The sequence below is a fragment of the Deltaproteobacteria bacterium genome, from assembly GCA_016874775.1.
Lineage (GTDB): Bacteria > Desulfobacterota > Binatia > Bin18 > Bin18 > VGTJ01.
On record VGTJ01000020.1, the window covers coordinates 1 to 44,916 of the forward strand.

Below are 44,916 nucleotides of genomic sequence, written 5' to 3' on the forward strand. Positions count from 1 at the left end.
GGGCGGCGCGGGCACAGCGCAATCACTTAGCATGTTGTTATCATGCGTGGGTATCCTTGAAAGTGAAAGCTCAAGAACTGGGCCAGACCCTGTATGCCGTGCGGGAGAGTTTGTTTAGTCATTACCTCCGCGCTGAACTACAAAACCCTCATGTCACGGCTTGTTAAGGTCCAAAGCGTAAGTCCTGGTATAGCTATAGCAAGAAATGAACCGCTCAAGCCAAAAAATCGGTAGCCAGTAGTCAGCATTCAGTAGAGCAAGGCGACCGACGTGCTTTCCTTCCTTCTTTCTCCCTAAAGCCTAAAGCCTGAGGCCTATAGCCTTCTTCTCCTTAGTTTTCTGTGTTTCTGTTTCGTGACACCCAGTGATTTGACGTATGGTACATATTCCTCTAATTAGCGCGGAATGCGGCCCCGCTCGGACATGAATCTTGCCAAAGCATCTTTACAGGGAGTGTCCCTGTGGATTGCCTGGCTCGTCTTTTTTGCGCTGGTCGTGCTTAGTGCTCTGAACGCATGGGCGGACCCTGCGAAACAGTCCTCTCCTGCCACTCCCCCAACAGAGCTGGACACCTTTGGCACAAACACTCCACTTGGACGTTTCTCATACCATGCTGGTCGTGGTCTACGGCTCGGAAAGACAGGGCTCACCATTGGTGGGTTTGCCATTGCAGAAATGGAACGCTTGGAGGATGGCGAACGGCGTGGGTCTCTAGAAGAGTTCAATTTTCTCATCTCCTACGATCCAGTCCCGTTCGCCCATCTCTTTACCGAACTTGGTATTGGATCACTGGCAGAGATCGAACGTGGCCGGAGAGGCGTACACTCGAATCCCGGTCTGGAAGTTGAACGCCTCTTTCTCGACCTGGGCAATCGCGATGCACTGAAGCTGCGGTTTGGCAAATACCGAACGCCGATCGGGCGCTGGAACCTGGTTCCGCGTGATCCGCTGCTGTGGACCACCTCTGAACCGGTGATCGTCGAGGAGGTGTTCGATGAGACTTCTACAGGCGCAATGCTGCACGGGTCAGTGTTTCCTCAAGATGGGGCACTCTCGTACTCGTTGTATGGAACGTTTCTGCCTCCTCTTGATAGAGAGAGTGACGAACATCCTGTGAGGCGGAGTGCTGGTGCTCACATTGAATGGGCCAGCCTCAAGGGATGGACACTGGGGGCATCCTACTTCGCTTCCCAACGACGCAATCATAGATGGAATCATCTCGGCGGCGCTGACTTTTTATGGCAGCCTCATGCGCGCGTAGAGCTGAGTAGCGAAATCGTCTTCGGCGAAGGCAGTATCAACAATGGCACGATGTGGGGACTCTATGCCCAAGGGGTAGTGGAGACATTGCCGACGCTGTACCTCGTCGGGCGCTACGAGCGGGTGCACCCCCCTGGCGGTGGACGAGATCTCAATCTGTTCGATCTTGGCTTTGCCTGGGTGCCGCTCCCATATCTCCGCTTCAAGGCTGACTATCTCATCGCTGATCATCGCAACGAGTTCGCTTCTCCCGGGTTGCGCATGTCGCTGTCGCTTCTCTTTTGAGTTGTTATGAGCACGCGTATTCTCAGCCTCGCTCTTGCGCTGTTAGTCCTGGCACCAGTGCGCCTTGCTGGGCAAGAAGGGCGCATGGCTGTGATTGTGCATCCTCAGCGTAATGGTGAACTCTCGTCTAACGACATTGCTCAGATCTATCTTCGTCGCAAACGCTTCTGGGACGACGGTACGCCGATCGTGCCGTTGAACCTCCCATCGCAAACGCCCTTGCGTACACGCTTCTCACGAACTGTGCTGAATCAGACTGACGCTCGTCTGGCGGATTATTGGAACCGGCTCTACTACGACGGCATCTTGCCACCAGCAACCCTCGCTTCGACCGAAGCTGTTCGTCGGTATGTGGCTTCTGACATGAATGCGATTGGCTATGTACCAGAGGGAGAAGTTGATGGCTCGGTGCGAGTGATTTTGTCGTTGGAGTGAAGCCCAGCGCGAGCACTATATTTTAGAGAACCCACGAAATTGGCTGGATGGGATCAGGAGTGTACGAGCAGTATGTCCCGGTCTTAATCGTGGCCGTGAGATGGTAACCTAAGGCGGGATGATTATCGCTGACCTTTTTGACGGCTGCCTTGATGGCTTTAGTGACGTTGAGGCGCACGCGCTCAAGGGGAAACTCTGAGTTCCGATCACAACTAGTACGTTTAGCCGCAGTATCCGATCCACCAACAGACTCCATCACTTCAGTGACGAGGCATTCCTGCCCTGGGTGGTCCAAGAGGAAAGCGATGTATCGTAGTCCTTTGGTGTCTTTGAGCCGACACGTGGTTCCTTGATACCTCAGCGTCCAATACTCGGCATCATAGTGGAAGAGGTTAGCTGCTGGGAGTTCAGCGGTCGCTGTTGGGTGTTCGGAGTCTACCCGATAAGGAACATCTCCCGTGTTCTGCTTTGCTTTGTCTGAGACTTCTCGGAGACTCGCGGCAATCTTTTTTTCTAGACCTTTCATGCCCAACTCTTGGGCAGTCACCAGGGCCGGAGCGAGAAGTGCCCGTGCCTGCGCATCGTCTCCCGGCTGATGGCGAGCAAGAAGTGTGGCTGCGTATTCATATTGGGTACGAGTCACAAAAGGTTTGGCTCCCATCCGCGTGTTCATGCGGAGCGCACTTTCAAAATGGGCTACTGCCTCCTGCCACCGGTGCAGGGTGGCAGCAAGAAGTCCCAAGGGACGAGAGACCGAGCCGTTGCAAGCGGCACCATCCCCGACGACGACATTGTGTTCTGCATACGGGAGTAGCCGTTCATATAAGAGTACAGCGTGATGCGAGTCAGCGAGAAAAGCACACGTCTCAGCCAGCAACGTAGCTCCAACCAACCAGGTACTGTCTCGTGGAAGATTGACGAAATCGTTCACCGCCAACCGAGTAAATTCGGTGCGTGCCTCTGTTTCTCGACCGAGTTCACTATAGAGACTCGCCAAAGCCGCTCGCCATGCCGGTACTGTCGGGTATTGCGCGACGAAATTCTGGACTGCGGACTCTAATTCCTGAAGGCGTCCTTGCTCTCGGCTTAACGAGAACATCTGCACGCCAAAGAAATTGATTGCTGTTGGGCTTTCGATCTTCCGCCCGAGCGTTAACGTTTGCATCGCCAATTGCTCTGCCCCGGCAAACCGTCCTTCCATCAACGCCCGCATCGTCTGCAAGACGGTCCAGTTCCAGCGATACCGCGGCTGTCGGAGTTCTTCTGCTCGCCGAGCATAGGCCGCAATTCCTTCATCGACCGCGAGCATATCTCCAAGTTCCAACAGGTCGACAATACGATCGAACTGCCCCTGTATGCTTCTCTCGCCATCGCCTGTTTCTTCGGCGAGGCGGAGGATTTCGTTCATGGCTGCGAGTCGCTCATGAATGTCCCCTGGTCCCCAAAGCGAACGACGCCGACTATCGAGTGCAGCAGCTAAGGCCCCTTTGTCGCCTACCCGTCGAGCCATTGCCGTTGCCAACTGGCTGAGCTGCGCTCGTCGCTCTCCATCAGAAGCTGAGAAGTGCAATTCCCAGGCGAGGCGAGCCAACATCCGCGCGCGCAACGCACTGTCTTCGGTCCCAAACACACCGAGGACTTCCTCCAATAAGTGGACAACGTCGTGATCGACCACGCCGATGGGAACACCAAATTTCTCAAACCCCAGTGCTGCGTGAGCGAGTAACTCTGAGTTCTGTAGCTTCCGTGCCTCTTCAGCCGCCTGCTTGCATGCCTCACGAGCCTGAGGGATATCCCCTGTCTTGGTCCGGGCGGTCCCGAGCGCCAGGAGTAGCTCGTAACGCTGCCTCCCTTCTAGCGGCTGCTTGTATTCCAACGCCTGGAGCGCTCGCTCGTAGTGAGTGACTGCATCCTCGTAGGCCAATACCGCTAGTGCTTGTTCAGCCGCCTGCACCGCATACGCGATTGCCTTATCCGCATCACTTTCCCCGCGCAGAGCCTCAAAAAAATGATACGCTAACTCTGCCAGCCCTTGTCCTGCACTGCTTATCGACAGGACGGGACTGACGTTTGTAGCGGGAGCTGACTGTCGATTGTGTCCGTAGATCGTCTCCAACGCTTCAGCGATATGGCGGTGCAGTTGGACGCGTCGAGCGGTCGGCAGTTCCGTATACAATGCCTCACGAATGAGCGCGTGTGCAAAACTATAACTACCGACCACGTGTGGGACTGCAGTGACGAGGCGCGCGGTGAGTGCCTCGTCGAGCACCTCAAGAAGCTGATCACAGTTTGTGTTTTTCATCTGGGCTAACGTTGGCATACTGAACTCGCGCCCGATCACTGAGGCGAGGGAAAGCATCCGCTTACATTCGGCAGAGAGTCGCTCCAAGCGGCGATTGATCACCTCACGCACGCTTTGGGGCAAAGGAATAGTGAGTGCGACACGTGGAGTATACAGTGCTGCGTGACCCCCTTCGGCTACGAGCAGCCGGACGATTTCGCTAATGAAGAATGGGTTTCCACCGGCTTCTTTGGCCAGGGTCGTACTCAGGGGTTCTGATGGCGTAGTGCCAGTAGCGAGTTCAATGAAACGCGTGACCTCCTCAGCCGTAAGCCCACGCAACACGAGACGTTGGCTGTGTGGCTCGCGAACTATCTCCTCAAGAAGCTGCGCGAGTGGGTGTTGGCTCTCCAATGCGACATCTCGATAGGTCCCAATGATTAAGAGGTGCGCATCTGCAAGTTCTCGCACGAGGAACCGCAAGAGGAGTAACGAGGGTTTGTCGGCCCATTGTACGTCGTCCAGAATGAGCACCAGGGGCTGCACCTGTCCGATATTCTTGAGAAAGGTGGTCAAGCTGTCGAAAAAGCGAAATCGCGCCGGCTCTGGCTCCAATGCAGCTGGGAGTGAGAGACCTGGCAAGCGCTCTCGTACTTCTGCGATCACGGCGGCGATATTGGCTGCACCCGTTCCCATTTCTGTTCTCAGGGCAGCTGGGTCGCGGTCGGCACTATAGGCGCGGACAATCTGCACCCACGGCCAGAACGGCGGTGCTCCGTCTCCTTCGTAACAACGGCCGGCGAGCACCAGTGCACCTTGCTGGCGAGCCTTCTCCGCAAACTCGTGCGCAGTGCGCGTCTTACCGATTCCTGGCTCGCCCGCGAGTAACACTAAGCGACCGCGGCCAGCAAACGCGTCTGCGATAGCAGCGTGTAACGCGGCCATCTCTGGTACGCGTCCGACAAAGCTCGCGCTGGTGAATTGCGTCATTACCTGCGGTTCCTCAGGTGTATTTGCCAAGGACAGCATGCGTCTGACATTAGGGAAAAACAAGCAGGTTGCAGTGGTCTCCTGGTGTCCATTTTTTGCTGCTGAGTCTTCTTCTCTTTCATTGTCCTTCTGCTTCGTCATACAGAGCTTGGTCTTGTTCATGCATGAGAGGGGCGGATTCGAGGTGGCTTAGGATTTCTCCAGCCCGCGTTTGCACCGCAGGGCTGACATCGCGTATGGCGGATTGCGCAAAGGCTACCTTGTTTTGCTCATCGATAGCCGGATGGTTCGCAATGGACTCTATGGCCATCATGCGCACCAGCTCAGATCTGTCCTGCTGAACGAGGGTAGTGAGCGTCTCGGGTGGAAGGGCAAGTCCGACCGCATGGGCCTTGAGCAAGGCCCGGTAGCGTACGTCGTCATCGTGGTCTCTCAGAGATTGCACAACGGTTTGTGCTGCGTCGGGTCCTTGAAGATCGATGAGCGCATCGAGCGCTTCGGCACGTTGACTCGCTTGTTCAGCTGTGAGTTGCTGCGCAAGTACAGATATTTCTCGTGTACAGGCGATGGTTCGTGGAGGCCACGTGCCTCCTGTGCCAGACGGTAGTACCCATACTGCTTTTAGACCAGCGTTGGCTTGAGTCTGATTCTCGAAGGCCATAAAGCTGTCTTCAAATTCGAGAATGGTCCGTAGCGCGCGATCAAGTGGGACGCGAACGAGTTGCATGCTGAGCTCTCGGTCGGCGATGAGTTGAGCGTTGATCTGGATGCCGCTCTGCTCGGCTACGGTCGCCAATACTTTTTTGAGCGACTGGTTTTCTGCGCGGAGGGTCACCTCGCCATGCCGGACGTCGACCTCCAGACTGCTCTGGGGACGTGGTGGATATGATGGTTTTTTCTCCGTGCTATCGGCGTTGGCTGGGAAGGGACTCTGCTTGATTGTCGGGATAACTTTTTGTGTACTTTCCGCTGAGCGATTGCTGCGAACTGATGCTTGGGGTTGGTTCTGAGGAGGGGCGGTGGAAGAATTTTCGTCACGCCAGAGGCTGTACAATGTAGCTCCAAGCCCTATTGAGAGACACAGTACGGTCGCGGAAATAGAGTTTTTCTTTGTCATAGCGTAGATCCGTTTACGCTACAGCGTTATTGCGAGCGAAGTCGAAGGGGCTCCTCGCAATGACACTGTAGTCGTACTTTCCAGAAATTCGTATCGGTCCTTTATGAATAATTCACTATAAGTGATCTTCACGTGTTCTCTCTCGGCGCTCTCGTCTACAAGTTCAGTCTGCCAGGAGAGCGCCGAGTTGAATAGGCTGCGTATCGCGTTACTTCTGACCTTGGAAGTGGTATTCGCCGATGACGCCAGAGCCGGAAGCAGCATCCAACGCGTGAAAAGTTCCACCCATGCGATGCGGCGCGCCAGTGATGACATCGGACACATTACCGACCCAGGTCTGAATGACTACTCCTGTGCTGTTATTGCGGGCAAACGCAAGACGACCAGTTGCTGGGCAGTAGTACCCGCGGACAGGATGACTGACTGAGGTGCCTGGATAAATAGTGCCGTTGATCGGTGCGCATGGTGTACCAATGCCTTGGCTGAGGGTTAATGAGCCGACGTGCTGGTTGCCGACGATGGTCCAGGTGCCTGAGACATTGGCGAGCGGTGCTGCGTTGGCGATGCTGCCCCATACGAGTCCCAGCGTCCCGACTGCGATTGCTACACGATTTTTTAACGTCTTACTCATAATGAGATCTCCTTGTTGTGGCTCTTCCGCGGGTGATTGGTTTGGCTGTCTCCTTGCTGTCCGTGCGAAGCGGAAGAACCCTGGAGTTATCTCTTCGTCCGAACCTCAAGTTGCCCGATGGTCGTACCGTTACATGTTGTTAGATCATTTTCTTTTTTCTCCTTGGCTTTGGTCCTCACCAGGGAAGGCGTGAAAAATGACGGCACACTGTGCAATCAGACGGCACAGCGCAGGACGACAACACTGAGCGCCGAAAACTCTCGTTCGTCCTGTTTCGCTCTAATGAAATTCGATGAGCAGAGTCGAGAATGGAATGAACGGTCGAATTACTGCCGCTACCACATAGGGGCGCGGCGAGAGACCGTTCCCCTGCCGACTCATCCGACTGATTAAAGAGTGGTGCGAGTACGGGCGAAGACGAAAGAGAGGGTTGCCCACCTTCCTGCGTTACAGAAACCAGGAGATGGACTGCGACGGATCAGGGGCGTAGGTGCAGAACGCCCCCGTTCTAATCGAGGTAGTGAGGTGATGGGCAAGGGCGCGATGGGCTTCGTCGATTTTTTTTATTGCGGCTTTGATTGCTTTGGTGACGTTGAGTCGTGCTCGTTCAGCAATGCAGGCAGCTTTGCGGTTGCGACCGTTGAGCCCGAGCGCAGTAGACAGCTCATCGGTGAGAAAGTCCATCTCCTCGCGAATTTTGGCGGCTCGGATCGGGTCATGGAAACGCTCTGCCTCTGTCAGTTCCTCTTGTAATTCCGCTAAGCGATGCTTGTACGCGGTTTTTGCCTGCTCATCTAAGACTGATCCGGCATCGCCTAATCCGGTTACGCTGAGATTGTACTCGGCTGCTTGGGTGTCACTCAGTGTATCGAAGAGAGGTAGTGGCGAGACTCTTGGTGATTTATCACCCGCGGCGATCAGGTCAGTGACATGAAATTCCTTATGCGGATGTTGTAAGAGCAGAGCGAGATAGCAGAACCCTTTCGTGTCCTTGAGTCGGCACGTCATATTCCCATATGCCAGAGTCCAATACTCCCCTTCGCGACGAAAAAGGTTAGGGCCTGGATGAGGGGAGTCCACATCTACGGTTTGGTATTGCGTATTGATTGTCTGGAGAGGATGGAAAGGCGAGCGTTGGTTTTCTGCATCTTGCCTCTGCACGTGGAACTTGAACGGTTGCTGAGTCTCCCGCTCCCTCACTGCTGGGTCTTGGCCAGTGCTTAGGACGAGAGCAAGGAGCCGAAGGGCTTTGTCATGCGTACTCAACTGTCCGTGCATGAAGAAAGAGGAGCTCGTAGTGTATGATTGGTTCATACTGCGGGAGACCACCTGACCACGATCTACACTTCAATGACATAGCAAAATGGATGCCACTTTCCTTGCATTGCTCGAACATTTTGCTCTTCCTTAGAGTCATCAGAGTCAGCTACGGCGGAACAATAAAGCTGGATGGTTGCAGCTGCTCGTTTTCTTTGCAATCTCAGCGGTTACGCGAGAAGAAGAGCGACAAAGGCGTCATAATACGTACCTGTCAACTAAAGTTGACAAAGAGAGTAAAATCGATGCTGGCCTGCATCCTGTCACGAGCACGCAGAGCAACAGTTATCATAAAGATACACACGCTGTGAAAGATCGTCCCTTCCTTCGTTTGTTCCATAGCGTCGTTGCTGTGATGCTCCAGTCCCTGTCTTTTCCTGTTGATTTCCTCCCGTTACATTGTTTTTTCGTACCAGCATTATGATTTTACCTCAGCTTGTCATCATTACCGGCCCGACCGCGACCGGCAAGACTGCACTCGCAATTGAACTGGCGAGACAATACAACGCAGAGATTGTCAGTGCTGATTCACGACAAGCCTATCGCTATCTCGATATCGGAACGGCGAAACCGACACCGGCACAACAGGAAGCTGTCCCTCATCACCTCATTGATGTTGTAAATCCTGACGAACAGTTCGACGGTGCGCGATTTCGTGCGCTTGCGCTAGCCGCGATTGCGGATATTCACCAGCGTGGGAAACGCGTTCTTGTCGTCGGCGGCACTGGCTTGTATTTACGGGCGCTGACGCGCGGCCTCTTTGCTGGCCCTGCGGCAGATCTAGCGTTGCGCACGCAACTGCAAGAGCAAGAACAGCGCGAAGGCAAAGGGTTCTTGCATCGACGGTTGCGCGAGGTCGATCCTGAGGCAGCGAGTCGTCTGCATCCGAATGATACCGTTCGTCTGATTCGTGCATTGGAGGTATTTCTCACGACTGGAAAACCGATGAGTCAGTGGCAACGCGAGCATGGTTTTCGTGATCGCCCGTTTCAAACGTTAATGATCGGTTTAGTGTGTGAGCGCGAGACCCTGCATCGACGCATTGCTGAACGCTGTCAGCAAATGCTGAAAGATGGCTTAGTTGATGAAGTCCAGCGGGTGTGGGCGATGGGGTATGGGTCAGAACTACCAGTGATGCAAACTATCGGCTATGCCCAAGTCAAAGCACTGTTGCAAGGGCAATGCAGTGAAGAAGAAGCCCTGGCGCAGATGACAACTGAGACCAAGAAACTCGCAAAACGTCAATTGACGTGGTTCCGTGCAGAGCCTGACTTGCAATGGTTTGCCCCCTCCCAGGGACGGGAGATTGTGGATGTGATAGGGAGATTTTGGCTTCAATAGGCTTTAGGCTATAGGCTTCAGGCTGTAGGGTCTAAAACCTATGAGGAGATATTGCGGAATGTGGAGAGCCCATGCCGACGTCATATTTAGATTTTGAACAACCATTAGCGGATGTGGATAAACGCCTCGACGAATTACGCCGATTGTCTGCACGGTCAGACGATGAACAAGAGGAACTGACGCGCTTGGCTGGACAGAGCCAACAATTAGAGCAGGAGATTTACGGATCGCTGTTGCCCTGGCAGCGGGTGCAATTATCGCGTCACATCGATCGTCCCTACACACTCGATTACATCGAGCGGCTGTGTTCGGAATTTGTTGAACTGCATGGCGATCGTAACTTTTCCGATGATGCCGCCATTGTTGGTGGACTGGCGCGGTTTCGCGGGCAACCAGTCGTCGTCGTTGGGCACCAGCGAGGGAAAACCACTGCTGAAAAAGTGAAACGCAACTTTGGCATGCCGCGTCCTGAGGGATACCGCAAAGCGTTGCGGCTCTTTCAACTTGCCGAACGCTTTCATCGCCCGATCTTCGCATTTATCGATACGCAGGGTGCCTATCCTGGCGTTGATGCCGAAGAACGCGGTCAGGCAGAAGCGATTGCCCGTAATATTCGTGAAATGGCGGGGCTACGGACACCAATCGTTGTCACCGTCATTGGCGAAGGTGGCAGCGGCGGAGCCTTAGCATTAGGTGTTGGTGATCGCGTGCTGATGCAAGAAAACGCCTGCTACTCGGTGATTACGCCCGAAGGCTGCGCCGCGATTCTATACAACGAGCGCACGCCAGAGCGTATCGCTTGGGCTGCCGAATCGTTAAAAATCACTGCCGCAGATTTGCTCGAACTCGAAGTGATTGATGCGGTCATTCCCGAACCCCCTGGCGGTGCCCATCGCCACCCTGAGGCGGCAGTCGCTGCAGTTGGTGATGCATTGGAGCAGCAACTGAAAGAGCTGCTTGCCTTATCAGTTGAGCAGTTAATGGAGCAACGCTATGTTAAGTTCCGCCGGATGGGATCGGTTGCTATCGCTGACGGGGGAAACGGTCAAGGCTAAATCAAGCCACACGACATGGGTACAGTTGGGGTAGCGTGCGCTGTGCGCACGATGTCCCCACTATAGTATCGTAATGTGTTACATGCGGACTTGCGCAGTCACAACTCGTTTGTGCTCGCGCAGCATGCGCCGGGTCAGCGCTTCGATAGGAGCGTGGTCGTCAGTAAAGACTGGAGTTCCCTGTGGCGGATGAACCTCGGTCAAAGTCGAGGCTGCACGTCGGGCTAGGGTAAAAACGGAGGTCGGGACAACTCCCTCAGTGAGTTGGTGGCGAAGATTGGGCAAGGATTGCGTTTGCGCAAACGCCAGGAGCATATAATTCGCGGTCCCATGTGGAACTACCAGCACTGATGGGAACACCTGTTTCACGGTGGCACTTATCGCTGACAGTAATTCGCGCTCAGGGCTCATGTCGAATACATTCATCATTAACAGTCCTTTGTCTGTGAGATGCGCATGCACTGAGGAGAAGAATTCGCTCGTCGCGAGATAGAACGGAATGTAAGGGCCACCTTGATAGAGGTCGACTTGCACGAGATCGTATTGCTGCTGGGTGCGCGCGAGCCACGGGCGTGCATCAGCAACATGGATATGGAGCCAGTCTGCGTCCTGCGGCAAGCCGAAAAAGCGTGTGCCCGCTTCAACGACCTGTGCGTCAATTTCTACTGCATCAATTGTGACCTCTGCTGCTACTGCACGCAGGGCGTGGATTGACCCTCCTGCTCCCATGCCAAGCACCAACGCGCGTTGCACTGGGGTAAAGACTGGTCCGAGTGCATAGAGATCGTAATAATGCCCAGTCCAAAGGGTCGTCTCGTTGCGAATGGTATGCACCCCAGTATCCTCGTTGAGGGCCAGTAGGGTCTGCTGACCAGAACGGAACACGCGCACGAGATTGTAGGCCGATTCACTGGCCCACACCGCATCTTTCGTCCAGGGAGACGCTGATGGGGTCATAAGCACAATCGCTGGCAGCGCAGCCACCCACAGCCAGCGGGCTTGCGGCACCAGCCCAAGCAAAGCGAGGCTTGCCGACACGACTGAAGCTGACCGCAAGGTGAAGTGGGTTCCGAACTGGGGAATCAATACATAGCTGGTGAGGCATGCACCGAGAATACTGCCCAGCGTGGATACGGCATAGACAGTTCCGGCCCATGCACCAACCCGCTCCGCGCGCGTGAGGAGTCGAATGACAAATGGTCCGACCGCGGCCAGCGTCAGCAAAGGCGGGGCAAACAATAGTATGGTCGCCACACTGGTGCCAACAAAGTCGCCATACGCGGTGAGGCAGCTTAACACCGGACCGGCGAAAGGAATAAGCATCAATTGATACACGGCACTGACAAGAATCAGCGTATACAATAGTCGGTCGCTCTGGCAGCGATCGGCCCAATATCCACCCACGGCATACCCCACTGCCAAGGCCAGCATCACGACGGCCAGTAAGGTGCCCCAGACATAGATCGAGAAGCCAAAATACGGGGCATAGAGACGACTCGCGGCCAGTTCCAGCGTCATAACGATGGCACCGGTCCAGAGTGGTGTGAGCATCCATAGGGTTCTGCGAGATAGTGAGGTTTCCATTGTCGGCCTCCGTATGTGGTTATCGTGTACGCTTATGCTGGCAGTGCGCAGAACGCCAATGTCGATTGCTGTTCTGCGCTTTCGTCTGCCAACCCTTTCCTCAGATACAATTCAGGACGACCTTCTCTGTTACCTGTTGTCAGCCCAGCGCTATCTGACCTTCTGTACCGCCGGGAGCAGCAGGCCAATAGGTGTTGGGTCGTTGGGGTCTTGGGAGACCAATTCGAATGATGCAACCACATCGTTGGTCGGCTCGTCAGTCTCCGTTACTGCCATCACGACAGGACGGACATGCTTGAGAGGATTTGCGGACCGAGGATCTCTGGTGAGGGGAAAGACTTCTCGCAGGCTATACCCCGCCGTAAGGTGGTAGATCTTGCTGGTTCGCGCGGACGGGGCGCCTGCGGCGTCGTATTCGTAGAATTTGATCTGTACTTTGATGGGCTCATCTCCGACGTTCGTGACATTGACCTGTGGTGTCTGTCTGTCCGGGTTGACAGAAGCGCTGGGAAAATTCAGCGCAGTGTGGTGCGCAACGAGCAGCTCAATGAGCGTGAAGGCGTTAGCGGCAGTGTTGATTCCCACGGTTCCGATTGCGAGCGCAACGGCGACGAGAGCGGCTGGTAAAAACGTAAAGCTGCGAGATTTCATGATGTTCTCCTTTTAAAAATAGGGATAATGGGGTTGTATGACGATTGCTGCAAGTGAACGGCGGAGTTCCTTCTGCTGCTGCGAGGCGGTGCTCTCTCATTGATTTGCATGGTCTTTTCTTCCTTTTCCCTTGATTGCTGATGTACCTCTGCTGCGTGACATTGGGAGGCACAATGTGACACGGAGGTGCATGAGGAATGTGACACGGAGGTGAATAAAAGTGGGCCAGAGATGGAGGGAACAGGCAAAACGTTCCTACGGTCCACGAAACCATGAATGGTAGGGCAGGCTTTGCCCACCGGAAAACGGCAGGCAAAGGTTTGCCATCTATGGGATACGCTAGTGCGTCATGCCCGCGCAGGCGGGCATCCAGGAGCTTCAACCCCGAGCTCTTGCTTACTCCTCCTGGATTCCCGCATTCGCGGGCATGACGTATCGTCTCTTCTCAGCGTGCTGTTTTCTGGGGCTGCTGTGCGCGACTTACAACTCCCACGGGCTGGAATCGAAAGGCGGAGGTGTATACGAGCAGAACAAGCCGGTTTTGATACAAGTGGTGAGGTGATGCTCCAGAGGCGGACAATATTCAGCAATCTTGGCTAACGCGATGCGGATACCTTTGTTCACATTCACACGGGCGCGCTCTGCCGCGGTTGATGTCGTGCGCGGGCGGCCTCTGAGTCCAAGCGCTCGCGCGAGTTCGGCAGAGAGAAAATCCATTTCTTCTTGGAGCTTCTCCACGCGTCCGAGGTCATTGAATGTCTGCGCTTCTTCCAATTCATCACGCAGTTCTTCGAGTCGTCGTTTGTAAGTGTCTCGCGCTTGCGTATCGAGGAGTTCTTCTCGTCCATCCAAATGCGAACTAGGCGCACTTGGATCGCCAAAGTCGGGATGTTGTTGAATCACTGACTGTGTGACCGGTTCATGAGCAGGCGTGAGTACACCTAACGCAAGGAAGTCGACATCCGGGTGACGCAGCAGGTGGGCAATATAGTCGAGCCCGCGCAGATGGCGAAGGCGGAAACTCGCGCCTTGGTACACGATGGTCCAGTAGTCGCCTTCCTTACGGAACACGTTGTGATCTGTTGATTGTACCTGAATGTGCGCAGGAACGGAGAGATCCTGGGCCGACGGTGAGACCAGTTCGTTGGTGTCCTCCAGATCTTCCTCTTGCTCACCTAGGCTCTCGCGTATGTCCGGCTCTTCATCAATATGATGTTCGAGTCGTTCAGCGAGTTTTCGATGCACATCACGTTTGGCCTGTTGCCGTTCGGCGGTACTGCCTAACGCGTGCAGCAACACTTCCGCCTCGCGCAAATCTTGTGTGTCAAAACCTTCAGTAAACCAGGTATAGATATCTTCGAGCAGTTCACGCGCCTGGTCAACTTTCTCTTGTTGCTGCCATAACCGCGCCAGACTCATAACAGCACGCAGTTCCCAGGACTTAGCATGTTGTTGGCGGGCGATGTCGATGGCTTTGCAGAAGGACCCCTCAGCCGCCTCCACAACCTCCATTGGGACTAGAGGCTGCGGACTAGGGGCTTGTGGGGAAGGGAAACTAGTCTCTAGTCCCCAGCCTCTAGCCTCTAGCGTTAGCTGCCCTTTGATTCGATACAACTCGGCTTCGTACAGTCTTGCACCAGTGGTGTTCACTTTCACCAACGCATCCTCAACCACCTGTACGCTTTTTTCGACGTGCCCCGCTTGCCGGTGGGCCTCTGCGAGCAAGACGAGAAAATAGATCAGCAGAAACTCTGCGCCCATTGCTTGCTGCGTCGCGATGCCACGTTCCATTGTCGCGATACCTTGCTCGGTCTGCCCCTCTGCGAACAGCGCCCATCCTTGCAAGACAATCCCCCAGCATTGCACAAGCGCGAATTCATGTTCGGTAGACAAGGTAATCACCGCTTCCGCAAGTTCTCGGGTGAGGCCTTCTTCACCGCGATGCTGATGGAGGAATGCGCTGTAGATAAGAGCTATGCCTCGATCGTATGGAAGCGTATCGTGTTGCGCAAAGGCCTGCGCTTCCCGTGCACGCGAGTACGCTTGATCGGGATAACCGGCACACCAGAGCGTAATCGTTGCCAATCCCCAACCAAAAATGCCAGGGTCTTGCCCATAGCGAAACGCATGCCCTCGATGCTTTTCTGGTTCATACAGCCTGATCACCTGATTAAGGTGCTGCCACGCTTCTCGCGTGTTTCCATGCGAATAGAGATGAAAGATTCCAGCCATAAGTGAGGCTTCGAGTTGCAAGTCTGGATCTTGGGCGCGCTTGGCGATAGCAAGCATCTGCTCTGAGACTTCCAGCGCTCGTTCAAACTTAGAGCGGACGACATACGACGCAGCTAAGCCCCATAACGCAGAGAAGAGCTGGGGAGTAAGCTCCAAACGTTGACCGAGTTCCCATACACGCGAGTAGGCGTGTTCGACTTCAGTGGCAGCCGGCCCCTTGGTATTAATGAACGACACTCCGAGTGAGAGGTGCAATTGCACTTCCTCCTGAATACGCTCAGAGGTCTCTGGGAGTGAGGGGATCAGCGTCAATCCCTGCGTGAGGAGGGTGATGGCTTCGCGGTGCGCGCTGCGCCGAACTGCATTTTCTCCTGCCTTGCCAAGATAGTCCACAGCCCGTGTTAGGTTCCGACCTTTCTCATAATGCACGGCCAACTCAGTAGCAATTTCGCCGGCTCGCTCTCCATACGCACGCTCCTTCGTTTCGGCGATGCGGCGATGGAGATGCACGCGTCGGGGCTCTGCCAATCGCGCGTAGAGGACTTCATTGAACAAGGCATGCAAAAAACTGTAGCGCCCACTGATGGTCCCATCTGGCCATTCCGTCAGTCCACTCGCTCGAATGCACTGCCCTTTCTTTGCGAGCTGTTCACACAGGCTCTCTGCGGCAAGCGGTTCGATTTGTAGTCCTGCTGCAACTTCCACTACTGCGAACTCTGTCCCAACCACACTAGCTGTTTCAAGCAGATGTTGTTCGGTTTCGGGTAGGCGACCGACTTGGCTTGCTATTAACTGTCGTACGCTGTCGGGAATACTGTTGCCGACCTCTGTGAGCTTGTCGGTCTGCAGTGTCCACTGTCCAGTCTCTTCAGTGATCACCTCGTATTGCACTAAGTAGTCCACCGTGTTGACGACAAATAAGGGATTCCCTCCTGTGCGACGATGCAGAAGAGTACTGAGTTCATGAAGAGGAGCGCTGTCGTTTGTTTTGAAGACAAACCGTTTGCTGAGATATTCTGTTACTCCTTCTGAGACGAGTGGCGGGAGCCGCAGCTCTTCGCATTGACTCTTGGCTTGTAACTCTTGAATCGCGCCGCTGAGTGGATGGCCGCTGACGAGGGCATCTGCCGGACGATAGGTGCCGATAATCAATAATTTGGCAGGCTCACGGCGTCGCGCCATGTAGGTAAGCCAGTCTAAGGTCGAAATATCGCTCCAGTGTAAATCTTCGAGGACAACAACGAGGCAGTCAGTCCGCGTGAGTCTCTCCGCCGACTCTGCCATCTCCCGTAACATGCGTTCTCGACTCGTCCCCTGCACCTGTTGCTGGAGGCGCTGATATTCTTGTGGCTCAAGCAACCCCGGAAGCTGCGCTAACCAACTGGGCGCATAGCGCTGCAGGGCCGTCACACGTTGTTTCCCACTCGACCCACGACACAACCGCGACGTGGCCTCCAGCAGCGGCATATATGCTTCGCCCGGTCCGTACTGCTCGACACACTGTCCCCTGGTAATTAGAATGTCGGGAGATTTACGTGCCTGCACGAGGAATGTGTCAACAAGTGATGTTTTCCCAATACCCGGCTCGCCAGCAATAAAGACAATTTGCCGTTGGCCTTGAAGGGCCGTTTTCAACCGCTCGTGCAAGAACGCGAGTTCCGTCGCACGTCCGACAAGCGGAGCAACTACGGGGATAACAGGTGAAGAGTTCTCTCGCTGAGGGAAAGGAAGAATGCGTCCATTCATCGCTCTCGCTTATTTCGCAGAGCGTAGGAGGTGTCAACAGCAGAGGGTAGTACGATTCCCAACAGGTCTTCATACCATCAAATAGATAGAGGCTCAGTGACGATCGCCCGGTCTTCGCATGACGTCGTGCCACAACAGACCGTCTCGTGCGGTAAGGTGAAGACCGGGTCTGTGACGAGCCCGGCCTCCTATGCGGTACAATCTTACCTTAGAGATCGAAAGAGATCGAAGTCCCTGACGTCGCGCGAGGCGCCGACCATTGCTTTGTTCTTCTTCAACACCTCCTCAAATCTGGTTCGCTGCTCCTCGGTCAAGACGCCGCGGATTTCATCATTCTTCGCCTGATAGATTTTCTTCAACTCGAGGCGGAGTTTCTCGGCAAGCGCTGCTTGCCGCGCGACCCCTGCACTATCGTTATCGAATTGCGCCTTGACAACGGAGATCTGACAGGGATTACCCTACCGAGTGTGATCCTTGGCTCTCGTCGCGGGAAGTCGACGTCCGTACCCGTTACCGGGGATTTGGGGGCGTGGCCAGGACTACACCAGACGGTACCCATTTCTGGGCGGACCGGAGTGGCTTACATTTGACGTGTTCTTTGAGAGGCAACGACGCAGGGTCGATGGTCTCGGTTCCAACTACTAAGGTGATATAGTCGGCGGCCTTTTCAACGACCACTTCCCCGCACCGATTCGCTGACTTATCTTGGCGCGAGCTTGACTTGTTCTGCGCAGTGAGAATTCTGATTTGATAGCGCTCCGTCGGTTGTAACCCCGTCACGACCACAGTCCCGTCGCTCGTTTTATACGCGTCGGCCGCCATAGCCGCGGACGGGAGCATTGCTAAACTGAGGGCGAGGGCGGTTTTATACAGGCGATTCACGCGTTTCATAGTGTTCTCCTTCGTATGTTTAATTATGGGGTTGAGTGTTGACCGTTCATTGTTGTGAGTTCGATATAGTGACAAGTCTTTGTTGCGTCAGGTCTTTTTTCTATGAGGCGGCCCTCGCTCGTTGAGTGTCATGATTTTTTCCTCCCTTTCCACTGCGTGCTGCTGTAACTCTGCTGCGTGACATTCGGAGGCACAATGTGACACGGAGATGAACAAAAGGAGGCAGTGAGAAGGGAAGCGGAATGAATCTGGACGCGGGAAGAGCGCGGTGAGCGTCAGCATCACGAGACTTAAAGGAATGTCCCTGCGTTTTAGGCACTGCGCACCGCGTGAGGGTTCCTTCTCCCACCGGGAGAAGGTCAGGATGAGGGGATGAAGAATTGCGGAATGGCGAATGCGAAGTGCGGATTAAGAAGGCGACGATGGCGACTGCCATTGTTCTTCCTCCGCAGTTGACAATCCACAATCGACAATTAAGGTCCCCTCACCCTAGCCCTCTCCCTGCGGGAGAGGGAATTCTGCATTTGCACCGAACTCTATTGAAGTGCTAGTTTTCGGGCCTGCAATGCGCGACTTACAACTCCCACGGGCTAGAATCAAACGGTGGGGGTGTATAAGAGCAGAACAAGCCGGTTTTGATGCAGGTGTTGAGGTGATGCTCTAAGGGCGGGCAATGTTCGGCGATCTTCGCTAACGCGATCCTGATGCCTTTGTTCACATTCACCCGTGCGCGCTCTGCCGCGGTTGATGTCGTGCGCGGGCGGCCTCTGAGCCCAAGCGCTCGCGCGAGTTCGGCAGAGAGAAAGTCCATTTCTTCTTGGAGCTTCTCCACGCGTCCGAGGTCATTGAATGTCTGCGCTTCTTCCAATTCATCGCGTAGTTCTTCCAGTCGTCGTTTGTAGGTGTCCCGCGCTTGCGTATCAAGCAGTTCTTCCCTTCCATCCAAATGCGAACTCGGTGCACTCGGTTCGTCAAAGTCGGGATGGTGTTGAGTCACTGACTGTGTGACCAGTTCATGGCTAGGTGTGAGCACGTCCAAGGCCAGGAAGTCGACATCGGGGTGACGTAAGAGATGAGCAATGTAGTCGAGCCCACGCAGATGGCGGAGGCGGAAACTCGCGCCTTGGTATGCGATAGTCCAGTAATCACCTTCTTTGCGAAACACGTTGTGATCGGCTGACTGTGCTTGAGGAGAAGAAGACTCCTGGGCCGATGGTGAGACCAGTTCGTCGGTGTCCTCCAGCTCGGCCTCCTCGTCACCTATGCTCTCGTTTATGTCCGGCTCTTCATCAAGATGCTGCTCGAGGCGTTCAGCGTGCTCTCGATGCGCATCCCGTTTGGCTTGTTGCCGTTCGGCGGTACTGCCTAATGCGTGCAGCAATGCTTCAGCGTCGCGCAAATCTTTCGTGTCAAACCCTTCGGTGAACCACGTATAGATGTCTTCGAGCAGTTCTCGGGCCTGGTCTCCTTTGTCTTGTTGCTGCCACAACCGTGCCAGACTCATGGCGGCACGCAGTTCCCAGGACTTGGCGTGTTGTCTCTGGGCGATGTCGATGGCTTTGTAGAAGTACCCCTCAGCCTCCTCCACAACCTCCATTGGGATTAGAGGCTGGGGGCTAGGGGCTTGTGGGGAGGAACTAGTCCCCAGCCCCCAGCCCCCAGCCCTTGCGAGCGTTAGTTCGCCCTTCAGCCGATACAGCTCGGCTTCGTATCGTCGCGTGCCAGTGGTGTTGACCTTCCCCAACGCCTCGTCCAGTACCCGTATGCCCGCTTCAACGTGGCCCGCTTTAAAGTGGGCTTCCGCCAAGAGCGCCAGGAAATAGACCAGCAGAATTTCTATTCCCACCGTCTGTTGCATTCCTATACTGCGTTGTATCTCTTCAATCCCCCGCTCCATCTGTCCTTCGTTAATCAGTGCCCACCCTTGTAGGGCCCTGTCTATGCTCAGCATGAATACAAACCCATACTCGGTTGCCAGCGCTACCGCCGCTTCGGCAGGTTCTCGAATCATTCCTCCGTCACGACGATGTTGGTACAGGAGTGCCGCATAGGTAAGTACTATGGTCTGGTCATAGGGCCGCGGGTCGTGCTGAGCTAGGAAGTGTGCTTCTTGGCAACGTCTGAGTGCTTGTTCGGGGTAACCTGCACACCACAAGGCGATCGCTGCTACGGAATGCCCCAGAATGCCAGGATTTTGTCCATCGCGAAACGCCTGTGCTCGGTGTCGCTTGGGCTCATACAGCTTCATGATCCGGTCGAGGTGTTGTAAAGCCACCAACGTATCGCCATGAGAATAAAGATGCAGCATTCCGGCCATAAGCGAAGCTTCGAGTTCCAGTTCCTGGTCTTGGAGGGATTCGGCGATGGCCAGCATTTGCTCTCCCAGCGCCAGGGCTCGCGCGAATGTGGAGCGCACAAAGTAAGAAGTCGCCAAGCCAAATAACGAGGAAAACAGATCGAGCTTGCGGTCAAGCTGCCGACTCAGTTCACAGGCCCGTGCGTAGGCGTGCTCGACTTCGGTGGCAGCGGGGCCTTTAGTATTCCTGAAGGACACTCCGAGGGCCAGCTGTAATTGGAGTTCCTGCCGCAGGTGTTCTGGGATTTTCGGTCGCGAGTGCAACAATGCCACACCCTGGGTCAACAGAGCAATTGCCTCACGGTGGGCACTGCGCTGCGCTGCATTCTCTCCGGCCTTACCAAGATAGTGCACCGCCCGCGTCAGGTTTCGGCCCTTCTCATAATGTACTGCCAGTTCGGTAGCAACTTCTCCGGCTCGCTCTCCATACGCGTGCTCTTTCCTCTCGGCGATACGCCGATGCATTTGCACGCGTCGGAGGTCCGCGAGTCGCGAGTAGAGCACTTCGTGATACAGCGCATGAAGAAAGCTATAGTGCCCACTGATGGTGCCATCTGGCCATTCCGCCAGTCCAGTCGGTCGGATAAACAGGCCAGTCCGAGCCAAGCGCTCGCATACACTTTCCACGCTCAGGACCTCAGCTTGCAGTCCCGCTGCCACCTCAGCGACAGCAAATTCTGTCCCGGCAACACAGGCTGCTTCGAGCACCCCTTGTTCAGTTTCAGGTAATCGCTCCACTTGTCTAGCAATCAACTGTCGGACGCTGTCGGGAATGCTGTTGCCCACGTCCACGATTTTGTCAGCATGGAGTGTCCATTGTCCGTCCTGTTCGGTGACTGCGCCATGCTGCACTAAATAGTCGACCGTATTAACGACAAACAGTGGGTTTCCACCCGTACGGTGGTGTAATAGATCGGCCAGTTCGTTGAGGGGCAGGCGGTCTCCTGCATCTACAGCAAACCGCTCCGCCAGATACGCTGAGATTCCCTCAGGAACGAGTGGTATGAGCCGCAGCTCTTCACATTGGTGCTTGCCTTGTAGCTCCTGGACCGCTCCGCTGAGTGGATGGCCGCTGGCGAGGGCATCTGTTGGACGATAGGTTCCAATAATCAATAACCTGGCAGGCTCACGGCGTCGCGCCATGTAAATGAGCCAATCTAAGGTTGAGACATCACTCCAATGTAAGTCTTCAAGGACGACAACCAGGCAGTCAGTACGCGTGAGTCTCTCCGCCGATTCCGCCATCTCCCGTCACATGCGTTCTCGACTCGTCCCCTGCACCTGTTGTTGGAGGCGTTGATATTCTTGCGGCTCAAGCAGACCAGGAAGTTGCGCTAACCAACTCGGCGCATAGCGCTGCAAGGCCGCAACCCGTTGCTTCCCGCTCGACCCACGACACAACCGCGACGTCGCCTCCAGCAGCGGCATATACGCTTCGCCTGGTCCGTACTGCTCGACACATTGTCCCCTGGTAATAAGAATGTCAGCAGATGTACGTACCTGCACAAGGAACGTATCAACAAGTGATGTTTTTCCAATGCCCGGCTCGCCAGCAATAAAGACAATTTGCCGTTGGCCTTGAAGGGCCGTTTTCAACCGCTCGTGCAAGAACGCGAGTTCCGTCGCACGCCCGACCAGCGGGGCGACTACAGCAGTGACAGGAGAAGAGATTTCTCGTTGAGGGAAAGGGAGAATCCGCCCATTCATTGCTCTCGGTTATTGCGTGTTGCGCTGGACGTTGTCAACACTACGATTGTTCGTTCTTGAACTGTTCGTCCTATGGCGTAAAACCGGCTACGTTGTGTATGTCTTTCGTCCCAACTTCAAGATGCCTCTATTATGGGCCCTCCCTACAGCCTGAAGCCTATAGCCTGTTCCTTCCCCCACTTTTTCTCTGCCGCACGAACCGCTACAACCCTAGACCTCCAAATAGAACCATAGTAAGAGACCGCCGTGTCACAGAAGCGTACCCCTACGTCAGTTCCACAATTGCGTGAGCAAATCGATCGCCTTGATACCCAAATTCTCACGCTGGTGAATCGTCGTGCGCAGTTGGCTGCGCAAATCGGTCATATTAAACGACAAGAAGGCTCTGCTGCCTATGTGCCGAGTCGCGAGCAACAAGTGTTTGCACGTCTGGCCTCGCTTAACAAAGGGCCGTTGTCGAACGAGGCTATCCAAGCGATTTATCGAGAAATCATCTCTGCTGCTCGTGCGCTCGAACAAACGCTGCGGGTCGCCTACTTCGGACCAGAGGCGACCTACACCCACATGGCGGCACGAGAACAATTCGGTTCACAAGCCGTGTTTGTGCCAGTGTCGACGATTCCACAAGTGTTTGCCGAAGTGGAACGGGGCGAGGCTGATTATGGCGTAGTGCCGATTGAGAATTCGACTGAAGGGTCTGTTTCCATCACGTTGGATACGTTTGTGGACTCGCCTCTGAAAATTATTGCTGAACGCTCACTAGAGATTCGTCATTGTTTGTTGAGTCGGGCAGCAAAGCTGAGTCAGATTAAGCGCGTGCTGGCACATCCGCAGGCATTGGCGCAATGTCGTCGCTGGTTAGCGGCAAATCTTCCCGGGGTTCCAACTGAAGAAGTGGCGAGTAATGCCCGTGCAGCAGAGTTGGCCGTAGCGACGAGTGGTGTTGCCGCCATTGCTGGACGATTGGCGGCTGAACGCTATAAACTCAAAATTGTGGCGGAAGGTATTCAGGATCAGTCGGCGAACTTTACCCGTTTTGCGATACTGAGCCGTGATGCGCAGCCGTCGCAGCCAACTGGCCATAATCGTACGTCATTGCTCTTCTCAGTGCGCGATGAAGTTGGCGTGCTCTATCGTACGCTGCAACCTTTCGCTGAGAATGGGGTGAGCATTACGCGGATTGAGTCACGCCCGCTCAAAGGGCGACCGTGGGAGTATTTGTTCTTTATTGATCTACAAGGCCATGTGAGCGATACAAAGATCGCCCAGGCTTTACGCGCGATCGAGTCGCATTGTCCGTTAGTGAAGGTGCTGGGATCGTATGCCAGTGCCAATAACATTGCTCGTTCGAGGTAAACGTTTATGGACATGAAAAAGTACGTGCCAGAATGGATCTTATCTCTGACGCCGTATCAGCCAGGCAAGCCCATCGAAGAGCTGGAACGTGAGTATGGTGTGCATGATTCGATCAAGATTGCCTCGAACGAAAACCCGCTCGGTCCCTCACCAAAGGCGGTCGCGGCGATTACTGCGGCATTGCCGGACCTCCACCGTTATCCCGACGGCGATGCGTTTTATTTGAAGCGTCGCCTGTGCGAGAAGCTGGGTATCGATCGCTCACGGCTGATTATCGGCAACGGCTCGAACGAACTGATCGAGATGATCGTGCGCACGTTCTTGCGCGTGGGCGAGTCAGTGGTCGTCGGTAAGCATGCCTTTGCCATCTATCATCTCTGTGTACAAGCGGCAGGTGGAAAAACTATTGCCGTGCCGCACAAGGGTTTCAAGTTTGATCTTGAAGCGATGGCCAAAGCGATCGAACCGAATACCCGCATCGTGTTTCTCGATAACCCCAATAATCCGACCGGCACGATCTATACGCGGAGTGAATGGGAAGCCTTCTTGCGTGCAGTGTCTCCTGATGTACTGATTGTCGTCGACGAAGCCTATTTTGAGTTTGTCGACGATCCTGAATATCCGAACTCGATGGAGTACCAGAAAGGCGATCGGTTACTGATCACCTTACGGACCTTCTCGAAGATCTGTGGCCTGGCTGGAGTACGGGTTGGCTATGGTGTCTCCTCACCAGAAGTGATCGATGCGCTCAATCGCATTCGTCAACCGTTCAATGTCAACTCACTCGGGCAGATTGGTACGCTCGCTGCGCTGGACGATGACGAGCACATCAAACGGACACAAGACAACAATCGCCAGGGAATGCTCTATCTCAAGCGAGAACTCGATCGCCTCAAATTGGAATACGCGCCAAGTTGGGGTAATTTCTTGCTGGTGAAAGTCGGCGCGGGAACGTACCAGAAGCTGCTGCCAGAAGGGGTGATTATTCGACCGATGGAAGGCTATGGGTTTCCTGGGTACGCACGGGTGAGTATTGGAACGCCAACGGAGAATCAGCGGTTTGTGGGGGCGATGGAGAAAATGTCGAAGAAGTAGTCAGCATTCAGTAGTCAGTAGAGAGGAACAATAGAACTATGAATACAGGTCCATGCTGGCTACTGGCTACTGGCTACTGACTACTTATTTTTATGCTTTTCAACCGCCTTATCATCGCCGGAGTTGGTCTCATCGGCGGCTCGCTTGGACTCGCGGCTCGCGAGCGTGGACTTGTGCGTGAAGTGGTTGGCTTCGGTCGGACTGAAGCGAATCTGAAAGTTGCTTTGGAACGTGGACTGATCAGCTCATATACCTTTGACCCAGCCGAAGCTGCGCGTGGCGCAGATATCTTTTTATTGGCAGTTCCTGTAGAGGCGACCCGGTCGACGATGGAGAAGTTTATTCCTCACCTGCCACCGGGCTGCATCATCACTGATGCTGGCAGTACCAAAGAACAAGTTGTGAAGACACTCGAAGACGTGCTGCCTGCGACCTTGCCGTGTGTTGGTGCGCATCCGATTGCGGGCACGGAACATTCCGGGGCTGCCGCAGCCTTTTCTACCCTCTTCGATAAACGCTTGTGTATTCTGACGCCAACTGCACGAACTGATCGTGCTGCTTTGGCCAAGGTTCGAGCCCTGTGGGAAGGCGTGGGCATGCGCGTCGAAGAAATGGATATGCGGGCTCATGATCAAGTCCTCGCCCGCGTGAGCCATTTGCCCCACATGATTGCGTTCAGTGTGATGAACGCTGTGCTTGATACACACGTTGCAGGAGTCGATTTGCTGCCCTACGCTGGTGGTGCGTTTTCTGACCTCACCCGTGTTGCCGCAAGTCCTGTCGAAATGTGGCGTGACATTGCGACGTCAAATCGTGAGGCGTTGCTAACTGCAATTTCCGAATTCGAGACTGCACTTGCACAGATAAAAACAGCGATCGCGAGTGGCGACAGTGAAACATTGTCGAATGCGATTGAGCGGGCGCGGGGAGAGCGGCAGAGGCTGACGAGGATACGAGAGCAGAGGGAGTCAGGAGAGGGAAAAGAAGAAGCGAAGAAGGGCTAGAAATTGTGAACTATGGGATTGCTTTCTTTTTACCAACCCCTAACCCCATAATTGGAACCTGAAACGTGACAAAGGCACAAGACACTATCCAAATCCGCCCCACATCAAACGGTGTACGTGGGACGCTCACTCTTCCTGGCGACAAGTCGATTAGTCATCGGGCGGTGATGTTTGCCTCGATCGCGCAAGGTAAGAGCCGTATCGTCAACTGTTCGGGTGGTGGCGACAACCGCAGTACGATCGCTGCGTTTCGCGCGCTTGGTGTGGAGATCGACCAAAACGGGACTGATATTCTGATCAAAGGCAAAGGCTGGCACGGACTCCATGCGGCTGCTGGGACCATCGATTGTGGCAATTCCGGGACCACGATGCGATTGCTTTCAGGATTGCTTGCTGCCCGCCCGTTTGATTCACGCCTTGATGGGGATGAATCATTACGCAGTCGTCCGATGAAACGTGTCATGGCACCGCTGACGGAAATGGGTGCGGACATTATCAGTGAAGGTGGTGAGAATCGCGCCCCTTTACGTATTCATGGCAAGCCATTACACAGCCTTGCCTACCGTAGTCCGGTTGCCAGCGCGCAAGTGAAGTCTGCGATTCTCCTCGCCGGTTTGCAGGCACAGGGGAAGACCACTGTGTGGGAGCCTGAACGGTCGCGCGATCACACTGAACGTATGTTGCCTGCGTTTGGCGTGCCGATCGACGTGAGTGGTACGGAAGTTTCTGTTGCTGGTGGACAAGAGTTACGTGCCTGTGATGTTGAGGTTCCTGGCGACTTTTCCTCAGCCGCATTTTTTCTCACCGCTGCGTCGATTGTTCCCGGCTCGGAACTCCGCGTGCGAGATGTTGGACTCAATCCGACGCGTGTTGGTGCCCTTGATGTCTTACGGATGATGGGGGCAAACATTCAGGTCGAAAATCTTCACGAAATGTGTGGTGAACCGGTCGGAGATTTGCTTGTGCGCGCTAGTTCTCTGTGTGGCATCGAGCTGAGTGGAGAATTAGTCGTTCGAGCTATAGATGAGATTCCCACACTTGCAGTTGCTGCCGTGTTTGCACAGGGGACGACAACCATCCGCGATGCCCAAGAATTGCGCGTGAAGGAAAGTGATCGACTCACAGCGCTGGCGACAACACTCAATACTTTAGGGGCAAAAGTGACCGAGCTGCCTGATGGATTATTGATTGCGGGAGGTCATGGTTTGCACGGTGGCCGCGTGAGCAGCTTTGGCGATCATCGCATTGCCATGGCCCTCACCATTGCCGGACTAGCGGGAACTGGAGCGATAGTGCTAGAAGAAGGGGCGTCGGTAGCGATCTCGTTCCCGAGTTTCTACAGTTTAGTACGAGATCTTACCGAACCAGCCACGATCCAGTTATGAAAGCAGGTCTGATTATTGCCGTTGACGGCCCCTCTGGTGCAGGAAAAAGCTCATCGAGTCGCGCTCTCGCTGAACGTTTGCAGTACCGATACATCGACACTGGTGCGTTATATCGTGTGATTGGGCTTCTAGCGTGGGAACAGCGGGTGAGTCTTGATGATAAGGCGCGCCTTGGAGCGCTCTGTCAAGATTTACCGCTACGATTTGTTCCGAGTGGAGCCAAAGTGAGTATTTTCCTTGGTGAGCGGGACATTACTGCGGCGATTCGTCAACCGGAAGTCAGTCAGATGGCCTCGAAAGTGTCGGCCCAGCCGGTGGTGCGAGAAGGTCTTTTGACGTTGCAAAGAAATATGGGCAAGGGTGGCGGGGTTGTAATGGAAGGCCGCGATATTGGTACGGTGGTCTTTCCTGACGCTGATGTGAAGTTCTTCCTTGATGCGTCAGCCGAAGAACGCGGACGGCGGCGTTATGCTGAATTACAACAACAAGGGGTGACGACGACCATCGAAACGACCGTGCGAGAAATGGCGGAACGTGATCAGCGAGACAGTAGCCGTGAACATGCACCGTTACGCTGTGCCGACGATGCGACTGCGCTTGATACGACGGGACTGTCCTTAGACGAGGTGATAGGCATCATGCTGCGGCATGTCGAGAACGCTCGCAAGTGCTGATATGGCAAGAGAAAAAACCCAACTACGCTCTTGCAACCTGGAGGGGAGGGGAGTATGGAAAGGCGAGCATCAGGGAGATTCCGAGGGGGTATACGAGTCACATGGAACATAACAAAGAAACACTCACCGAAACGAGGCCGCCCAAAGGAGGCGGCATGGGCGAAGATTTCGGGCAGATGTTCGAGGAAAGCCTGCAATCCGTAAAGCCTGGAGAAATCGTCCGCGGTCGAGTGGTCAAGATCGGACCGGAGGTTGTCACCGTCGATATTGGCTATAAGTCAGAAGGACATATTCCTGTTTCTGAGTTTCGTCTGCGCGACGGACGGATAACTGTGCAAGAAGGAGATGAGATTGAAGTCTTCTTTGATGCCGCAGATGCCGAACAGGAAGGGATCGTTCTTTCTCGCGCCAAAGCGGAGCAACATCGTATCTGGCACGATATCGAAGAGGCGTACAACACAAAAACCCCTATCGATGGAGCCATCGTTGGTAAGGTAAAAGGCGGCCTCAAAGTTGATATTGGTGTGTTAGCGTTTCTCCCTGGGTCGCATGTGGATATTCGTCCGGTTCGGGATTTGGACCGATTTGTCGGCAAAAAGGGCAAATTTGCCGTTCTGAAATTCAACCGTGCGCGTGCCAATGTCGTCGTCTCTCGCCGCGCTGTATTGGAACTTGAACGCGCGAATCTCCGCGACGAAACCTTAAAGATTCTCGAAGAAGGCGTGATTCTCGAAGGCACCGTCAAGAACATCACCGACTACGGTGCATTTGTTGATCTTGGCGGCATTGATGGCCTGTTACATGTGACCGATATGTCGTGGGGACGTATTGGCCATCCTTCGGAAGTGATCTCGGCGGGCGAAAAAATTCAGGTGGTCGTCCTGAAATATGATGCCGAGAAGCAACGCGTCTCGCTGGGCATGAAACAGCTTGTGCCAGATCCCTGGCATGCTATCACTGAACGTTATGTCGTTGGCAGCCGGATTCACGGAAAAGTGGTGAGTCTTGCGGACTACGGCGCGTTTGTCGAACTGGAGAAGGGGGTAGAAGGGTTGCTCCATGTGTCCGAATTGTCATGGACAAAACGGATTACTCATCCCTCCAAACTGCTCTCGGTGGGACAAGATGTTGAGGTGATGGTCCTAGAAGTCAGCCCTGAATATCGTCGCATCTCCCTGGGACTCAAGCAGATCACGCAGAATCCCTGGGAGTTGGTCCGCGCCAATCATCCTGTGGGGAGTCGCATTCACGGGAAGATCAAGAGTATCACCGATTTTGGTGTCTTCGTCGAAGTTGAAGACGGCATTGACGGTCTCGTGCATATCTCTGATCTCCACTGGACAAAGAAGGTCAAACACCCCTCTGAATTGTACAAAAAGGGAGACGAGGTTGATGCAGTCGTGCTGGGTGTGGATGTCGAAAATGAGCGCGTCTCACTTGGAGTGAAGCAGGTCGTTGCGGATCCGTGGTCGACCCTCACCCAACGTCATCCCGTTGGCAGTCGTATCCATGGAAAAGTCACCAGCGTGACTGATTTCGGCATCTTTGTCGAAGTGGAAGAGGGTATCGAAGGATTAGTGCACATTTCCCAACTGTCGACTGAACGGGTCGAGAAGCCTTCGTCGCTTTTCCAGGTCGGGAAAGAAGTCGAGGCCGAAGTGATTCATATTGACCCACGCGAGCATAAGATGGGGCTCAGCATCAAGGCGCTCCGCCGCAGTGAGGAACGAGCAGAGATGGAAGCGTACCTAAAACGCGAGCGTGAAGAGGCGCGTTTCTCCTTTGAAGATATTCTCCGTGAAGAACTTCGCCTTGATAGGGACGAGGGAGACGATAGGGGAGGACGACGGCGCGGATAGCAGACCTCGTCTCGCTCGGGTTGTGCAAGGCGGAAGGTGCTCGTGTGTTGCGGTCTCCCCCTTTTATTCAACACAATTCTGGCGCAGAGAGGCGGTTTCAACAGAATCCGATGGGACTGCACCCTTGAATCTTAGTCTTCGACTTTTATTGAGGAAGGAAGTGGAGTAGTGACTAAGCGGGATTTGATCGAAGAAGTTGCAGTACAGTATCCTCGCTTCTCCAGACGAGACGCCGAGGTTATGGTCAATGCGGTTTTCGACAGTATGACTGAGGCGCTAGCCAAGGGCGAACGCATTGAGATTCGCGGTTTTGGAAGCTTCATGGTGAAACAGCGTGAGGCGCGCGAAGGGCGTAATCCTCGGACTGGCGCGTTGGTGTCAGTGGCTGCCAAGAAGGTCCCTCTCTTCAAAGTGGGCAAAGAGCTACGTTTACGCGTTGATGGACAGCCGGTGACTGATGCCAATCTGGCTGGCGATGACACCCCGGACGATGACGACGATGCTGATCTTGATGACTATGACGATGTAGAGAACGACGAATGAGTGACCATGACTCCAAGTATCCAGGTAACCAAAACGAGGGCACTGCTGTTCTCTGGGCTCCCTGGCGCATGCAGTATATCGAGGAGAAAAAGTCGCAAGACTGTATTTTCTGTGGGTCATTGGCAGAAGAATCGTTAAAGGACAATCTGATCTTACGCGTGACGCCGCATGCGCGCGTGATGCTCAACAAGTATCCGTATAACAATGGGCACCTCATGGTGGCACCACACCGTCATACTGCGGATCTGGCAGTGCTTTCTGACCACGAGTTTGCTGATGTCATGCAGGAATTGCGTAACGCGATTGGCGTTCTCCAAGCTGCGTTTCAACCACAAGGAATCAACGTAGGCCTCAATCTCGGTGTGTGTGCGGGCGCTGGCATTGCCGATCATCTCCATTGGCACGCTGTGCCACGGTGGAATGGTGACACCAATTTTATGCCCGTGATTGGTACGGTTCGGGTCATGCGGCAGCATTTATTTGAGAGTTACGACCGGCTCCGTCCCTACTTTCTCTCCTCACCGTCCGCTGTCGGAAGAATTTCTAACTAAAGGTGAATCTCTCTGTGCAACGCAACATTGAAACACTCCGCCGTGAGGCGAAAACTGTTGGAGATCTCAAGAGGGCCGCGTATCGCACGCTTCCGGTCCGTGAAGAAATGCGAGCGAACTTGATTCGCCTGCTCGCGACTGGCGAACGCATTCTCCCTGGCATCGTTGGTTACGATGATACGGTTATTCCTGACATTGAGAATGCGATTCTCGCTGGTCACCATGCCGTCTTTCTAGGGGAGCGTGGACAAGCGAAGTCGCGGATTATTCGCGGGTTGGTATCGTTGCTTGATGAATACGTGCCGATTATTCGTGATGCGGAAATTCCTGAAGATCCCTTTGCACCGATTTCGCCTGTCGGGCGTCGTCTTGCAGCTGAACGGGGTGACAATCTCGAGATTCAGTGGGCGCACCGTGACGAGCGTTACGCTGAGAAACTCGCAACGCCTGATGTTGCTGTTGCCGATCTGATTGGTGAGGTTGACCCGATCAAAGTGGCGGAAGGCCGTCATCTCTCGGATGAAGAAACGATTCACTATGGGCTGATTCCACGTACCAACCGCGGTATTTTTGCCGTGAACGAACTTCCTGATCTGACAGAAAAAGTCCAGGTCGGACTCTTCAATCTGATGGAAGAGAAAGATGTCCAGATCAAAGGCTTCAAGATTCGCCTCCCGCTCGATATTGTGATTGTCGCGAGTGCAAACCCAGAAGACTACACGAGCCGTGGCCGGATCATTACACCGTTGAAAGACCGCTTCGACGTGCAAATTCGTACACATTATCCACGTTCGCTTGAGCATGAAATCTCTATCATGGAACAGGAAGCAACCGCCTTCCCGCGCGGCGATAGCATGATCCATGTTCCGCAGTTCATGAAAGAAATCATCGCCCAGGTGACGATGGAAGCACGCGCGTCAAACGAGATCAATCAGTCTTCTGGTGTGAGTGTTCGTGTGTCGATTAACAACCTTGAAAGTGTCCTCAGCAACGCTGAGAAGCGCGCCGTGCGTCTTGGTGAGAAAGAGATCGTCCCGCGCGTGAGCGATCTGCACGCGTTATTTGCTTCAACTTCAGGAAAAATCGAGCTTGAGTATTCAGGTGAAGACAAGCGAGAAGATGACTTGATCGATCGTTTGGTGAATCGCGCTGTGCTCAAGGTCTTTGATCGATATTTTCAGCTTGAGGCGCTTAAGCCGACCATCGCCTATTTTACCGAAGGTGGGGGAGTCAAAGTGTCTGACTCTATGGCTGCGACTTCCTACCTTGAAGATCAGCAAAGAATTCCTGGTCTCAAGGAAAGTGTTGCTGCCCTTGGCGTTGGCAACAAGTCGCCACAGATTGCCTCAGCCTGTGAATTTATCTTCGAAGGGCTCCACCTCCACCAGAAGCTCAATAAAGAGCGCGAAGGTGGACGGTATATGTATCGGTCGTAACAGATTGTCTACTTGACGTTCGTTACTGTGTCATGTTGAGCGTAGCGAAACATTTCTCTTCAACAATCGAGGAGAAATTCTTCGCTTTGCTCGGAATGACAATTCCGCAAAATTACAGAATGACACGCCTTTCTCCTCGACAGAAAAACGAGGAGAAAGGCGTTTTTTCTTTGCCCGTTTCTGGTAAGGTCAACCCCATGATTACCATACAGTACAGCGAGTGGGATGGAACGCAGCGTGTTCGCCTTTCGACCGATCAGCTTTTTGAAGAATTGGCCAAACATTTATCCAACACTGACGACCTCCAGCAGGCGATGGAATCGATGATGCGCCAGGGGCTAGAGGGTGAACAGGGGAAACTCAAAGGCCTTGATGACCTGGTCAAAGAGCTGCGCGAAGAAATGCGCAAACGCTATAAAGAATACAATCTGCGCTCTTCGCTGGATGAAATGCAGCAACGGTTAGAGAATATCCTCAATCAAGAGCGGCAAACCCTGCAACAGCAGAAGCCGCAAAAGCCGGAGTTAAATGAAAAAGAGAATTTCCTCAAACAACTGCCCCAACGCATGAGCGATCAGATGGAGAAGTTGGCACAGTACGAGTTTGAGGATCAAGCCGCGCAAGAAGCATTTAACGAACTCATGCAAGAGTTCAATGATATTCGTTCGGTTGAAGATTTTCAGCGTCGCTATAAAGACCTTTTCAATGGCCCGCAGTCACTCGACTTTCAACAAACGTTGCAACTCATGGAGGAAATGCAGAACCTGCAAGAGATGGAACAAAACCTCCTGGCTGGTCGCTCAGAGAAGATTGATCCCAATGATTTACAAGAATTGATGGGGCAGGGAGCGCTGCAAGACCTGCAGAATCTGCAACAAATGCAGGCGATGCTTCAAGAGGCGGGGTTCTTGGTGTACCGCGAAGGACGAATGGCGCTCTCTCCCAAAGGCGTGCGACGGATCGGACAGCTGGCGTTGCGCGATATTTATGCCAATCTGCTGCGTGACCGCACTGGCCCGCATACGACCGACCATCGTGGCGCGGCAGAAATTAAGATGGATGAGACTCGTCCGTATGCCTACGGGGACCCCATGCACTTAGATCTCGTTGGAACGATGAAGAAGGCGCTCCGACGAACAGTGAGTGTTCCGATCAAGATCTCGCCAGAAGACTTTACGATCTACGACACTGATCATACCACCACGAGTTCGACCGTGTTGCTCCTGGATATGAGTTGGTCGATGAGTTGGGAAGGGCGCTTTGCGGCCGCGAAAAAGGTGGCCCTCGCTCTCGAGAGCCTTATTCGTACGCGATACCCGCGCGATTATTTTGCCGTGGTTGGGTTTTTCACGCGTGCGGTTGAACTCAAGATTAAAGATCTGCCTGAGGCCAGTTGGAACATGGGTGATCCGTTCACCAACCTTCAAGACGGGATTCGTCTCGCTAGTGATTTGCTCCATCGTCATCCTGGGCACAATCAGAACATTATCGTGGTGACAGATGGCCAGCCGACGGCCTATTTCTCCCATGGTCGCTTGTATTGTGAGTGGCCGCTCTCGTTCGGTGGTATCAGCATGCGTGCGGCGCAGGAAACCCTGAAAGAGGTCGAACGTGCTACCCAACGCAGGATCACCATCAATACGTTCATGCTCGACGATAGTCCGAGTCTGCGCGCGTTTGTTGATAAGATGACGCAACTCAACCGTGGGCGGGCATTTTACACCCGGCCAGATCATCTCGGTGAGTATTTGCTGATTGACTACGTCTCGAAGAAGAAGAAGAAAATTTGATCTCAGGCTGTAGGTCACAGGGAGAACAATCAAGAAGGAAAAGATGCCTTTTCTCCCTAAAGCCTAAAGCCTGTAGGCCTGTCTTACTCGTCCTCCGCAATTTCGCGCAACGCCTTTTGCTCATCGGCGATCATCTCCGCAAACGCCTCAGCTTCGAGTTTGCGATAGCGCTCCAGCGACGCTGCAACCTTTTCGACACCGTGTGCACGCTCCAACTCTTTGAGCGCTTCTCCGACCCACGTCAGATGCCACTCCTCATCTTTGCGCATTTCCTGCAGCACCTTCAGTGTGTCGGCATCAACGTCTGGGCGAGAGGCATGCTCCTCATAGCGTTTGTCTGCCCGTTCTTCGACGACATAGGTCAATGCCAGCAAATCGACGAGATGGGACGGTAGGCCAGCTTTACGTCGCAAATGGCGGTGATAGCCATCCTCGATACGGATTGGTTGCCCGCCCAGGGCGCGAATCCGCTCAGTCCACTTCCAGGCATGCTCTGTTTCATCAGCTAAATGACGGGCCAGGTTCTCTTGTAGCTGGGCGCTGTCAGTATGATTAATCAGACGAAGAATGAGATCTGCGCCACGTAACTCAGCGTCGCGGTAGTAGCTAAACAACAGAATATCGTAGACCTTTTTGTTCATTTCGGTATAGGTTTCGCTAGGCTTTTTCTTTGTCTCCCCCTCTTAGCTGAAACCATAGCGGACGCAAGGGCCAAGAAGAGCGAGCCACACTCATGTATGCGGTTGACCTGATCAAACCACCGCCTATCATGCCGCTACCTGATTACTCAGAGACCAACTGCCTGGAGGTTGAATGTCAGAGATTCTGACGGCTTTGTTCCTTGGGATTCTTCAGGGGCTCACGGAGTTTTTACCGGTGAGTAGCTCTGGACATCTCGTGTTGGCTCAAGCGTTATTGCCAAATTTGTCTCAGCCTGGAGTGGTTTTCGAAGTTACGTTACATCTCGGTACCCTTGTCGCTGTTTGTTTGTATTTCCGGAAAGATCTGTGGGCGATGGCTGTATCGCTAGTTGCTCCCCAAGAAGAGAAGACCACAGAAGATCGCCGCCTCCTGTGGTTAGTGATTCTTGGTACTCTTCCGACGGTCATGATAGGATTGCTCTTCCGCAAGCAGTTTGAATCGATGTTCACCGATTTACGTGGAGCAGGGATCTGGTTTGTCATCACCGGGCTACTGCTTTTTTTGACCGACCGAGTCGCCACCAAGGGGCGACAACTCTCGGAAATGACTATCAGAGATGCATTGGTGATTGGCATTGCGCAAGGCTTGTCGATTATCCCTGCGCTGTCTCGTTCTGGGTCGACAATCGCGACAGGGATTTTGCTCGCTTTAGATCGTACCCTGTTAGTCCGGTATTCATTTCTTCTTTCAATTCCAGCAGTTCTGGGGGCATTTATTTTAGAGGTGGTAGCGCACCGCGATGAACTGTTGCAAGGATTCGATCCTCTGACGTATGGGATTGGAACGATCGCGGCTGGGATTGTGGGCTATTGGAGCATTTCTGTCTTGCTCAACATGACCCGCTCACGCCGTCTTTCGGTTTTTGCGTATTACTGCATAGTTATTGGCATAGTTGCCTTTCTGATCGCCAGTAGATAACCGATGACAGAAAAAAGGCCTGCAGGGTAAAGGAGGGGAAACCTGCAGGCCTTAGGAGCACCGCTAAATGGGGAAAATCAGCGGTGAACTTGTTGTCTTATTGATATGTAAAGTAACAAAGCGAATACGCTAAAGCAAGATAAGAGGTAATAACTTTCTTTATTTTTTCGTATTAGTAAGGCTCATCTCCGGCGCTCGACCAGTACTCCTTCCGCTAGCAAATGCTTCACCTCTTCTGGCGTGCGTTTGAGATATTGCGTGAGCACTTCGACGTTGTGCTGTCCGAGCGTGGCGGCTGCCAATGGTAGTTCTTCGGGGAATTCTGAAAATTTCAAGGGAAAGCCGGGCACGTCAATGTCACCACCGTAGGCAGAATCTTGGATCGTACGGACTGTTCCGCGCGCGCGTAAATGCGGATGGTCGAGTGTTTCAGCGACAGAGAGGACTGGTGCGACAGGCACGTCAAATTTTTCCATATGAGAGACGGCGCTGCTCACATCGGGAAATGTGTGGAGCCAATCCTCAATAATCTTCACTACGGCATCCCGTCTTTCCAGGCGAGCCAGGTCCGTGCTGTACAGTGGATCTTCGATAAGGTCTGGTCGATCCATCGCTCGACAGAGGTCTGGCCAATGATGAAAGAAGCTCATAATCACCACGTAGCCGCCAGTCGCGCGAAATACACCACCAGGGCTGAGGTAGGTCATGTGGCGACCAACTCGTGTGGGTTTCACTTTTCCACCGCTCGCTCTGACTTGATGAACGTTCACTTCATGAAAGTGGTAGTACACATCGAGGAGGGCGACATCGAGATGTTGTCCTCGCCCGGTCCGGTCACGATGCCGCAGCGCGGCTAACACAGCTAGTGCGCCATGTACACCTGTATTGACATCTCCTAATCCAACTAAAGGAATATAGGGCGCTTCATCTTCATCGCCGATCATCGACGTGACGCCTGCATATGCTTGGGCGATATAGTCATAGCCTGGCTTCTGAGCGAGAGGCCCAGTTTGTCCCATAGCGGAAATTGAACAGAGAATAATATCCGACTTGAGTTCACGGAGTCGTTCATAGCTCAAGCCCATATCTGCCATCACGCCAGGTTTGAAGTTTTCCACCACGACATCGACGTGCCGTACGAGCTCGACGACGAGTGCCATGCCACGTGGATCACGCAGATTCACGCACAAACTCTTCTTGCCGCGGTTATGCTGGACATAGAAGAGGCTGCGTTTGTTATAGACCGACGCTGCGCGACTCATGTCGCCCTTTGGGGCGGGCTCGACTTTGACCACTTCAGCACCCATCTCGGCCAACATGCGGGTGCATGTAGGGCCAGCTAAAGCACGAGTGAAATCAAGGACGCGTAAGCCTGTGAGTGCGTGATCCAAATTTTGCGACATGTTCCCTCCTTACCAGTAGTTATGGCCCGGCTGAAATGGTGCATGGGAGAAGCGGAGAAAAGGAGCAAAGAAACGACGGGATGGTCGCCGCTTCTCCCCGTCTCCGACTCTCCGATTCTCCGTTTCGTTTGCCCGATTTTCCTTGCTGCGGGCTTATATTTCCTTCTCAATCAGCACCCCAGCCTCACGTAATGTTTTCACTTCTTGTGATGACCGACCAAGGTAAGCAGTGAGCACTTCTTCATTGTGTTGACCGAGGGTAGCCGCTTCGAGTGGTAAATCTTTAGGAAAACGTGAAAACTTCAAGGGCATGCCTGGCATGTCAAAGTCGCCATGAAAACGATCATGGACCGTGCGGACGGTGCCACGGGCGCGGTGATGTGGATGTTTGGTCGTTTCAGTGACCGACAGGACTGGAGCGACTGGCACTTGGTGTTTTTCCATGTGGGCAATCGCGCTTGGCACGTCAGGAAAAGTTTGCAGCCAATCTTCAATAATTTTTACGACTTCTGGTCGCCGCTTGAGCCGTTCAATATCTGTGCTGAAGAGCGGATTGTCGGCGAGATCGGGGCGATTCATTGCCTGACAGAGATCTTTCCAGTGATGGAGAAACGACATAATCACCAGATAGCCATTGGTGCCGCGAAACACGCCACCCGGACAGGCGTACGTCATGTGCCGACCAGCGCGCGTAGCTTGTACTGCCCCCCCACTGCCGCTGTAGGCATGCACGTTTACCTCATGGTAATGGTAATACACGTCGAGCAAGGCGATATCTAAGTGCTGGCCTTCGCCAGTGCGGTCGCGGTATCGTAACGCCGAAACAATTGCCAACGCCGCATGCACGCCAGTGCTGATATCACCCATGCCGACAAGCGGAATGTACGGAGCATCGTCAGGGTCACCAATCATCGAGGTGACACCTGAATAGGCTTGTGCGATGTAATCGTAGCCTGGTTTTGTCGACAGCGGTCCGCTTTGACCGAGGGCAGAGATCGAACACAAGATGATGTCCTTCTTCATCTCACGGAGTCGGTCGTAGCCGAGCCCCATATCCGCGATCACTCCTGGTTTGAAGTTCTCCACGACGACATCGACTTTGGGTACTAGCTCTGTGACGATTGCCAGCGCACGCGGGTCACGTAAATTCAGGCACACGCTTTTCTTGCCGAGATTTTGTTGAATGTAGTAGAGGCTCCGATTATTGCGGTAATTGGAAAATCGTCGCGCCAAATCGCCATTGGGGCCGGGCTCTATTTTTATGACTTCAGCGCCCATCTCGGCCAGCATCCGTGTACAACTTGGGCCAGCGAGCGCGCGGGATAAATCGAGGACACGTAAATCACTGAGTACATGGTCCATTTTCTGGGGCATGCCGTGCTCCTTGTATGAGAAGTCAGAGATCAATCAGCGATCTTGGAACATGAACAACCAGAACCGGCGAATGGGAGAAACGGGGAATCGGAGAACTCAAAATATCTCCCATTCGTTCTCTCCTTGTTAGTCCCACATCAAGCCGCCGTCGACGTTAAATGACTGGCCGGTGATGTTGCGGGCTTCGTCTGAAGCCAGGAACGCCGCCATGTTGGCGATATCATCTCCACTATTGGAACGACGGAGCGGAATCGAGGCGTCCATGCGGGCCATCGCTTCAGCTTCGGTAATTTTCTCACGTTCAACAGTCTCTTTCATCACGCGATCGTATAGTTCGGTGCGAGTAGCGCCAGGATTGATCGCGTTCACATTGATGTTGTAGCGCGCAAGTTGTGAGGCGCCGATCCGTGTCATGGCGATCACTGCACCCTTAGAGCCGGCATACGAAATGTTTGACGTGCCACGAAAGCCTTTGCCAGCAATCGAAGCGATATTGATAATTTTGCCTTCTTTGCGTTTCACCATCTCGCGTGCAACTGCTTGCATGCAGAAAAACACGCCTTTGGCGTTGACGGTGTGAATCCAATCCCAGTCTTTTTCCGTAACCTCAAAAAAGTCGAGCTTCTTGGTCACTCCGGCGTTGTTCATAAGAATGTCGATGCGCCCAAACGTCTCGACGGTTTTTGCCACCATCGCATTGATGTCGCTAATTTTACCCATGTCTGTCTTCACGAACAGGCCACGTCGGTCGTGCGCGCTCACTTCAACGGCAGTCTGATTGCCGGTCGCATCATTCACTTCTGCACACACCACGTGTGCCCCTTCTTTGGCGTAGCGGAGTGCAATAGCTTTCCCCATCCCTGCACCACACCCAGTGACTATAGCGATTTTGTCTTTCAGTAACATGTTCTTTCCCTCCTTAATTCTACGACGCTAGGAAAATGGTTTAACGTTCAAAGTTTCTCGTTTTGGGACTAGGGACTAGAGGCTTGGGGCTTGTGGGGAGGTGGAACCATCCCCTAACCCCCAGTCCCTAGTCCCTCTTGATTTTTCTCCCTACGGCCTGAAGCCTATAGCCTTAAGCCTTCTTAAATTCCGGCATCACTTCTCGTGCAAACAGCTCAATATTATGGCGAGCGCGTTGTGGGTCTCGTGCTCCTGAGTGGAAATAAAAGGCCACCTGGTCGAGATCTAACTCGCGATCGAGTTCAGCCAGGCGACGACGACAATCGGCTGGTGTCCCAACGATCGCTCGTTCGTCAAGTTCTTCAGGCATCTTGCGAACGAACTCAAGGAACGATCTGAGTGGATCGCCATCTCTGAGGGCGCTCATCGCATTGGCTGGAACGAATGAGGTGATGAGTTCGGTGTAATTCCGTGTGGTTTCGACACCATCACGGAGCGCGACTTGGTAGTCCGGGTCAACAAAGAGGAAAAAGATGGCGGTGGTACGCGTTGGTGCGTGGCCATGTTGTTTCACCAGCGTGCGGTAGCGTTCGATGCGCTGTTTCATCTCTGGAATTGGCGCACTGAGCCAGGGAACGATAAACGCATTATCGCCGATAGCAGCTGCACCATCAAAGGATTCTGGGCTGATGGTTCCACGATAGATGGGAGGGTGCGGTTTCTGCACCGGTTTTGGTGATAAGGACAGAGGCGGAACCTGCCAGAACTTCCCTTCATAGGAAAATTCATCCTTCGTCCAGGCTTGACGAATAATCTCCAAAGATTCTTCGTAACGCGCACGGCTCTCGTGTGGATCAATGCGGAACCCCTCAAAGTGTTTGGGGATGATACCGCGACCAACACCAAAGTTCAGCCGTCCGTTGCTGAGGAGATCCAGCATGGCAAAGTCTTCAGCTTTACGCAGCGGATTGTCAAATGGTAACAGGCTGATCGACGTGCCAAGACGAAGACGTGAGGTCTCGCGTGCAACAGCGGTGAGAAAGAGTTGCGGGCTCGGACACAAGCCAAACGAATAGAAATGTTCTTCTCCGATCCACACAGAATCATAGCCAAGTTTCTCGGATAAAATGATCAGGTCGAGAGCGTCACGATAATACTTGACTTCATCTTGTCGATCGCGGAAGAAATCAAACAGAGAGAATAAGCCAAATTCCACAGGGAGCTCCTCTAGGACAAGTAGTCAATAGTCAGCATTCAGTAGTCAGTAGTTTTTGACCCTGGACTCTAGACGCTGGACGTTTTCAATGTTTGTCCAAACACATCCAGGCTCAACCGCACGACGGTGTCAAACCCTTGCGTGTAGGTTTCGTAATGAGAAATGCCCGGCAAGATGTGCAATTGCTTGGGCTCTTGTGCTTTCTCATAGAGGCTGACGCATTCCTCAAAGCCAGTGAGGTAATCCAACTCTGCTCCAATGATCAGGAGCGGGCGTGGCGCAATCTGGGCGACGACGGCTTCAGGTGAGTATGACATGATGTCGTCCGCTGTTTCGAGTGGCATTTCTGTCTTGAGGGAGGCAATTGCTCCACCGCCGCTGTAGACTTTTTCTTCCGCTGGTGTGGGAATGAGGATTTCGTACGCATCAACGTATTCTGACTTGCCCGTGAGTACGCGTCGTTCACGATCCTTCTCAACGCGTTTACGCAATGCCCAATACTCCCACAAGCGGCGACTGTTGCGCATCCAACGATCGCCATCTCCGAACCCAACGATACTTACGATGGCCTTCGTCCGTGCATCAGCCGCACCAGCAGAGATGACATTCGCGCCCCCGTAGCTAATGCCAAACAGCGCAATCCGATTGGCATCAATCTCTGGCTGCATGCCGAGGAACGTTGTGGCATTGATGATGTCTTCATCGCGTTCACGCGAGATCAGCCGATTCTTGGCTCCCTCGCTATCGCCAAACCCGCGATAATCAAAAATGAATGCGGCATAGCCATGCTGCACAAAAGTCCGGGCAAATTCTGGCAAGACGACTTTACGATTGGCGCGTAAGCCATGACAACACAGCACTGTGGGGAGCTTCTCTCCAGAGCGGATATTGTCCGGAAAATAAAACGTGCCAAAGAGTTTGAATCCGGCACTATAAAAGGTGACGTCTTTTTCCATAGAACACCCTCCTTCTTTGGGGTGAGGCCGATTATTCTTTCAGGTCGCGGGCAATGTCAACGGTTTCTTGTCCGTTTTGCTCCTTTTGCTTGTGTTGGTTCTTTTGGTGGAGGAGGCGGTGGAGCGAAAATGCGAGCGACTTTTTGCTGTGCATCGGTAACGTAGGTCGCGGCATCTTCGGCGAGCAGGAGACGCTGTGTTTGCAGGTCTTTCGCGACCTGTTTAATACGCGTGATGTATGACTTTTTTGAGTAACGTTCAGTGAGAGAGAGACGAGGATCACATGCCAGGTTCCGTTGCCGTTTGGCATAGGCAAAAGGAATAAACTGTCCGAGGTTCCCACACATCTCTCCGGCAACGTCGGCTCGGACTGCCCAGCCAGTGTGGGTTCCTAAGGGAACAGCAATGTCGGGCAGCACGATGCCAGAAAGATCGTTACCGTCGGCATTGGTTTTGGGAACGAAGGTTGGGTATTGCGTCTGGGGGTTTTTCGCGGTGACGGCTCCATACAAGACGTATGTCGGGCTTGCTCGACCAATATGCTGGACTCCAGGAATCGTGGGAAATGACTGCATACTGACATTGTCTGCAACGAGAGTGTCACTCTGTCGAGTCGGAATTCTGCTTTCTGGGGGAAGGGTCCCTTTTGTGGCCCATTCATCAAGGGCGACCAGGAGCGCGCGCATTACTGGTCCACGAAAGGCTGGGTTTTGCTCTTGCTGACACGGCCCTTTCGGCAGTCTCTCTCCTAGTGAGGTGGTCATCTGGGGAAACAACGGAAAATGCTGCGTACTGGCAAAGAAATAGAGGCGGACGTTGTCTGGGACGGTCACATCATTTCCCTGAGCATCGGTATGCAACAGTGAGGCGCTCTTGCGCCAGTACTCGGTGGCCGTATTTGTGACCATCACCAGTGGATCAAAACCGTCTCCTACTTTTCCCGTATCGTTGCGGAGCAAGCCATCCTGCTTTCCTGTGAATGAATCTACTTGTGATCCATAGGCAAATGGGAACCAATTCTCGGGAAAATCGTAATCCTGATGCGCGCCACGAGTGCGGCCAGGTTGGCCAAAAGCAAAGTTCGTAAACGTTTTTCCTGCCCCAGCAATGTCAATCAGCAATCCGTCAAAGACGATACGTTTCTGTTCATCTTGATTGAAGCCATTGGCAAGATGTTCCTGGAGATACCGCCCAGCTTGCGATATGCCCAAGGCGTACACTTTCTCAATCCCAAGTGTTTGTTCATTGCGGTGGAGTGGATTGGGTGTCTTGTGATCATCGGTACGGTGGTAACGCAGGAAGGACACAACGTCACGGGTGATCGCAAAGCCAAGTCCAAGCACGGTTGGGTTCTTTGCTGTATAGGAGACCTCATACAGATATCCAGATTCAAACCCTGGTGAGAGACGAATGGTTTGTTCATCAACGAAACTCCAGCAGCGAAGGACTTTCGTTCCTGCCACACAGGAGGGAATAGGTTGTGGCGGTTCTCCTTCTGCTTTTGCCCGAACCTCAACCTTCATCTGATGTGAGGTGTGATTGATCACTGGATAGCTTAACGTTGCGGTTTGATGTTCGGGTGGGTTACTTTGCTGTTGACCAACAAACAAATCGCGGACCGTTCCGATGATCGCCTGGTTGCCATTCATCGGAACGGGTAACTCTGCATGCATCATGCCTGGCTTTGGGTCTACACAGCACTGTGCTCCATTTTTCCCCTGGGCTTGCCAGCCACTCCAGACAATGGTGTACCCTTGGCGCATCAGGAACTCGTTGCCAATATCCGCGAGTGTTGTCGGGTTATTGGTTTGTTCGTTATGCGGTGCGTTGTTCAATAAGACCAGATCGATCTTGTTGCCGCGATTGGTCACGCCATAAAAGATCTTACTGTTGCCTTTGGTTTGATCGATAGGTTTGAGAATATAGAGAGCAGCACTATACGCCACGCGACCGTTCGCGGCCTTGGGGGCTTTGTCAAGATTGACGATCTCGATATTCTCTGGTGCATCGGGCTCGACCTCCCCAAACACCCGACCTGTGAGTTTCTCGTATTTGCCAACCGGACCAAATTCTTGCCCCTCAAAGGTTGGCGATTCGACTTTGTCGATAACAATTTTTGTGATACGGGCGTGAGCAGTGCTGGTCACGCTCAGGCCGATCATCAAGGCGTACAAAGACCAAATGCACCAGTCATAAGTTCTTTCGCCGCTCTGAATGCTTAACTTTGCAATTTGCCTTTTGAAATTTGACATTTGCCTTCTCATGCCTTGCCTCTCCTATCGTATGCCTGTGTCCTCCGCAAGCATTGACCTCTGTAGGTCCAGCCAGTGCGTTGGTTCTTCGCTCAAGGGTGACGGGCAGGAGGCGATATTCTGAGCTATGCGAAAGCCTTGTTGCCTCTCCTTCGGGCTGCTCATTGTTTTAGCGCTTGCTTTCCCGCTTGTGTGGGTAGGCCTGAGTGGGGTCGCGCGGGCTGATGTGGTGCTGGTGCAATACGGTTTTGACAGCATGCTTCCTTCGGCGGCCGACGGTTTCTATATTTTTGAAAACTCCCGTGGATGGGTCGAGCCGACCAACACGGTGAAGTTCAGCGGATACCGTTCTCTCGAACTACAAGAAGCGCCCGCCGACGGTACCTTTGTCGAACTTCAGGGAGTTGTCAAACCAATCACTTCTGGTGATGTGCTCTTTCACTTTGCCTTCTTGGTGCGTAATCCCGAAGAAGAGTTGAATATCGCTGTTGCTGGACCAGCGCACTTTTATCTGCAACGCGATGGCATCGCTTTTTGGTTGAAGACCATTGATGGCACGTTGTCTCATCGTTCCGGTAATGTCGTGCGACCATTGTTCAAGCTCCGCGCCAACGTCTGGTATGTGGTCGATGCTGTCTTTCATGTCGAATCTGGGACGTATGATCTGCGTATTCTCAATGCGAAAGAGCCAACACCTCTGGTGTTGCTGGACGCACAACCCAATGCCATCAACGCTCCGGGTTCAAAACTTTCCAAGCTTTCGTTTATCGGCGACCTCGAAGATCGATCAACGGTGCACTATTTTATCGATGATGTTGAATTGCGTCTGCTGAGCGCGCCGCTCTCACTCGCTGGGCCACGCAATGCCGAGCGGGAACCGCCGCACCATACACGCACGCTGACGGCACCAACGCAAAGCTTGCCGCGTGACTTTATTGTGAATGGCTCGCCATCATCACCACGCTGGACCTATTTCGACGAGTATCTGGAGTACAAAAAATTAGAGTTGTCGTTGCCACAGTGCCTCCCAGCCATTTCGCTGCGAGACTTCGACATTCAGCGGGCCGCGCTGAACACTGACTCGACACTGCAAGAAGAAGTGCGTCAGGCGATGAAAATGCCCACCGCGCAATTTGTTTCACCGTTAACTTTTGCGACCCGTGCAGCAACAGGGATTCTGTTGTGGCGTCGTGGTTGCCTTGCGTTGAGTGATGGGAAAATACAAGAGGCGCGAAGCGACCTCACGCAAGCGCTGACGCTTTTGCCCAATGCCCCAATCCTCCAGGCCAGTCGCGCTATTCTGGCTAACGTTATGAACGACCGACGTGAAGTGGAGAAGCAGTTGTTAGCGCTGTCCTCCGTGTGGGCTGAAGATGCGCGACTACCAGTACTGCTGGGCATGCTGCCAGCCTATGAGGGTAATTTCGACGCCATGCGCAATGCGTTGACGGGAGTTGCGACACGGTTAGGCGGTGGCAGGAAACAACTTACCGCAATAGTGATTGACCGGAGTGGAGAGCCTCTGCACAAGAGCAGGGATGAGAGACGAGACCATTGTGTGCTGGCTTCGGTCTAAGTATCGAAGTCTGGTCGAAGAGCTGGATGAACGCGGGCGAC

General features: G+C 53.6%; 33 protein-coding genes. 16 read left to right on the plus strand and 17 right to left on the minus strand.

From position 1 onward, the window contains the following. The first annotated feature begins 405 nt into the window (after positions 1-405). Together FJ147_05320 and FJ147_05325 are read left to right on the plus strand one after the other, a co-directional pair. The gene (locus FJ147_05320; protein ID MBM4255300.1) at positions 406-1,545 is read left to right on the plus strand and encodes a hypothetical protein; all 1,140 of its coding nucleotides are present in this window, start codon (positions 406-408) and stop codon (positions 1,543-1,545) included. A 6-nt stretch (positions 1,546-1,551) separates the two neighbouring features. Further along, entirely contained in the window at positions 1,552-1,980 is a 429-nt protein-coding gene (locus FJ147_05325; protein MBM4255301.1) for a hypothetical protein, read from the plus strand. 22 nt (positions 1,981-2,002) lie between these two features. Here the strand turns inward: FJ147_05325 and FJ147_05330 are convergent, their stop codons facing one another. From FJ147_05330 to FJ147_05345, 4 genes are all read right to left on the minus strand, one after another. After that, the gene (locus tag FJ147_05330) at positions 2,003-5,413 is read right to left on the minus strand and encodes a hypothetical protein (GenBank protein ID MBM4255302.1); all 3,411 of its coding nucleotides are present in this window, start codon (positions 5,411-5,413) and stop codon (positions 2,003-2,005) included. Continuing rightward, positions 5,370-6,368, minus strand: coding sequence for a HEAT repeat domain-containing protein (locus tag FJ147_05335; GenBank protein ID MBM4255303.1), 999 nt, complete (start codon positions 6,366-6,368; stop codon positions 5,370-5,372). The genes FJ147_05330 and FJ147_05335 overlap by 44 nt, the downstream gene beginning before the upstream one ends. A 208-nt stretch (positions 6,369-6,576) precedes the next feature. Continuing rightward, positions 6,577-6,999 (minus strand): hypothetical protein, encoded by a 423-nt coding sequence (locus FJ147_05340; protein MBM4255304.1) that lies wholly within the window; start codon positions 6,997-6,999, stop codon positions 6,577-6,579. 447 nt (positions 7,000-7,446) lie between these two features. Then, a complete protein-coding gene (locus FJ147_05345) occupies positions 7,447-8,277 on the minus strand; it encodes a hypothetical protein (GenBank protein MBM4255305.1) in 831 nt (276 codons plus the stop codon). A gap of 459 nt (positions 8,278-8,736) precedes the next feature. Between FJ147_05345 and miaA the strand changes: the two genes are divergently transcribed. Both miaA and FJ147_05355 read left to right on the plus strand, forming a co-directional pair. Continuing rightward, on the plus strand, positions 8,737-9,657 hold the full coding sequence (gene miaA / locus FJ147_05350) for a tRNA (adenosine(37)-N6)-dimethylallyltransferase MiaA (protein ID MBM4255306.1): 921 nt from the start codon (positions 8,737-8,739) through the stop codon (positions 9,655-9,657). Positions 9,658-9,728: 71 nt separating this feature from the next. After that, complete coding sequence (locus FJ147_05355; GenBank protein MBM4255307.1) at positions 9,729-10,712, plus strand: acetyl-CoA carboxylase carboxyltransferase subunit alpha; 984 nt, start codon at positions 9,729-9,731, stop codon at positions 10,710-10,712. A 78-nt stretch (positions 10,713-10,790) separates the two neighbouring features. On the opposite strand, the gene FJ147_05360 is transcribed toward FJ147_05355, so the two are convergent. From FJ147_05360 to FJ147_05385, 6 genes are all read right to left on the minus strand, one after another. After that, a complete protein-coding gene (locus FJ147_05360) occupies positions 10,791-12,296 on the minus strand; it encodes a hypothetical protein (protein ID MBM4255308.1) in 1,506 nt (501 codons plus the stop codon). A 150-nt stretch (positions 12,297-12,446) separates the two neighbouring features. Further along, positions 12,447-12,947 (minus strand): hypothetical protein, encoded by a 501-nt coding sequence (locus FJ147_05365; GenBank protein MBM4255309.1) that lies wholly within the window; start codon positions 12,945-12,947, stop codon positions 12,447-12,449. Positions 12,948-13,427: 480 nt separating this feature from the next. Then, a complete protein-coding gene (locus FJ147_05370) occupies positions 13,428-16,925 on the minus strand; it encodes a hypothetical protein (protein ID MBM4255310.1) in 3,498 nt (1,165 codons plus the stop codon). Between the two features lie 510 nt (positions 16,926-17,435). After that, a complete protein-coding gene (locus FJ147_05375; protein ID MBM4255311.1) occupies positions 17,436-17,816 on the minus strand; it encodes a hypothetical protein in 381 nt (126 codons plus the stop codon). 574 nt (positions 17,817-18,390) lie between these two features. Further along, positions 18,391-21,417: a hypothetical protein gene (locus FJ147_05380; protein MBM4255312.1), complete on the minus strand. Its 3,027-nt coding sequence runs from the start codon at positions 21,415-21,417 to the stop codon at positions 18,391-18,393. Between the two features lie 6 nt (positions 21,418-21,423). After that, a complete protein-coding gene (locus FJ147_05385; protein ID MBM4255313.1) occupies positions 21,424-21,879 on the minus strand; it encodes an ATP-binding protein in 456 nt (151 codons plus the stop codon). A gap of 246 nt (positions 21,880-22,125) precedes the next feature. Between FJ147_05385 and pheA the strand changes: the two genes are divergently transcribed. From pheA to FJ147_05435, 10 genes are all read left to right on the plus strand, one after another. Beyond that, positions 22,126-23,235 (plus strand): prephenate dehydratase, encoded by a 1,110-nt coding sequence (gene pheA, locus FJ147_05390; protein ID MBM4255314.1) that lies wholly within the window; start codon positions 22,126-22,128, stop codon positions 23,233-23,235. 6 nt (positions 23,236-23,241) lie between these two features. Next, positions 23,242-24,330 (plus strand): histidinol-phosphate transaminase, encoded by a 1,089-nt coding sequence (locus FJ147_05395; protein MBM4255315.1) that lies wholly within the window; start codon positions 23,242-23,244, stop codon positions 24,328-24,330. A gap of 92 nt (positions 24,331-24,422) precedes the next feature. Further along, positions 24,423-25,334 (plus strand): prephenate dehydrogenase/arogenate dehydrogenase family protein, encoded by a 912-nt coding sequence (locus tag FJ147_05400; GenBank protein MBM4255316.1) that lies wholly within the window; start codon positions 24,423-24,425, stop codon positions 25,332-25,334. An 86-nt stretch (positions 25,335-25,420) separates the two neighbouring features. Further along, positions 25,421-26,719 (plus strand): 3-phosphoshikimate 1-carboxyvinyltransferase, encoded by a 1,299-nt coding sequence (gene aroA / locus FJ147_05405; GenBank protein ID MBM4255317.1) that lies wholly within the window; start codon positions 25,421-25,423, stop codon positions 26,717-26,719. Beyond that, positions 26,716-27,393, plus strand: coding sequence for a (d)CMP kinase (locus FJ147_05410; protein ID MBM4255318.1), 678 nt, complete (start codon positions 26,716-26,718; stop codon positions 27,391-27,393). Before aroA ends, FJ147_05410 begins: the two co-directional genes overlap by 4 nt. A gap of 101 nt (positions 27,394-27,494) precedes the next feature. Then, complete coding sequence (locus FJ147_05415) at positions 27,495-29,252, plus strand: 30S ribosomal protein S1 (protein ID MBM4255319.1); 1,758 nt, start codon at positions 27,495-27,497, stop codon at positions 29,250-29,252. Positions 29,253-29,420: 168 nt separating this feature from the next. Beyond that, positions 29,421-29,795: an integration host factor subunit beta gene (locus FJ147_05420; protein MBM4255320.1), complete on the plus strand. Its 375-nt coding sequence runs from the start codon at positions 29,421-29,423 to the stop codon at positions 29,793-29,795. Continuing rightward, a complete protein-coding gene (locus tag FJ147_05425; protein MBM4255321.1) occupies positions 29,792-30,346 on the plus strand; it encodes an HIT domain-containing protein in 555 nt (184 codons plus the stop codon). Before FJ147_05420 ends, FJ147_05425 begins: the two co-directional genes overlap by 4 nt. 26 nt (positions 30,347-30,372) lie before the next feature. Then, positions 30,373-31,782 (plus strand): magnesium chelatase, encoded by a 1,410-nt coding sequence (locus FJ147_05430; protein MBM4255322.1) that lies wholly within the window; start codon positions 30,373-30,375, stop codon positions 31,780-31,782. A 197-nt stretch (positions 31,783-31,979) separates the two neighbouring features. Further along, positions 31,980-33,572, plus strand: a complete 1,593-nt coding sequence (locus FJ147_05435; GenBank protein MBM4255323.1) for a VWA domain-containing protein — start codon at positions 31,980-31,982, stop codon at positions 33,570-33,572. An 83-nt stretch (positions 33,573-33,655) separates the two neighbouring features. Here the strand turns inward: FJ147_05435 and FJ147_05440 are convergent, their stop codons facing one another. Further along, entirely contained in the window at positions 33,656-34,213 is a 558-nt protein-coding gene (locus FJ147_05440; GenBank protein MBM4255324.1) for a ferritin-like domain-containing protein, read from the minus strand. Between the two features lie 172 nt (positions 34,214-34,385). Here FJ147_05440 and FJ147_05445 point away from each other — a divergent pair, with 172 nt between their 5' ends. Then, on the plus strand, positions 34,386-35,192 hold the full coding sequence (locus tag FJ147_05445; GenBank protein MBM4255325.1) for an undecaprenyl-diphosphate phosphatase: 807 nt from the start codon (positions 34,386-34,388) through the stop codon (positions 35,190-35,192). A gap of 182 nt (positions 35,193-35,374) precedes the next feature. Here the strand turns inward: FJ147_05445 and FJ147_05450 are convergent, their stop codons facing one another. The 6 genes from FJ147_05450 to FJ147_05475 all read right to left on the minus strand — a co-directional run bounded on the left by FJ147_05450 (position 35,375) and on the right by FJ147_05475 (position 43,209). Continuing rightward, positions 35,375-36,595, minus strand: a complete 1,221-nt coding sequence (locus tag FJ147_05450) for a CoA transferase (GenBank protein MBM4255326.1) — start codon at positions 36,593-36,595, stop codon at positions 35,375-35,377. Positions 36,596-36,748: 153 nt separating this feature from the next. Continuing rightward, entirely contained in the window at positions 36,749-37,969 is a 1,221-nt protein-coding gene (locus FJ147_05455; GenBank protein ID MBM4255327.1) for a CoA transferase, read from the minus strand. Positions 37,970-38,095: 126 nt separating this feature from the next. Further along, positions 38,096-38,875 carry a glucose 1-dehydrogenase gene (locus FJ147_05460; protein MBM4255328.1) on the minus strand — a complete coding sequence of 260 codons (780 nt, stop codon included), beginning with the start codon at positions 38,873-38,875 and terminating at the stop codon, positions 38,096-38,098. A gap of 172 nt (positions 38,876-39,047) precedes the next feature. Continuing rightward, positions 39,048-40,091 carry an LLM class flavin-dependent oxidoreductase gene (locus FJ147_05465; GenBank protein MBM4255329.1) on the minus strand — a complete coding sequence of 348 codons (1,044 nt, stop codon included), beginning with the start codon at positions 40,089-40,091 and terminating at the stop codon, positions 39,048-39,050. Positions 40,092-40,159: 68 nt separating this feature from the next. Further along, a complete protein-coding gene (locus tag FJ147_05470) occupies positions 40,160-41,047 on the minus strand; it encodes an alpha/beta hydrolase (GenBank protein ID MBM4255330.1) in 888 nt (295 codons plus the stop codon). Between the two features lie 56 nt (positions 41,048-41,103). Further along, positions 41,104-43,209 carry a hypothetical protein gene (locus FJ147_05475; GenBank protein ID MBM4255331.1) on the minus strand — a complete coding sequence of 702 codons (2,106 nt, stop codon included), beginning with the start codon at positions 43,207-43,209 and terminating at the stop codon, positions 41,104-41,106. A gap of 217 nt (positions 43,210-43,426) precedes the next feature. Here FJ147_05475 and FJ147_05480 point away from each other — a divergent pair, with 217 nt between their 5' ends. Further along, positions 43,427-44,875, plus strand: a complete 1,449-nt coding sequence (locus tag FJ147_05480) for a hypothetical protein (GenBank protein MBM4255332.1) — start codon at positions 43,427-43,429, stop codon at positions 44,873-44,875. The last annotated feature ends 41 nt before the right edge of the window (positions 44,876-44,916 follow it).

Excerpts from the sequence above, each read along its gene's own strand:
- FJ147_05320 (MBM4255300.1), top strand. The coding sequence starts at position 406 with ATGCGGCCCCGCTCGGACATGAATCTTGCCAAAGCATCTTTACAGGGA.
- FJ147_05325 (MBM4255301.1), top strand. The coding sequence starts at position 1,552 with ATGAGCACGCGTATTCTCAGCCTCGCTCTTGCGCTGTTAGTCCTGGCA.
- FJ147_05330 (MBM4255302.1), bottom strand. The coding sequence starts at position 5,413 with ATGAACAAGACCAAGCTCTGTATGACGAAGCAGAAGGACAATGAAAGA.
- FJ147_05335 (MBM4255303.1), bottom strand. The coding sequence starts at position 6,368 with ATGACAAAGAAAAACTCTATTTCCGCGACCGTACTGTGTCTCTCAATA.
- FJ147_05340 (MBM4255304.1), bottom strand. The coding sequence starts at position 6,999 with ATGAGTAAGACGTTAAAAAATCGTGTAGCAATCGCAGTCGGGACGCTG.
- FJ147_05345 (MBM4255305.1), bottom strand. The coding sequence starts at position 8,277 with ATGCACGGACAGTTGAGTACGCATGACAAAGCCCTTCGGCTCCTTGCT.
- miaA (MBM4255306.1), top strand. The coding sequence starts at position 8,737 with ATGATTTTACCTCAGCTTGTCATCATTACCGGCCCGACCGCGACCGGC.
- FJ147_05355 (MBM4255307.1), top strand. The coding sequence starts at position 9,729 with ATGCCGACGTCATATTTAGATTTTGAACAACCATTAGCGGATGTGGAT.
- FJ147_05360 (MBM4255308.1), bottom strand. The coding sequence starts at position 12,296 with ATGGAAACCTCACTATCTCGCAGAACCCTATGGATGCTCACACCACTC.
- FJ147_05365 (MBM4255309.1), bottom strand. The coding sequence starts at position 12,947 with ATGAAATCTCGCAGCTTTACGTTTTTACCAGCCGCTCTCGTCGCCGTT.
- FJ147_05370 (MBM4255310.1), bottom strand. The coding sequence starts at position 16,925 with ATGAATGGACGCATTCTTCCTTTCCCTCAGCGAGAGAACTCTTCACCT.
- FJ147_05375 (MBM4255311.1), bottom strand. The coding sequence starts at position 17,816 with ATGAAACGCGTGAATCGCCTGTATAAAACCGCCCTCGCCCTCAGTTTA.
- FJ147_05380 (MBM4255312.1), bottom strand. The coding sequence starts at position 21,417 with ATGGCGGAATCGGCGGAGAGACTCACGCGTACTGACTGCCTGGTTGTC.
- FJ147_05385 (MBM4255313.1), bottom strand. The coding sequence starts at position 21,879 with ATGAATGGGCGGATTCTCCCTTTCCCTCAACGAGAAATCTCTTCTCCT.
- FJ147_05395 (MBM4255315.1), top strand. The coding sequence starts at position 23,242 with ATGGACATGAAAAAGTACGTGCCAGAATGGATCTTATCTCTGACGCCG.
- FJ147_05400 (MBM4255316.1), top strand. The coding sequence starts at position 24,423 with ATGCTTTTCAACCGCCTTATCATCGCCGGAGTTGGTCTCATCGGCGGC.
- FJ147_05410 (MBM4255318.1), top strand. The coding sequence starts at position 26,716 with ATGAAAGCAGGTCTGATTATTGCCGTTGACGGCCCCTCTGGTGCAGGA.
- FJ147_05415 (MBM4255319.1), top strand. The coding sequence starts at position 27,495 with ATGGAACATAACAAAGAAACACTCACCGAAACGAGGCCGCCCAAAGGA.
- FJ147_05425 (MBM4255321.1), top strand. The coding sequence starts at position 29,792 with ATGAGTGACCATGACTCCAAGTATCCAGGTAACCAAAACGAGGGCACT.
- FJ147_05435 (MBM4255323.1), top strand. The coding sequence starts at position 31,980 with ATGATTACCATACAGTACAGCGAGTGGGATGGAACGCAGCGTGTTCGC.
- FJ147_05440 (MBM4255324.1), bottom strand. The coding sequence starts at position 34,213 with ATGAACAAAAAGGTCTACGATATTCTGTTGTTTAGCTACTACCGCGAC.
- FJ147_05445 (MBM4255325.1), top strand. The coding sequence starts at position 34,386 with ATGTCAGAGATTCTGACGGCTTTGTTCCTTGGGATTCTTCAGGGGCTC.
- FJ147_05450 (MBM4255326.1), bottom strand. The coding sequence starts at position 36,595 with ATGTCGCAAAATTTGGATCACGCACTCACAGGCTTACGCGTCCTTGAT.
- FJ147_05455 (MBM4255327.1), bottom strand. The coding sequence starts at position 37,969 with ATGCCCCAGAAAATGGACCATGTACTCAGTGATTTACGTGTCCTCGAT.
- FJ147_05460 (MBM4255328.1), bottom strand. The coding sequence starts at position 38,875 with ATGTTACTGAAAGACAAAATCGCTATAGTCACTGGGTGTGGTGCAGGG.
- FJ147_05470 (MBM4255330.1), bottom strand. The coding sequence starts at position 41,047 with ATGGAAAAAGACGTCACCTTTTATAGTGCCGGATTCAAACTCTTTGGC.
- FJ147_05475 (MBM4255331.1), bottom strand. The coding sequence starts at position 43,209 with ATGATCGGCCTGAGCGTGACCAGCACTGCTCACGCCCGTATCACAAAA.
- FJ147_05480 (MBM4255332.1), top strand. The coding sequence starts at position 43,427 with ATGCGAAAGCCTTGTTGCCTCTCCTTCGGGCTGCTCATTGTTTTAGCG.